This is a genomic window from Nocardia sp. NPDC005366, assembly GCF_040606855.1.
Taxonomy (GTDB): Bacteria; Actinomycetota; Actinomycetes; order Mycobacteriales; family Mycobacteriaceae; genus Nocardia.
Genome location: NZ_JBEXFQ010000002.1, coordinates 1 through 57671, shown reverse-complemented (window position 1 = coordinate 57671; position 57671 = coordinate 1). Strand labels below are relative to the sequence as shown.

Here is a 57671-nt window from a genome sequence, read left to right as displayed (position 1 = left end):
ACCGCCAGAGTCTGCGCAATATCGTTGCCGCCGAACTCGATTCGCTGCGCGCCGAATTCGACGTAGTGATCTGTGAGGGTGCGGGTTCGCCCGCCGAGATCAACTTGCGCGCGACCGATCTCGCGAATATGGGCCTGGCGCAGGAATCTCGACTACCCGTGCTCGTCGTCGGCGATATAGACAGGGGTGGCGTGCTCGCGCATCTGTTCGGCACCGTCGCCGTCCTCGACCCCGACGATCAAAAGCTGATCTCGGCCTTCATCATCAATAAATTCCGCGGCGACGTCGAGTTGCTGCGACCCGGCCTCGACCGGCTGACCGAGCTGACGGGTCGCCCGACGCTCGGGGTGATCCCGTTCGCGGAGGATCTGTGGATCGACGCAGAGGATTCTCTCGGCACCGTGGCCGACGCCGCGGTGGGCAGGCCGCGCTCGCCCGTCGGCGCGGAATGGCTGACCGTCGCCGCCGTTCGGCTGCCGCGCATCTCGAATTCCACCGATGTGGAGGCGCTGGCGTGCGAACCGGGTGTCTCGGTGCGCTGGGTCACCGAACCGTCGCGGCTGGCCGACGCCGATCTGGTGGTGCTGCCTGGCAGTAAGTCGACCGTGTCGGATCTGGAGTGGTTGCGGTGCAACGGAATAGCGAAGGCGTTGCGTGCGCGGGCGGCGATCGGCCGTCCGATCCTCGGCATCTGCGGCGGCTACCAGATGCTCGGCCATCGCATCAGCGACCATGTCGAATCCGGTGCTGGGGAGGTGAACGGGCTCGGCCTGCTCGATCTGGAGATCGAATTCGACCAGGACAAGGTGCTGCGCAGGGCCGAGGGGTATGGCGTCGGCAAAGCCGCGACCACCGGAATTCCGGTGGCGGGCTATGAAATCCACCACGGACGGGTGACCCACAGCGGCGATCCGGCCTGGCTCGAAGTGGACGGGCAATCCGAAGGCAGTGTGCGCGGCGCGGTATGGGGCACCCACCTGCACGGGCTGCTCGAATCCGACGAGTTCCGCCGCGCCTGGCTGCGTATCGTCGCCGATCGCGCCGGACGATTCGACTACGTCGTCGCCGAGGATATCTCGGTGGCGCGGGTGCGCTCGGCCCAGCTCGACCTGCTGGCCGATCTCATCGAGGAACACCTGGATATCGCCGGAATCGAGAAATTGATCTCCACGGGCGCGCCCGCGGACCTGCCGGTACTCGCTCCCGCGCTGCTCGCGCCGGCCTCGGGGTAGCCCCTGTCGTGTCTTGGCCCCGCCGGAACGAGCCGGGCACGCGGCCGAGTTCAGCCGGGCGGTGTACCGTACTCCGGCATGAAATCTCGGCGGATCACAGTCGGTGACCGAGCCTGGACCGTACGGGTCGACGGCCCGGAGACGCGGCACAGTGTGCTGCTGTTACCCGACGCCGGTGACCCGGTGGACGTCTTCGATCAGGTATGCGCCCGGCTGCACAATTCGGACCTGCGCACCATCGCGGTGGAATCCATCGAGGGGCTCGACGGTCCCGCGGTGCACGCCATCCTCGACGAACTCGGCGTGCCCTACGCCAATGTCGCCGCGCGCGGCGAGGGCGCGGCGCTGGCCTGGCAGGTCTGCTCGGGAACCTTCGGCCGGTTCATCAGCCTGGTCGTCGCCGACCGGGGCCATCCGGCCGTGCCGGGCGCCGACGGCGTCGTCGCCGACGCGAGCTGCCGCCCGATGGAACTTCCCGTGACGGTGCTGGTGACCAAGAACCTGCCGCGTGCGGTGGCCGACGCGTCGGGGCGATTCGTCTACGGCGAGTTCCGGGTCGTCGAGGTGGACGTGGACAACGTCGCGGGCGAGGCCGACCACGAATTCGCCACCGAGATCGTGCTACGCACCAGCCTCTGGTGAATCGGTGGCGCGGTGGTAGGCCGCGAGCCATTCCAGCCAGTTGTCGAGTTCGGTGAACGCCTTCGCGCGGGGTTCTGCCGAGGACAGGAAGACGTCGTGGCGGGCGCCGTCGATGGGCACGATATTGGTGCGATCGCCGATGCAGCCCGCCCAGCGCTGGATCTGCCGCACGTCGAGCACCACGTCGGCCACGTCGGCGGCCGGTCCGTACTCGCGCATGAATTTGGTCATCCGCGAACGCAGGATGAGCGAAGGCACACCCACGTCGAGTCCCCTTTGCAGTTGGGCGTGGCCGCGACGGATCGCGCGCAGCCACCCGAACCGGACCGGGAATCCCGACAGCGGCTTCCAGTCGAGGTTGTAATCCCATTCCCCGGACACCGTGCGGTGCAGGCTGTCGCCGTAGGTGCGGATTTCGGCCCCGGGCAGGGCGACCATCGATCGGACCCGGCCGAGGGCCTTGATAACGGGGGTGCCAACGGTGCGGTAGTACGCGGGGCCCTGCAGATCCAGCCACGGGCTGTTGAGAACCAGGCCGGTGATGCCCGCGGCGGCGCTACCGGATTTCCTGTTGAGCCGGTCCAGCCACAGCGAGGTGATCAGTCCGCCGGTGGAATGCGCGACGATCAGCAGGGGTGCGCCGGTCTCCTCCTCGATGATGCGCGTGGACTCGTCGAGTTCCGCGTCGTAGAGCGCGAGATCGGTGACATAGTGCGGGGTCTGCCCCTCGCGTAGCGAGCGTCCGCATTTGCGTAGGTCCAGGGCGTAGAAGCGGTGGCCGCGCGCGGCGAAATGTTCGGCCAGGTGCCGCTGGAAGAAGTAATCGGTGAAACCGTGCACGTAGAGCACCGCGGCCTCGGCGGCTTTCGCCCCGGTTTCGGGGGTGTGGCGCACCAGCGTCGCGACCGCGTCGCCCTCGCCGTCCGGGTCAGGGCCGAGGGGCAGGGTCCGCTGCTCGTAGCCAGTCCCGAGGACGTCGGGCTGCCACTGCGCCCGGCCCGTGATGTCTGACACCTTGAATGAGGTTTTTTCGGTCACGTGTCCCAATCTAGGCGACATTTGTGGCGCGAACATGTCGGATCACCCAACCCGGGGAGGAGGCATCTACGTCACATTCGCCCGATTTCCTGCAGGTTGCCGCAGTGGCGAGGTGCACAATTGGCAGTAGGTGAACGGCGGGTAACCTCTTCTCCGCCAGCATTTCGAGCCGAAGCGACACGCCAGGCTCGGCAACAACCGCATAGCGCCCGTGCCCAGGCAGGTCCACCCAGCCGGTGGGTCTGCGCAGAAGTGACAAGGAAGTCGATCTACCCGTGCCGAACGCTGCCGTCACAGAGAAGACCGATGTCGTCCTCATCGGTGCAGGAATCATGAGTGCCACCCTCGGCGCGCTGCTTCGCCAGCTGCAGCCGGAGTGGTCGATCTCGCTGTTCGAGCGACTCGACGCCGCCGCCGCCGAGAGCAGCGACCCGTGGAACAACGCAGGCACCGGTCACTCTGCCCTGTGCGAACTGAACTACAGCCCGCAGAACGCCGATGGTTCGGTCGAGGTGAGCAAGGCCATCGACATCAACGAACGCTTCCAGGTGTCGCGCCAGTTCTGGGCCTACGCCGTGGAGAACGGCGTGCTGAGCGACCCGTCCGCGTTCATCAACCCGATTCCGCATGTCAGCTTCGTGCACGGCGCCTCGGACGTGGAGTACCTGCGCAGACGCTACGAGGCGTTGTCGCGTCATCCCCTGTTCGAGGGGATGGAGTACATCGACAGCCCGGACGAGTTCAGCAGGCGGTTACCGCTGATGGCGCGCGGTCGTGATTTCTCCGATCCGGTCGCGCTGAACTGGACCGACGCGGGCACCGACATCGACTTCGGTTCGCTCACCAAGGAACTGCTGGCCTACCTCGGCGCTACCGGCGCGGATCTGGCCTTCGGTCACGAGGTGCGCAACCTCTCCAAGCAGGCCGACGGCAGTTGGCTGGTGAAGGTACGCAACTCCCGCACCCGCAAGGTCCGCACCATCGCGGCGAAATTCGTCTTCGTCGGCGCGGGCGGCGGCGCCCTGCCGCTGCTGCAGAAGTCGGGCATCAAGGAGATCAAGGGTTTCGCCGGCTTCCCGGTGAGCGGTCAGTTCCTGCGCTGCACCGATCCGGGACTGATCGGTCAGCACGAGGCGAAGGTGTACGGCAAGGCGGCCGTCGGCGCGCCGCCGATGTCGGTTCCGCATCTGGACACCAGGATCATCGACGGCAAGGCCGGTCTGCTGTTCGGCCCGTACGCGGGCTGGACGCCGAAATTCCTCAAGGACGGCAGCAACGGCGATCTGTTCAAGTCGATCAAGCCGGGTAACCTCGCCCCCATGCTCGGCGTCGGCCTGACCGAGTTGTCGCTGGTCAAGTACCTCGTCTCCGAGCTGCTGAAATCGGCCGCGGGCAAGGTCGACACGATGGAGGAGTTCATTCCGCGTGCCGACGGGCGCGACTGGGAACTCATCACCGCCGGACAACGCGTACAGATCATCCGGCGTAAGGGCGCTGGCGGCGTACTCGAACTCGGTACCGCGGTGATCGCGTCGGAGGACGGCAGCATCGCGGGTCTACTCGGCGCTTCGCCGGGCGCGTCGACGTGTGTGACCGCCATGCTCGACGTGCTGCAGCGCTGCTTCCCGCGCGAGTACGGCGAGTGGACGCCGAAACTCGAGACGATGATCCCGTCGCTGGGTGTGAAGCTCTCGGAGAACAAGGCGCTGTTCCAGGAAGTCTGGGATTGGACCTCCAAGTCGCTGAATCTCACGGATGTGGCGGTCGACACGCAGAGTCGCGTCGAGGTCGCGCCGACCGCCTTGGTGTGATAGCAAGACGCGATGATGTCAACGGTTGCTCTCAAACGGTCATGGTCTCTCGATCTCGATACCGCCACCCTGTATCAGCTGTTGAAACTTCGCGTCGAAGTCTTTGTCGTGGAGCAGAAGTGCGCGTACCCGGAGTTGGACGGCCTCGATCTGCTGCCGGAGACCCGGCACTTCTGGCTCGACGACGAGGGTGAAATCATCTCGACCCTCCGACTGCTCGAAGAGCACGAGAACGGGGTGAAGAGCTTCCGCATCGGCCGTCTATGCACCGCCGCCCCGGTACGGGGCCACGGTTACACCACCAGGCTGCTCAAGGCGGCGCTCGCGGAGGTCGGATCGGCCACCGTCCGCATCAACGCGCAGACCTACCTCGTGGATATGTACGCCAAATTCGGGTTCAAGCCCGACGGCGAGGAGTTCGACGACGACGGCGTCCCCCACCTGCCGATGCGCAAGGGATAGCCACCCGGTGTCGTCCGCGCCCGCTCCGCACTCGCGGGGCGGGCGCGGCTGTGTCGACTGCCGCGAATAGTGTGAGGGGTATGTCCGTGTCCCACGTCGAAACCGCACCGTCGTCCCAGTCTGCCGGGCCGCGCGGCGATCTCGAAGCCGGGTTCCCGTTCTCGGCGGTGGTCGGGCAGGAGCAGCTGCAATTGGCGTTGATCCTGTGCGCCGTGCACCCGGGAATCGGCGGTGTGCTGGTGCGCGGGGAGAAGGGCACCGCGAAATCGACCGTGGTCAGGGCGCTGGCGCAGCTGCTGCCCCCGGTGGTGGACGAGACCGGCGCGCGGCCGGCGCGGCTGGTGGAACTTCCGGTCGGCGCGACCGAGGATCGGGTAGTCGGATCCCTGGATCTGGAGCGGGTGCTGCGCGACGGGGAACACGCGTTCCGGCCCGGACTGCTGGCGGCGGCTCATCACGGCGTGCTGTACGTCGACGAGGTCAACCTGTTGCACGACCATCTTGTCGACGTGCTGCTCGACGCCGCGGCGATGGGTCGGGTGCATATCGAACGCGACGGTGTCTCGCATTCGCATCCGGCGCGGTTCGTGCTGGTCGGCACCATGAATCCCGAAGAGGGCGAACTGCGCCCGCAACTGCTCGATCGCTTCGGCCTGACCGTCGACGTGGTCGCCTCCCGCGACGTGGACGTGCGGATGGCCGTGGTGCGCCGCCGCCTCGACTACGAGGCCGACCCCGCCGGATTCGCGGCCAGCTACGCCGCCGCCGATCGCGCGGTGGCCGACGGCATCCTGACCGCCCGCGACCGGGTTGCGCGGATAGCGCTCGATGACGCCGAACTGCGCCGGATCGCCGCGCTGTGCGCGGCCTTCGACGTCGACGGCATGCGCGCCGACCTCGTGGTGGCGCGGACCGCGACGGCGTACGCCGCGTGGCGGGGCGGCGAGGCGGTGACCGAGGAGGATGTCAGGATCGCCGCGGAACTCGCGCTGCCGCACCGGCGGCGGCGCGACCCGTTCGACGAGCCCGGCATCAGCGATGAGCAATTGGACGACGCGATGCGTGACGCCGCCGCGGAGGTCGACCGGGCCGAAGCCGAGCGCGCCGACGATCCGGGGCGGCGCGACGGCTCGGACGATCGCGCGCGGACCGGCGCCGACGCCGCGACCGACGATGCGCCCGAACAGCATTCGGACGCGGGCGACCCCACGGGTTCCGATCCCGACGACGATCCCGATACACCGCCCGACGGTCCGCGCGGCGGGCAGTCCCGCGAGAACCGCACGGGGACTCCGGCATCAACGACCTCGGCGGCGCCCCGCTGGGAAGTGCCAGGCGTCGGCGATGGCGCGCCCGGCCGCCGCTCCCGCGCCGAGACACGGTACGGCAGGATGGTTCGCCCCAGCACCGAGACCTCTGCGGGACTGCATCTGCTCGGCACGATTTTCGCGGCGGCCCCGCATCAGCATCGCCGTGGCCGCGTCGAAGGCCCGCTCGAACTCGCGCCCGAGGATCTCCGCGGCGCCTATCGCGAAGGGCGCGAAGGCAATCTGATCGTCTTCGTCGTCGACGCCTCCGGGTCGATGGCGGCGCGAGACCGGCTTTCGGCGGTCACCGGCGCGATCGTCGCCCTGTTGCGCGATGCCTACCAGCGTCGCGACAAGGTCGCCGTCATCACCGTGCGCGGCGCGGAAGCCGAACTCGTCCTGCCGCCGACGTCGTCGGTGGATATCGCGGTCCGTCGTCTCGCCGGTCTGCGCACCGGGGGGAAGACGCCGCTGGCCGCCGGACTGCTGAAGGCCCGCGAGGTGGTGCGCCGTGAACGCGTGCGCGATCCGCGGCGGCGTCCGATGCTGGTGCTGCTCACCGACGGCCGCGCGACCGGCGGGATCGATCCGGTCCCGCGTGCCCGGGCCGCGGCGGCGTTGCTGGCAGGGGACGCGGTGACCGCGATGGTGGTCGACTGCGAGCGCGGCATGGTGCGCCTGGGGCTGGCCGCGGACCTGGCCCGCGACCTGCGCGGGGGCTATGTCCGGCTGGCCGAGTTGACCGGCGATTCGGTGGCTGGCATCGTCCGCGCTGGCCGTCCGGGCGGCAGTCCGACCGCACGCGCCGCCTGAACCGATGCCGCACCGGCTCGCGGAAAGCGCTGGCGGACCGACATTTCGGCTGCCGACGCCCGCGCCGGGTGAAGGACCGACGAATAAGGAGATTCGATGCCCAAGGGTGTTCCGGAAACCGTTCCGGAGGACGGGCTGACCACACGGCAGCGCCGCAACCAGCCGGTGCTCGCGGTGCATACCGGGCCGGGTAAGGGAAAGTCGACGGCGGCGTTCGGGATGGCGCTGCGCGCCTGGAACCAGGGCTTCGACGTCGCGGTCTTCCAATTCGTGAAAAGCGCGAAGTGGAAGGTGGGCGAAGAAGCCGCCTTCCGCACCCTGGGCCGACTGCACGAGGAAACCGGCGCAGGCGGGTCGGTGGAGTGGCACAAAATGGGTGAGGGCTGGTCGTGGACCCGCAAACAGGGCAGCGACGAAGACCATGCCGCCGCCGCGCTGGCGGGCTGGCAGGAGATCGCCCGGCGGCTTCGCGCCGAACAGCACCGGTTCTACGTCCTGGACGAATTCACCTACCCGCTCAAATGGGGCTGGGTCGATATCGATGAGGTCGTGCGCACGCTCGTCGAGCGACCGGGAAACCAGCACGTCGTCATCACCGGGCGTGACGCGCCCCCCGCGCTCGTGGAGGCCGCCGATCTCGTCACCGAGATGTCCAAGGTGAAGCACCCCATGGACGCGGGGCGCAAGGGTCAGCGCGGAATCGAATGGTGAGGCGCGCGCGGGTGGTCTCGGCTCGGGGTGTGCGGTGAACGTGCCTGCGGTGGTGATCGCCGCGCCCGCCTCCGGCAGCGGGAAGACCACGCTGGCAACGGGTTTGATCGGTGCGCTCGGGCGCGCCGGGCATCGGGTCGCGCCGTTCAAGGTGGGACCGGATTACATCGATCCGGGGTATCACGGGTTGGCTGCGGGTAGGCCGGGACGCAATCTGGATCCGGTACTCGTCGGCGCGCAACGCGTGGTTCCGCTGTATCGACACGGCGTGCGGGGCTGTGACCTGGCCGTCGTCGAAGGGGTCATGGGCCTGTTCGACGGTCGTATCGATGAGAACCATTCCGGCCCGGTCGCCGAGGGATCGACGGCGCAGGTCGCGAGTCTGCTCGGTGCGCCGGTGGTCCTCGTGGTCGACGCGCGCGGACACAGCCAGAGCCTCGCTGCCCTGCTGCACGGTTTCGCCACGTTCGACACCTCCGTCCGGCTGGGCGGTGTCATCCTCAACCGCGTCGGCAGCGAACGTCACGAACAGGTGCTGCGCGCGGCCTGTGCCCGAGTGGGCCTGCCCGTTCTCGGCGCGCTACCCCGGATGGCCGAATTGGAAGTGCCTTCGAGGCATCTCGGCCTCATCCCCGCCGTCGAACACGGCGCCGCCGCCACCACGGCGGTGGCGGCCATGACGGATCTGGTCGCCGCGCATGTCGATCTGTCCGCTATCGCGGAGTTGGCCCACAGCACGGTCACCGGTCCGGCTTGGGACCCGGCGTCGGAGGTCGAGGCCCTCGCGCGGGACCTGAGCGCTCCCACCGGAGTCGGCGGCGCGGGCGGACCGGTGATCGCCATGGCCGGTGGGCCCGCGTTCACCTTCGGCTACGCAGAGCATCGTGAATTGCTGGCGGCGGCCGGTGCGCGCGTCGTGGTCTTCGACCCGCTGCGCGACGAATTGCCGGACGGCACAGCGGGATTGGTACTGCCCGGCGGTTTTCCGGAGGAGCACGCTGCCGCCCTCGCCGCCAATGCCGCACTGCTGAGGGCGGTACGCGAGAGGGCCTCGAGCGGCCTTCCCGTGCACGCCGAATGCGCGGGTCTGCTCTATCTGACCCGCTCGCTGGACGGGCACGCGATGGCCGGAGTCGTCGACGCCGACGCGGAATTCGGTCCGCGACTGACCCTCGGTTACCGGGAGGCGGTAGCCCTCGTCGATTCGCCGCTGTGGCGCACCGGCGAACGAGTCCGCGGTCACGAATTCCACCGCACCCGGCTGATAGCGGCAGCCGCCGCCGATTCCGCGTGGGGCTGGCGCGGCGGCCTCGGCGAACGCGTCACCGAAGGGGCCGTGGTGCGGCATGTGCACGCCTCGTATCTGCACACCCATCCGGCCGGCAACCCGGCCGCGACGCTACGTTTCGTCGCCGCGGCGGCGGAGTACGCCCGCCGGTATGCCTTCCGCTGAGCACCCCGCGACGGCGGTGACCACGGTGGGGGATGACCGTGGGCTACCCCGCGTCGCGGTGGGACTCGGCCTTCGCCCCGCGACCCCGGCGGATCGTATCGTGGCGGCACTCGGCGACCTCGGGCGCGACTTCCGCATCCACTGCCTCGCCACCGTCGATCGCCGCGCCGCCGACAGCGGTGTCCGCGACGCCGCGCGAACACTGGCCGTACCGCTGCACGTGTTCACCGCCGCCGCGCTGTCGCGCGTCGAGGTTCCGCACCCGTCCGAGCGCACCTCGACCGCGATCGGCGCCCCGAGCGTCGCCGAGGCCGCCGCCCTGCTGTCCGGTGGTGGTCCGCTGATCGTCGCGAAGCGAGTCATCGACGGCGTGGTGATCGCCGCCGCCCTTGTCGTCGATGCGCCCCCGCCTCGGTAGACCCTGCCGCCTCGGTAGACCCCGCCGCCTCGGTAAACCCTGCCGCTTCGGTAGCCCCTGCGCCCTCGGTAGGCGCTGCTCGGTAGGCGCTGCGCCCTCCATGGACACAGCCCTCCGTGGACACAGCCTTCCGTGGACACAGCCTTCCGTGGACACAGCGCCGCGGTAGTTTCGACGCACGCGGGATAGGTCGCCGAAAGGTCAGGGCGCCACCGATGTCCAGTCGGCGAATCCGGTGGGATCGTGACGTCCGAGACTTCCGTGTTCGAAAAGCCCCCAGCCTTCGGCTTCCCCGCAACGGGCGTGCGCGACGTGGTCGGTCACGCCGTAGGGGATGCGGGCCGCGACGGCGGGATCGGTGAGGTCGTAGCGGCTGGTGCTGGTCCAGTCGCGGCCTTTCCACTGGCCGTGCTGCCAATCGGGGTCGCCGCTGTAGCCGCAGCCGACGTGCAGCGGGACACCGATCCCCGGGGTGATCTCGACCTCGAGCGGTTTGCCGTCGGGGGTGGTGAGGTCGAGTCGGGCGCTGATCGGGACGCGGGTGCCGGAACGGTAGCGCAGGGAGACGCGGGGCCAGCCGAGTTGCTCGGTACGGCCGTCGGGCCAGACGCGCACCGCGTCGTTGAGCGTCCTTGTCCCGTCCGGTTCCTCCTGCACGATGACGATGATGGCGAAATCGTCGAACCGCAGCGGTGCGTACATCCACCAGAAGCCGCCGGACGGCTCACTCGCCGCGCGGCCCGCCGGTTCGGCCTCGCCGACCGGGCGGATACCCCACGAGCGGTCTCGGCTGCCCGTCCACACCGCCGGATCGACGGTGACATCCTCACCCTCGACACTCAACGTCCCCGACCAGGAACCGACCTGGGCGAAGCGCGACGCTTCGATGATGGGGCGGTTGCCGTTGAGCACGAGGTGGGGTTGTTCCTGGACGACGGGGAAGGCCCCGGTCCAGGTGAGGTCGAAGGCGAGTTCGTCGTGTTCGCAGACCACCCTGATCCGGTGCAGCGCTTCGACGACTTCGACGCGGTACCCGCCGACCTTCATATCGAGGCCGCGCTCGCCCAGTGCGTCGGAGAAGCGCACCGTGCGATGGATATCGCCGCGGCGCACGCACGCGTAGGCGTCGGTCACCCCGAGGTTCGGGTAGACGCCGAATCCGGTGATCAGGAATAGACCCCCGTCGCGATTGTGGGCGTTGAAATAGCTGCGGTCGTAGAAATTCCTGTCGCTGGTCGCCACCCGGGCGAACGGCAGCGCGGTCTGGTGGATGGCGTATTCGTCCAGGGGTGAAGGCATGGTCAGTCCCATTCGTAGGTTCCGTCGAGCAGCGCGGCGAGGCTCGCCCGATGCATCACGTAGTCGTCGCGGTCCTCGGGTGCGGTGGCCTCGCCGAAATGGATCATGCGACGGGTGACCCTCGCCATCACGATGGCGTGCCGAAGGGCGGCATAGACCAGGTAGAAGTCGAGATCGCGCACGCGATGTCCGCTGAACTTCTCGTATTCGGCGGTCACGACGTCGCGGCGTAGGAAGTCCGGCAGCCCCGGCTGGCCGAATCGGACGGCGAGATCCTGGAAGAAGCGGTGGATGAAGATCACCCACGCCACATCGAGTTCGCGGGGTCCGATCGCGGCCATCTCCCAGTCGAGTACGGCGGCCGGTTCGAATTCCCGGTAGATGATATTGCCCGGTCGCGCGTCGCCCCAGCTCAGCACATCGGGGCCGGGGTCGGCGGGCCAATGGTCCTCCAGCCAGGCGAAGGCGCGTTCGATGATCGGAATCTCGTAGCCGTCGTCGGCCAGCGCCCAGCGGTACCAGGCTTTCTGGGCGTCCACATGCCTGCGCAGCGACTGCCCGGCACCGTCGAGCATCGGGAAACGCGTCGCGGGATCGGGGATGGCGTGGATCTTCGCGATCACCTCGATGGTGTCGCGGGTGAGTCGATCGCGCTGCGCGGCGTCGGCGTCGAAGAGCCAGCCGACGAAGACGTAGGGCGGATTGTCCGAAGGAACCCGCCCCGCCACCCGCTTCATCACGAAAAACGGTGATCCGAGCGCTGTGTCGTCGGTTTCGAGCCAGCACAGTCCCGGCACCGGCACATCCGTCGCGGCGGCGACACCCTCGATGACGTGGTACTGGGTGGCGAGATCGTAGGTTTGGAAAACCGGGAAGGAATCGTCCTCGGGCGCCATTCTGGCGACGAACGATCCGCCCTCCTCGCGCCCGTCGACGCTCCATTCGGCATCGAAGAGTATCGACGTGCTCGACATGCCGCCCGATTGCGGCCGAGTCAGCGCGGAGACCTTCGGCGGGTGATCCGCGCCGACCCTGGCGCCGAGCCACCGGGACAGATCATCGGCGAGATGGTCGAGATCGCGCTCGCTGATGGTCAGCTGACGCCGCTCGGTGGGATCTGGATCGTCGGCCATCGGTGTCCTCCTGCTGTCGCGCGACTCCGCGTCGAACCGCGAGCAGGGACCGCCGGCCGCGGAACTGCCCGGGATACGGACTGTAACGCGTTCTAGTTGCCCTCCAGGGCGGAAATCCGGAGAAATCCCGGCGGGATCTCGACACCGTCCGCCGCACGACGCACCGCCGCCGGGGTGCGCCGCCCGGACCCGATGCGGGGCGCGATCATTGGATGGTGATGGCGTCCAGGCGCGTGCGCAGGAAATCGGCGGAGATCACCGGCGGTTGCCCGGTGACCTGCCCGATCGGCGGTTCCAGCGGCGTCACCACCGCGTCGTGGTCGAGTTCGTAGAAGTAGATCAACGACACCAGATCCTCGTCGGGGGCCTGCGGTTGCGGCGGCAGCACCCGATGCCTGCCCGACGGCCACCGCTGCCCACTCCAGTAGGCGAGCAGGTCGCCGATATTCACGGTGAGCGCGGCGGGGTCGTACGGTGCGTCGGCCCAGCCCTTTCCCTCGGTATAGACCTGCAGGCCACCCGCGCCGGGTTCCCGGTCGAGCACGGTCACGGTGCCGAAATCGGTATGCGGACCGATGCGGAACTGTCCCGGTTCGGGTGTGCCGACCTTCGTCATGGGCGGGTAGTGGTTGATATTGCAGGTCCAGGTCGGGCGGGTGGTCATGGGGGCGAACGAATCGGCGGGCAGGTTCAGTGCGGCGGCGAAGAGCGAGAGCAGTTCATCCGACAGCGCGTGTACGGCGGTGGTGTACGCCTCCATCAGCTCGCGGAGTTCGCTGACCTCGGCGGGCCAGACATTCGGCAGGAACCACAGATCGTCGACCACGGGGTCGCCGGTCGCGGTGTCCGCGCCGACGGCGTAGGTCTCCTTCAGATCGGGGAGAGTCTCGGTGCCCTCGGCATAGCCGTTGGCCTCCTTACCCGGTCCGATCCAGCCGCGTCCGCCCACGGTGACGGCGTACCGCTCTTTCACCTCGTCGGGCAGCGCGAAGAACCGCCGTGCGGCCGATCGCGCCGCGGCGGGCAGGCCTTCGGGAATTCCGTGGCCGTACACGACGAGGAATCCGGCCCGACGCAAACCTGCGTCGACCTCGCGTTCGACGTCTGCCGCCGCCGTGCCGCCCGCCCGCCACCGGGCCAGGTCGATGGATGTGATGGCATTCATGCGATGTCGGCTCCGCTCGGGTCGGCCACGCCGATATCCTCGAACCACAGCGCGGGCTGGTCGGTGATGAAGGCGGTCATCAGGTCGACGCAGCGCTGATCCTCCAGCACGGTGACGGCGACGCCGTGCTCGATCAGCCAGTCGTGGCCGCCGTGGAAAGTGGTCGACTCGCCGACGATCACCGTCCCGATCCCGAATTGGCGCACGAGACCGCTGCAGTACCAGCACGGCGACAGCGTCGTCACCATGATGGTGCGGCGATAGTCGCGCCGTCGCCCGGCCGCCCGGAAGGCATCGGTTTCGGCATGGATGCTGGGATCCCCGGATTGCACGCGACGATTGTGCCCACTGCCGAGCAGGACACCGTCGGCGTCGAACAGCGCCGCGCCGATCGGGACGCCGCCTTCGGCGAGTCCGTTCAGCGCTTCCTGATAGGCCACGTCGAGCAGTCGATTCGGCATCACCTGGGTCATGGCTCAACCCTCCGGCCGGCCCAGGTCTCTGCGCAACGTACAGATCGTCAGGTTCGGCCGGGACAGGAGATGACAAGATGACCGCATGCTGCCTACCGTTCGCGAATTACTCGCCGACCAGTTCGTCCCGGCGGATCCGCGGGTCCTGGCCGGGCAGCGTGGACTCGACCGTGCCGTGCGCTGGGTGCATTCCAGTGAGATCTACGAGATCAGCCCGCTGCTGTCGGGCGGGGAACTGCTGCTGACGACCGGACTCGGCCTGGCGGGTGTCGACGCGGGAACCAGGCGGCACTACCTGCGCGAGATCGCGGCGCGGGAGGTGGCGGGGGTCGCCTTCGAACTCGGGCGCACTTTCGATGCCATCCCGCCCGACATGGTGGAGGAGGCCTCGCGCAACGGGTTACCGCTCATCGCGTTGCGGACCGTCGTGCCTTTCATCGACCTGTGCCGCGCCGCCAATACCGAAATCGTGTCCCGCGAGGTGCGGTCGCTGCGAATCCTCAACGAGCTGGCCAGGGACCTGACCGGTGAACTCGCCGCGGGCAACGGGGTGGCGCGACTGCTCGGGCGCATCGGCGCTGTCATCGGATGCGCGTTGATCGTGACCAGCGGCAGTGGCGCGCTGATCGCCGCGCACGGCGTCGATGACGACCGATCCGCCTGGGCCGCGGTCGAATCCGGTGCGGCGCGAGCGAGCATCCGCGCCAAGGACAGCACCTGGGGGACGCTGACGGCGGGACCGGGATCCGCCCTGGACGCCGCGACGCTGTCCGCCGCGCTCGACCAGTCCGCCCCCGCACTCGGTCTGGCCCTGGCGAATTCGGGAGCGCCGAGCGGCCGTCCGCAGGTGGCCGCCACCGCGTTGCTCGCGGATCTGGTGAACGGACTGCAGATGCGGCAGGCCGACCTCAGGGCGAGAGCGAGCGCCGCCGGTGCGCCCGGACTGTCCGGGCGCACGGTGGTTCCGGTCGCGGTCGAGGCCCCCGACAGCCGGATCGCGACCAGATTTCTCGATGTCGCCACCAAGGAACTGGGGCGGCCCGGCGTGATCGCGGAGGTCCACGCCACCACCTACGCACTGGTGGCGGTGGAGAATTCGGTCGCCGACGCGGTGGGCGAGGTCGCGCGGGCGCTGCGGAAATCCCTCGCCGCCAACAGCACCGAAGGTGTCACCCTGGTGGTGGGCGACGCCTGCGAATTCAGCTCCGCCGCTCTCACCGCCGGTCTGTCGGCCAGTCGGTCGGCGTTGCGTCTTGCCACCAGGCACCGTCGCGACTGGCTCGACGGCCCGCTCACCAGCTGCCGTGAACTCGCCACCGAACTGACCGTCGAAACCCTGCCCGCCTCCGAACGCGCGCGGCTGGCCGCCGTGCTCACCCCGCTGATCGACCGGGACGCCGCCCACCACAGCAGTTTGACCCGCACACTCGAGGTCTACCTTCGCCACGGTGCGAGCCCGACCCGCTGCGCCGCCGCCCTGCATATCGGCCGCCAATCGCTGTACCAGCGCCTGGAACGCATTCGCGAACTGCTCGGCTACGACCCCAACGACCCGGCCTTGGCCGCCACCCTGCTGCTGGCGTTGTGCGCCCACCGCCTCGGCACCGGCCGATAGCCCTTATTCGCGCGCGAGACGTCGCCGATTCAGCAGCAGGTAGGCCGCGCCGGACAGGAGGAAGCCGACGAAGAAGGTGATATCGCCGAGCTCGGGGACTTCCCGCACCGCGTAACCGGTGAATTTCGCCTGGTTGGAGCACAGCAGGACCGACACGACGAGGCCGATGAGGAACGCGGCGACACCGCCTCGATTCGCGTAGGCGCGGTTGTAGAGCAGACCCTCGATACGGCGACCGCGGCGCAGATACTGATCGGCGAACACCACACCGAGCCACGGGCCGATCCAGTACGCGACGATCAGCAGGAATGCCTCGTAGCTCTGGGCGGCGTCCGGTAACGCCCACAGGGCGACCAGGAACCCGATCGCGCCGAACGCGATCGACACCACCGCGCGCTGGGTGCGCACCGGCAGCCTCACGCCGATCGTCACGAAAGCCATAGCCCCCGAATACACATTGAGCGCATTGGCCGCCACCGCCCCGAGCGTGATCGCCAGCAGAGTCAGATTCGCCAGCGCGCCGGGCAGATGCGAGGTGAACAGATCGGTCGGGCTGCCCTGCGCCGAACTCACGATGGTCGCCGAGGCCGCGCCGAGAGCGGAGAGCCACAGGCACGAAACGAAGAGTCCGGCCGCGGCGAATCCGCCGGTCGCCACCTTGGACACACCGGCGGGCAAGTAGCGGGAGTAGTCCGCGGCGTAGGGGTTCCAGCCGCCGGCGTATCCGAACGCGGTGCCGACGGTGAGCAGGAAACCGCCCATGCCGCCCACCCCGCCGGACGGCGCGGCGGCCCCGAGATCGGCCTTGCCGAGAATCACCACGGTGACCACGAGGAACACCACCGCGAGAACGGGAAAGACGATCCGCTCGAACGCGTGCACCAGATTGTGCCCGAAGACCGCGAATCCGGTCTGCGCCACCACGATCAAGGCCAGCGCCGCCGGTTTCGGCATACCGGTCAGCGTATTGAGCGCGAACGCGCCGCTGACACTGTTGGTCGCGAACCAGCCGACCCCGCACATGATCGACATGAAGGCGGCGGGCAGCGCATTGCCGCGATAGCCGAATGCGGTGCGCCCCAGCACCATCTGCGGCACCCCGTGCTCCGGGCCGCGTGCCGACAATACGAAATGCGCGCCCGCGCCGAGTCCGGCGCCGAGTGCGAGTCCGAGAGCCGCCTGCCAGAAATTCAGGCCGAAGGCCGTCACCGACAGCACGCCGATGAATATGGTGGCGAATTCGAGATTCGGTGAGGTCCAGGTCCAGAAGAGTCGGCGCGGCGTACCGTGTCGCGCGTCCTCGGGAATGTATTCGTTGCCGCCCGGTTCCACCGCGACGACGCGATCGGCGTAGCCGGCCAGCGGCGTGTCCTCGGTCAATGCCATGCATGAACCCTGGTCGGTGCGGCCACGGTCGGCAACGGGCGAATCGTAAGCCAGTCTTCCAGCCGCACTGGACAGATCGTCGCGGAAACGGGCGATATCCCGAATCCGAAACGCGAAGGAAATGTGGTGGTCGAACCGGCCGCCGCGATCGGGCCTGTCGCCTACGCAGGTCTGTCTGCGGGAGTCGCGAACACAGCCCGTAGTCTCGACCACTGTGCCGAATACGTCAGAATCCACCGAAGAACAGCCGACCGGCGACTCGAACTACCTGGTAGGGCTCGATCTGAACGACCGTCGCGTCGTCGTGATCGGCGGTGGAACGGTGGCCCAACGCCGACTCGGGCTACTTCTCGCGTCCGGCGCGAACGTCCACGTCATCAGCCGTGAAGTCACCCCGGCCGTCGAGGCGATGGCGACCTCGGGTCAGCTCACCGTCACCCTGCGCCCCTACGCCGACGGAGATCTGGACGGCGCCTGGTACGCGATCGCCTGCACCGACGAGCCGCACACCAATGCCGCCGTCGTCGCGGAGGCCGAGCGCCGCCGCGTCTTCTGCGTGCGCGCCGATATCGCGCGGCTCGGTACCGCCGTCACCCCCGCCACCGCCAGGTACGAGGGGCTCAGCATCGGCGTGCTGGCGGGCGGTCAGCATCGTCGCTCGGCCGCGGTGCGTACCGCGCTGCTGGAAGCACTGCAATCCGGCGTCGTGACCGACGATTCGTCGCCGATCGTGCCCGGTGTCGCCCTGGTCGGCGGCGGACCGGGCGATCCCGACCTCATCACCGTGCGCGGCCGCAGGCTGTTGGCCCGGGCGAATCTGGTGGTCGCCGACCGGCTCGCGCCGCCGGAACTGCTGGCCGAACTCGGTCCCGACGTCGAGGTGATCGATGCCGCGAAGATTCCGTACGGACGCGCCATGGCACAGGAGGCCATCAACGCGGCCCTGATCGAGGGCGCCAAGGCGGGCAAATTCGTGGTGCGGCTCAAGGGCGGCGACCCGTATGTCTTCGGTCGCGGGTTCGAAGAGGTCGAGGCGTGCGTCGACGCCGGTATCCCGGTGACCGTCGTCCCCGGCATCACCAGTCCCATCTCGGTGCCCGCCGCCGCGGGGATTCCGGTGACCCACCGCGGGGTCACCCATGAATTCGTCGTGGTCAGCGGCCACGTCGCGCCGGATCATCCGGATTCGCTCGTCGATTGGCCCGCGCTGGCCCGGCTGCGCGGCACCCTCGTGCTCATGATGGCGGTCGAACGGATCGAACAGTTCGCCTCCGCGCTGATCGCGGGCGGCAGGCCCGCGCAGACCCCGGCCACCGTCATCCAGGAGGGCACCCTGCGCACCCAGCGGGTGCTGCGCGCAGATCTCGGCACCGTGGCCGAGCGGGTGCGTGCCGAGGGGATTCGTCCCCCCGCCATCGTGGTGATCGGCCCGACCGCCGGATTCTCCGCCGACACCGACCCGAATGGCTGAGCCGGGCACGGCCGGCACTGTCACAACGAAGCGGTCGGGTGGTTGTGGGTCGTTGGTCGACCCCGCCGCGGGGCCTGCGCTCGTCCCCTCATGAATTACAGTGGCTCACTGTGCTCCAGAACCCCGCTGCGCCGATGCAGTATCCCGTGACGCAGCGGGCCTTCGGGCTCGCCATCTTCGTTCTGAGCGGTCTTCAGCTCATGGTCGTACTCGACGGCAGCGTGGTGATCCTCGCGCTACCGCGACTCCAGCAGGAAATGGGTCTGTCCAGTTCGGGCAGTGCCTGGACGGTGACCTCCTACGGCCTCACCTTCGCGGGCCTGATGCTGCTCGGCGGTCGCATCGGCGACGCCTTCGGTCGTAAACGCATGCTCATGGTCGGCGTCGCGTTGTTCACCTTCGCCTCCCTGCTGTGCGGCCTCGCCAACGGCGAGGCGATGCTGATCGCGTCGAGAGCGCTGCAGGGCACCGGGGCCGCCCTCGCGGCGCCATCGGCGTTCGCCCTCGTCGCCACCACCTTCGCGCCGGGTAAGGCGCGCAACCAGGCCATCGCGATCGTCGGCTCCATGGTCGGCATCGGATCGGTCGGCGGCCTGGTGATCGGGGGTGCGCTGACCGAACTGTCCTGGCGCTGGATCTTCCTCATCAATGTGCCGATCGGCGTGCTCATCGTGTTCGGTGCGATCTACTGCCTGGCCGATACCGACCACCACCGTGTCGGACTCGATCTGCGCGGCGCGATCCTCGGCACGCTCGCCTGCACCGCCATCGTCTTCGGCGCCACCGAGGGTCCCGAACTCGGCTGGGGGCACTGGGCGATCATCGGATCGCTGGCCGGCGGCGCGATGCTGCTCGTCGCCTTCGTCTTCGCCGAACGCCGGGTCGACAATCCGCTGGTGCCGTGGTCGCTGTTCGACAGCAGGGACCGGGTCTCGACCTTCATGCTGATTCTGCTCGCGGGCGGCGTGCTCGGCGCGATGACGTATTTCGTCGCCCAATTCCTACAGAACGTCCTGAACTACAGCCCGCTGCACGCGGGTGTGGCCTGCATCCCGTTCACCGTCGGCATCGGCATCGGCGCGGCGGTCGCGTCGAAGGCGGCGCTGTATGTCGCGCCGCGCTGGTTGCTGGCCACGTCGGCCGCGGTACTCGCCGTCGGCCTGCTGTTCGGTTCGACGCTCGACCGCGACGTGCGGTACGTGCCGACGCTGCTGATCCTGCTCGTGGTGATCGGCGCGGGCGTCGGCGTGGCGATGGTGCTCGCACCGCTGTGTGTGCTCGTGGGTGTCCCGCCGTCCGATATCGGGCCGCTCGCCGCGGTGGGCCAGATGTTCATGAACCTGGGCACCCCGCTCGCCATCGGCATCCTGACCCCGGTCGCGGTCTCGCGCACCCTCTCGCTCGGTGGACGCACCGGCCACGCGTCCGGGATGACCCCGGCCCAGATCGATGCGCTGAGCAATGGCTACACGCTGGTGCTGGCGGTATGCGCGGGGGTCGCCGTGCTGATCGGGCTCGTCGCGTTGACCCTGCGGTTCACCCCGCAGCAGATCGCGCAGGCGCATCACGCGCAGGAAGAGGCACAGCGCAGTTAGCGCGCGACGTCCGCCGCTCGCGGGCAAGGAGATCGCTGGCAAGGAGATCGCTGGCAAGGAGATCACGGGCCATTCACATCGACCCCCGCAGCATCGATGGCTGCCTGTCGGGTACGGCGGCGCGGGCCCGGCGCCCCGCACCGCCGACGGATCACATTCGGCCGACGACCCGGTGCGGGGTGACCCGCACGATGATGCGGTCGGCGCTGTCGTCCGGGGCGGTCGGATTGAAGTCGGCGTAGTCCTGACCGGTGTACTTGCGCGACAAACGATTCGGCAGCACCCGCTGCGGATCGTCGGTCACCGTCGCCGTGCCGAGGATTTCCGCGTAGACGTAGGGGTTGTCCGGCGGACTGACCAGAATGGTGACCCTGGGATCCCGCGCGATATTCCTGCCCTGCGCGCGGAGCCGGGTCGTGGAGAACAACAGATCGTCGCCGTCGCGCTCGATCCACACAACCGTCAGATGCGGTTGTCCGGTGGGGCTGATGGTCGCGGCGGTCGCGAACACCTTGGACTCGTCGAGGTACTTCTTCAGCTCGTCGGAGAGCTCGGCTGCACTGGTCACATTCGGGCAAACGCGAGCGTGGGCGCGATCATTCCGCTGTCGGCGCGTGAGTTCGGCGCATCGACGGTGTACGCCAGGCGGACGTCGGACGAATTCGCGCCTGCGGCTTCCCGCCCTAGGTATTGCGGGGGAAACCCAGTTCGAGCCCGCCGTGGCTCGGGTCGAGCCACCGGGTGGTGACGGCCTTGCCCCTGGTGAAGAACGCCACCCCGTCGACGCCGTGCGCGTGCGCGTCGCCGAACAGGGAGTTCTTCCAGCCGCCGAAACTGTAGTAGGCCATCGGCACCGGGATCGGCACATTGATGCCGACCATGCCGACCTCGACCTCGTGGTGGAAGCGGCGGGCCGCGCCGCCGTCATTGGTGAAGATCGCGGTGCCGTTGCCGTACGGGTTGGCGTTGATCAGCGCCAACCCCTCGTCGTAACTGTCGACCCGCACCACCGAGAGCACCGGCCCGAAGATCTCGTCGGTGTAGACGCTCATCGCGGGGTCGACATGGTCGAGCACCGTCGGCCCGAGCCAGAATCCGTCCGCCGAGCCGTCGGCCCTGATACCGCGGCCGTCGAGAACGACCGTCGCCCCGTCTGATTCGCCCGCCTCGATATAGGCGGCGACGCGATCGCGATGGTCGAGGGTGATCAGCGGGCCCATCTCCGCGCCGCGAACGCTGTCACCGGTGGTGATGGTCGCGGCGCGCTCGGCGATCCTCGACACCAACTCGTCGCCGATCACGCCGACGGCGAGCACCACGCTGATCGCCATGCATCGCTCGCCCGCCGAACCGAATCCGGCGTTCACCGCGGCGTCCGCGGCCAGATCCAGATCGGCGTCGGGCAGGACGAGCATGTGATTCTTGGCGCCGCCGAGAGCCTGGACGCGTTTGCCGTTGGCGGTACCGCGTTCGTAGACATAGCGCGCGACAGGGGTGGAGCCGACGAAGGAGACGGCCTTGATCGAGGTGCTGTCGAGCAGCGCGTCGACGGCGACCTTGTCACCCTGCACCACATTGAAAACCCCAGCGGGCAAACCGGCTTCGTGCCACAGCTGCGCCAGCCACAGTGACGAGGACGGATCCTTCTCGCTCGGCTTCAGTACCACGGTATTGCCCGCCGCGATGGCGAGGGGGAAGAACCACATCGGCACCATGGCGGGGAAATTGAACGGCGAGATGATCGCGACCGGACCGAGCGGCTGGCGGACCGAGAAGATATCGACCTTGGTCGACGCGTTCTCGGTGTATCCGCCCTTGACCAGATGCGGTACACCGCAGGCGAATTCGACGACCTCGAGACCGCGGGTCACCTCGCCGAGCGCGTCGGAGGCGACCTTCCCGTGTTCGGCGGTGACGAGTTCGGCCAGATCCTCCTTGCGGTCGTTCAGCAATTCCCGGAAACGGAAGAGGATCTGCGTGCGCCTGGACAGTGAGGTGTCGCGCCACGCGGGGAACGCGGCGGCGGCGGAATCGATGACGGCCGTGACGTCGGCCGCGTCGGCCAGTGCGACGCGGCCGGTGACCACCCAGGTCGCCGGATTCGTCACCGGGGCCGAGGAATCACTCGTGCCCGCGAAGGGTTTGCCATCCAGCCAGTGCGCGATGGTGTGCATATCTCCTCGATTCGCTCGGTGCGCTGCCCGGGATCTCGGCGCGTGGAGGCAGGTCGTGGTGCTGCTGTCGCGCGTCCATCGTCGCCGAGCTGTCGGCGTTCTGTCCGCGATTCCGGGCTTTCCCGGCGCGTCGACTGCCACCGGGGCCGGGACACGGGAGAACCCGGGGGTCTAGCCTGCCCCCGGGTTCCGGTAATGCCACCCAATTCGCACACCGGGATCGGTGGGATCGGATCAAGATGATCGCGACGCGCCCTGCCTTTGGACTATCCCCCATCGTGGCTGAGGGAGCCGGAGTCGAACCGGCATCTCGGCGCTGCATGTCCTTTCCTCGTGATCCCGTGTTCGGCGGCGAATACTCGAAGCTGGAGCGAGAATCTGAGCGTCGTCACGGCTGCCTCTGCCGATTGGGCTACCCGGGCGCGTGCCCGGGGTGGGGTTCGAACCCACACTGACACCATGTGATTCAGATCTGAACTTCAGTTTGAGTGTGCGCTCCTCGCGCTGTCCCCGCACGCGGCGGGAACGTCTGTGGGAGCCGGGACGGATGATCCGTCCCGGCTCGATATCATCGGAACAGGTAACCGAAGATCGCCGCACCGGTCTTGCGATCGGTGATCTCGGCGCCGTTGGCCTCCTCGCGAGCGAATTTCACCGCCTGCTGCGCCTTCTCGATGCGCGCGGCGATCTCGTTGACGCGCCGCGCGGGCAGTGCGCCGGAGAACTTCACCGTGGATAAGTTCACTCAGGGGTAGCAACGGCGTATACTGGACTTATGCCGTTGAATCCCAATGATTTTCGCGATCAGCTCGTAGCTGTGATCTACGCGCGGGTCTCCCAGGACAAGAGCAAAGGCTTGTCGGTTCCCGCTCAGATCGAGTGGGCCAAGGAGTTGTGTGAGCGGTTCGGTTGGGCGGTGTTGGTAGTGATCACTGATACCGATATCGGTGCTACTCGACACAGCTTGAAGCAGCGTTCCGGGTATCTCCAGTTGCCTGCACACCTGGTGCCGAAGCCGGGGGAGCCGCGCCGGGTATTGATCACTCGGTCCAGTTCGCGAGCCAATCGCAAATTGGGTGAGCACGCGATGTTGCGGGACCTGTGCGCCGAACACGAGACGCTGTGGTTCAGCGGCGGGCAACTCTACGATTTGGACAACCCGCAGGACCGGCGCATTCTGGCGACCGAAGCAGTGGAAAACGAATTCGCACCGGAACAAAGTCGATTCGATTCCATGCAGCAGCTCGCCCGGAATTTCGCCGAGGGCAAGCCTCACGGACGGGAGGCGTACGGGTACACCATCATCTACCGGAGAGGTGCGGCGGTAGGTCGGGAAATCGACCCCGCCGAGGCTCCGATTGTGCGTGAAATGATCTCTCGTGCAATGGCTTTGGAATCGGTCCGAAGTATTGCCCGCTGGTTGAAGAACTCGGGGATTTCGGTGCCGACTGCCGATATGGCGATGCCGTGCCGCGCATGCTCGGTCACCGAGGGCCGCAAGGTGCTCCAAGCTGTAGACCGTCGCGAGTGCCCGTGCCCCAAAGATTGGTTGACCGACTGGACACCGACCACCGTGCGCAAGGTATTGACCTCTCCCACGATCGCGGGATTGCGTAGTCACAAGGACGCCAAGACCGGTGAAGTGTTCACTACCGCCGCGACCTGGGAGCCGATCATTTCCGTCGAGGAGCATCACCAGGTGCTCGGATTGATCAGTGCCCCGGGACGGAACCCGAACGCTCGAGGAACCGCGCCCCGGTGGTTGCTCTCGGGCATACCACTGTGCGGGAAATGCGAACGAGGACGCCTGTCGTCGCACTCCGGTGGGACCAGGCGAGACCGAACCTACTGCTGCGAAAATCACTGTGTTGCACGTGATGCCGAATTGGTCGATGACGTGGTCACAGAGACGGTATTGCGCAAGTTGGAAGATCCGCAGTTGCTCACGGCACTCAGCCGTAGCACCGAGCAGGCAAAGGCACTCACGGCCAAGGCCGAGCAGATGCGCAAGGCGTACGACAAGTGGATTGCCGAAGCGATAGATGCCGAGTTGTCGCCGCTGGAGATCAAGGCATACAAGGACGCCAAGAAGCCCGCCGTCGAGGAAGCCGAGGCCCAAGCCAAAGCAGCCTTGCCGATGCCGCACGTGATCGCAGCGGCAGGCCCGAACGCCCGGGAAATCTGGGCCGACGACGAGCGGACGCCGCTGGAAACCAGACGCGACATCATTCGATCGCTGCTGTCCATCACGATCCATCCGGCCGGGAAGAAGCGCGGTTTCGGTGGCCGTCCGGGCGTAGAAACGATCGACATTCAGCCGCTGGTCGCCTGACCAAGATTCGCGGCTCTCACGAATCGCGGTCGCTCTGGACTTGGGACGAGTGCGCATAGTCCCACCACCGCTGGAGAACCGCCATCTGATGAGGCGACAGCGGCCCTGATATCCGTTGCTGTACCTCATCGAGGTACGCGAGTTCTTCCGCGCTCCAATTCCGCTCACGAGGCCGTTGTCCCATCGCTGCCACCCCCGTCCCCGTCGAGCGCCGAGCCATCGGTTGCCGAACCCCCCGTTGCCGAACAGGCGTCTGCAATCGAACCGTCGTCTCCGTCCGGGTGTTGTGCCGCGTACAGCGCTCGGTCGTACTCCGCACGCCAGGCAACGCGTTGCCCGATTGCCGAAAGCAACAGCTTGGTTCGAGACGGCATCTTGGTTCCGGGCGCGACCGTCGCCCAGGTGTATTGCCGGGGATCGCGAGCGGGCTTTTCCAGGCCGACCGCCGCGAGGGTGCGTCGCACGAACTCCAGCCGATCCGCCTTGTGGTCGCCGAGGGTCTTGCCCGTCCACTCCTCCGAAGTCAAGACACGGTTACCGGGTAGTGCCAGGGTTTCGCGTCGGTGGGCGCGTCCCTTGCAGATGCCAGGCACCGTTTTGGCGTTCGCGCCCTTGGGGACGATGCCGTAGAGCAGCCAGATAGCGCACCGCGGACCACACGGTGTCCGGCACAGCGCGGCGTGTAGGTGGTCGTAGTGGTCGAGTTGGCGAGAGGTACGCGCCTCGAGGACTTCGGTCACGGACTTGGTGAGGTATTTGCACAGATACCCGATCGCCTCACCGGCTGCTTTGGTCCCTGCCGCGATCCCTTGCACGTCGATACGAGGCCCGAACGCTGCCTTGTGTGCCGGTTGGTCGGTGGGGCCGATCGCGTCGAGTGCGTCTTCCCATTCGGTCAGCGGGCGATGGGTGCGTGGGTCGGTGAAGGTCGCGGTGTGTTCGTCCCAGACCGGTACCGCCGCGCCGGGATAGACCATCTCACCGACTTGTGGCCACCAGACTTGGTGGTAGGTGGCTTCGTTGACCGCGATGAGTAGTGCGCGGGGGATCGCGCCGCGTAGGGCGATGTGTAGGTGGGGAGCGCCGCGTTTCTGTGGTTCGACCACGGCGAAGTATTGGACGTTCCAGCCGATCGCGCGGCGGAGGTTCTGTATCCAGCGGGAGAACAGCCGAGAGCAGGTGATCGCGTCCCACGCCGCGCGCTGGTAGTCGTAGGCGCCGGGGTTGCGTGCGGAGCCGTCGCCATAGACCTTGCCGTAACTGGGCATGGTCAGCGTGACGAACATCGACGAGTAATGCCCGCCCAGCTCACTGCCGACAGTCCGGTCAGCGATCGCGAGACGCGGCAGAGTCTTGGGAACGTCTTGGCGTCGCCGGGTGGACCGTTTACGCGGTGCCTTCGGTGTCGGACCTTGCGTGATCTCTTCGGCCGCGCAGTCTTTCGGAGCCTTGCCCCGCATCCCGAGGGCCGCTAGCTCGCTGTCGATCCACACGAACTCCGCTTCGATCTCAGCGATACCCGCCGCGTCGCCTGTCTCGCGGCATTCATCGAGCAGGACCGCCAGATCCGCGCGGTATCCGATCAACCCTTCCTGGTCGTAGGTCGGACGAGCCCGCGCCTTGACCGGTTCGGTGGTCGCGTGCCAACCTTCGCGGCACTGTGCCTTACGCAGCGCCCGAGCTTTGCGCGCGCACGGGCCGCACTTGGATTCCAGGGTGGCCCCACACGGCACCGGAACGAACGCGGTGCGCCCGGTCGCGGTGTCGGTCTGCTCGAGCACCACCGGCCGTACACACACCCCGTGCCGATCCGCCGCCGCTATCGCCACGTCCAGCATCGAGGGACCGTGGCCGGGGTTGATGATCTGTCCGTCTTCCCCGGTGACATCCACCGGATCATCCAACAAGCTCGCTTGCATCGGAAAACTCCTGTCCGACAGTCGAATACGCGGTACCGGACCGGCCGGACGAACGCAGGCCGATCCGGTACCGCAGGAACGAAATGTCATGTGCCGGAACAGGAGTCAGAGGTGATGTGCCGCCGCCGGTACGACGGACACGGGAGCGCCAACGCGCCGGGAGAAAGTCAGGAAATCGAGGGTGCGCAGTGGCGCAATCAACCATCGAAGAGGGGCGCTCAGTACGCGCCGGGAGAGAAGAGGTTCAGGGGACGCTCAGTCGCGTCGGGAGGGTTCTAGTGCTACAGATCAGGGTACAGAATCACTGCGAATGATCAGGCGATCAGAGGTTTGCCGGACCCGTCGAGACCATCCCCACGAGGGGCGGGAGGGTAGGTGTCCATGATCCATCCGATATCGTCATCGGTGACCCAGAAGGCCCGCACCCGCGTGATATCGGTGGACGCCTCATGCTCGACATATCCCAATCCCGGTGTGGTTTCAGGGATTTCGTCACACAGCGCGCCACGGTCGCGGCCCGTGGTCCCGAACACCATGTTCGGTTGCGTGGATTCGGCCATCCGCAAACCGATCCGATAGCTGAAAAGCTGCCTCTGTTCCAAGATGGCCTTGCTCGGGTCTTGGATGCATCCCGCCACCGGAACCGCCATCGCACGGGATTGGGTGAGCACGATCCCCAGATACCGCAGGATCTCGTCTTTGATCTTGCGATCGGAGTAGTAGGCAGTCAGGCTCGCCGCCTCGTCCACGATCACCAACACCAACGGTTCGGCCACGCTCGGAGTGATACTCCGTTCGGACCGATCCATATACGATTCGCCACGAGCCTGCACCATCTCGGCGGCATCCTTGAGGATGGCGAGGGCTTGGGTGCCGTTGTCGTAGGCGAAACGAGCGAACCACCGGCGAGCAGCACCGAATTCAGCACCGCCCTTGGGGTCGATCACCCACAGCACCACGCGGCCCTCACGGATCGCCGGACCCAACGCGGCGATCAGTGACCAGATCACCGACCCCTTCCCGGAGCCCATCATTCCCGCCACCAGGATCTGATTGCCGAGCAGACGGATACGCCACGGCTGTCCCATCTCCGTGACCCCGATCGTCAGTGCGGTCAGGTCGCAGGACTTCGCGTCCACCCGAGGCAGCGGCACCGGATCTTGCAGGATGTCCTTGTGGATCACCTGCAAGCGCACGAACCCGGATTCGGTATGACGCACCCGCACCCCGACCGCGCGGAAGGCATGGCGTAGCGCGTCGGTTTGCGCGGCCCAGTCCGCGACTTTCTGACCGGCCACCATCCGAATCAGCAGCTCATCGGCCACATCCCCGATGAAGACCTTGTACAGGTACGGAGTCAACACCCCGGTATCGAGGATCTTGGTCAGCCCGTGTGTCGCGGTGAGCTTGTTCCACCCGACCCTGTACCGAAACCACGACAACCAGCGTGACCGCATACGCCCCCAGACCCAGCGCCGCCAAGATCCCGGCGACCAGGCCCACCAGAACGCCCACCCGGCCAAGGTGAGCGACAGCATGAACACCCCCAACGGCCAGCCCTGCCACCACCATCCGGCACCGGAAGCGGCCAGCGGTAACGACAGCATCGGGAACAGCCCCGCCCACCACAACAGCAGACCAGCGCCCTGCACCACGGCCACCAGCAGCTTGACCAGCAACATCCCCATCGTGTCGAAGAAGTCCGGGCCGCGTGCACCCGGATTCTCGTAATCAGCCGAACGCGCCATCATCGGTTCCCTTCTCACCTACTCGGATACTGAAATGTGTTGTGCCGCAGCACATATGAATTCCTTTCTTGTGTTGGTTCGGATAGCCGCACAGGGGGCCGAGCCCCGGCAGAGCGATGACTCACTCACCGGAACCCGGCCCGTATCCAAAGACGACACCCACCGAATCAGGCGGGTGACTTTCCCGTCGCCGGTCCCGAACCCGTGGACTTGTTCCCCGGAGCGGGGGCGTAGCCCGAGGCCCGTATCTGGTAGCTCTGGAACTTGAACTCTGCGGACCCTTTCAGGCGCGGCTGCGCGGTCACATCCACCAGTTCGATCGGTCGAATGTGCGGACTGGTTTCTTGGGTTGTCGGCACCGGTTCCTCCTCCGACAGGATGTGAACCGCGTAGGCGGCCCGGTCGGCGTTCTCCACGGCCGGATCAGTGACCTTGATCTTCCAGACCAGCAGCCCGGTCACCTCGTCACGGACCTGACGCCCGGGACGATTGCGATCCTGGGAGTACTCCCGAAGCGGCTGGACCGGCCCCATCTGGTAGAGGCCCATATAGAAGAACTCGGCGAACTCGATCTTGAACCGTAGGTTCTTGCGACGGTCGGTCATGTTGTTGTCGTTTTCGGTAGCCATGATGGCTGTCACCTTTCATCGGTGGATTTTGCGTGATTTCTCGCTGTCAAGCGGCCCGCAAACATCGGGCATAGAGGGTGTAGCGCCACGCGCCGACACCGCAAAGAGGGTCTATCAGAGCTTTTCGGGCGGGTCACGCCCTCCGCACCACCGCGGCCGGCTGCGGAATCGCCGCCATCGGCTACCGAGCGGCCTTCTCACACAAGTTGGTGTGAGTCCGGGGCGAAAGTCCCCCAATTTGGGTGGATCGTCTACTCTGGACACAGCAGAACCTCGTTTCTGCTAGCGAGTGAAAACCCGGGGAAGGTGAGGCCGAGAGAACTTCTGCCTTCGTCTGGGTTGCTTCGTTTCAGGCTGGCCCCCTCGGGCATTACCAGTACCTGTAGGGGGTCGGCCGCGAACGATGTTGCGTTCGTCAGTGCTGTGCTGAGGTAATCAGGTGATGCGATCTCCTTCGGAAGAGGGGGAAGTGCTGTGACCGAGCGGCCTCAGCAAAAGAAGTTCGCTATCCATCATGCCGACTCGGCCCCTCCAGGTCGAGGCTGCTCACTATCTACATTTTCGTTAACGAAGTAGTGGGCGTCTAAACGTCAGGTGACGTTAACTGCGGTACCGCAGTTTGCATACATTTGCTTTACCGGAGCTGATCAGCGACGACACGCCTTAATGACCGCTACCAGCACCACCGCCCTCAGACGTCAGTGAAACCGGCCCGTTTTAGTTTGGCCTGCCGAAATAGTGATGATTCTCACAATTGAATGTTCAAGGTTGCAGACTTGCACATTCAGTGCGACCACAGGCCCGTGATGACCAGCATCGACAGTGTCAACCGTTAACACTTAGCTCCGTCCGAACACGCCTGAATATGTCTCAATACAATCGACTCACGGGCGTGTCGACTTGACAAGCAGAAGTCTGCATGCCTACGCCGCGTAAGCGGGTCATTCACATCGAAGCAGACAGGATGTCGCTTTCGCGGTCGACCGTAGGCACGCGTACTTTCCAGGGGTGCAATCTCAGCTACGTCGGCCCTGCTTTAGATGCTGGTCATCAATCGCTCAACCTCAGCAATGCGGCGGTTGAGCCTTTCAGATCCAGTATCCCGAGTGATTTGCGACAAAGTTTCCTGCGCTGCATCGAATTGCGCGCTGCGTAGAAATGCCTCAGCTAGCCATGTTTGATACAAACCGATCTCTCGGACATGATCAGGATCATATTTATCGATAGCGCGAGTGAGCAGTGGTTGCGCACTCGCGCCGTCGCCAAGTTCTACAAAACAACGACCGGCCATCACATTTATCTCGTCGCGATCGAGCCAGTACACGATATCGGGTTCCGGTATGTCGGGAGTTCGGGCGTCATAGGAGTCATCTACGGCGTCGAGTGCGCGCCGTGTTCCGTCTCGGTCCCGTGCTCTTGCACTCGCCCAGGCGACCCGTTCCAACAACAGGGCTCTTCCAGCAGGGGTGGCGTTACTGGCACCCTTGATCGCTGAACGCGCCAGCAACACCGCATCGGCGGCGTGTCCCACGCTTGCGATCTGGTATGAGAGCGTCGAAAGTAGTTGTGCGGCAAGGGTATTGTCACCCGCCGTAGTGGCTGCGTCGTGCCCATCGAGATAGATGCGTTGGGCCTCGCTGTAGCGTCCAGCATCCGACGCGACCCACCCCGCTAGTTGAGCGAGTTCAGCAACTACAACCAGCAGACGACGACCAATATCTTCCGAGTAACTACAGTCTCGAACGACGGCCTGAGCATCACCGAACTCTTTATTTACTACCGGGAAGAGATTTGTCCCGCTGATCGAATCATCGAGGCGACGTAGATCAATCACCCGCTGTTCCAACTCGACAGCCAGGCTTTGACCTACCCGACGCCCCGTCGCCGAGTGAACAACGCCAGGTGTATCAGTCACCAACCATTCATGCGCTACGCGCAGAGGATCGTCGGACGGGGCAGCCAAGGTCTCCACCGAGACATTAAGTGCCTTCGAATATGCGCTAACGTGATCCAGGCCGATTGCCCGTCGGCCAGTCTCCAGCAAGCCCAATAGCGCCTTGCTGTAATGAGTCCGTGCCGCCATAGCGGACAAGCTCAAACCCGCTTCCTCGCGCGCCTTCCGCAAGCGCTCCGGGGGTATAGGTTCCGCCTCCATCTCACCAGCGTAACCGGGTGTAGACGTTTGTAGACGCCGAACCTATATGCGCCACAACCCTTCCCGCCATAGCGTCGAAAACAGCCCCGCTGTCGGGCTGAGGTTCACTCCCCGGCGGTGGGTGCCTACCACGTGAATCGACAGGGAGGCGCTAGGGAATGGGATGGCCCAGCGATGACGACGAAGACCAGCGCAAGCCAACCGCGCAGGACCACTACTATTCGCACCTGGTGTACCGACGCAGTCACCGCGACGAGCGCAACGCGATCCGGTTGGTTCAGCTCGAGGACGAAGGCCCGCCACCACCCGAACCTGCCGATGGTGCGCGCGGGTGGCTCCGATGGCACACCCGCCACGTACCGAGCGTCGAAGAGTTCGCCCAGCTGCTGACCAAGCTGGAAACCGACGAACTGTTGACCAGCGATGACGTCGCCGCCTACAGGGGCAGGGCCACCGCGGATTCGGTTGCCGAACTCACCGCGCGTGTCAACGCTATCGACGACATCGCCCACGCCCGACGACAGTCGGACCCGTCATGACCGCCGACACGCCCCGCTCGCGCTGTGCGTACTACCGCCAGATGTGCCATCTCCCCGCGACGGTGGACCCGAACACCGGGCGGATCAGTGTGCGTGCGGGGTTGGTGTGGGCGATCCAATTGCCGTCCGAGCTGGCGCAGATGGTGAAGATGGATCTGGACCGCCGCCAGCATGGAGGCGGGCCGGTCATCTCCCACCCGCGCGAAGCGCAGTGGACGTTTCTCATCCGTTCCGACATCCCCGCGCAGGTCGCCGCCCGAGACACCACGTTGTGGCGTAGCAGGGTCAAGATCCTGCGAGACGGAGCAGACATCATGTTGCCCTCCCCCTCGGATCAAGGCCATTTCTACCGGGCGTGGATCACTCCCGCGCACAGTTCGTTCCGGCCCTCCGGTCTGGCCGTACTCGACTCGATACGGGTATGCCTGACCGCCTACGACCGCGCCGAGGTCGCCGCCCACCAGCACGCCTACGCCTAAAACCGCCCACCAGACCCGGTGGCCCGCTCGAGCAGCCACCACCGGAATCCCACCCCGAGGAACGCGACCCGATGCCATCGCCGACCCCGAGACGGTGTGGGCCAGGGGAACCCCTGCGGCAGGCAATCCCGCCCTACGGTGCCGCCGCAGTCACCACCGACATGCCCCAGGGGTTCCCGGATCCTCCACACCTACGAGGAGTGAATACCGTTGCCAGCCAACGCAATAGGGTTGATCAACCTAGAACACAGTCAATCCGCGCCTGTCGACCACCTACTCATCACGAGCTTGGCACGCCACCACGGATTCACCCTCGCACACACCCTCACCATCGACGGCGCTACCTACATGCCGACAGCGTTGATCGTGGGAACCGCCCGCAAGCACCACGCGAACGTCATTCTCGCGCCCACGCTCGGGCACTTCGGTGCCAACCCCAAAGCCGTGGCCCTGACCTGCACACTCATTATCCCTGACCTCACCATCCCCGCGTCCGGCAGCTGGAACCCCAACCACTGACGAACGACCCCGTACTTGCCCACAGCGCCCGGCACCGGCCTTGAGACCCCGGAAGCTGGCTTCCCCATCGGCTGCGGGCAGGGCGAGCCCCCCGACCGGACCCATCCCAGGTGTCTTCTGGTGCCCTGACGACACCCCGGTCCGGGGCGACTCCGCCCTCAGACTTCCCGCGCCGTGCCCGGCCACCGACGCCAGGTTTCGGGCACGCAGTGGGAACGGCAGCCTCCGGTGGCTCGAACTTGCTTGTGCGACCACCGGGGGACTCTGCCGTCAATTCTGTTCGACGCCAAAAGAAATCGCGAGTTCAGAAACTCGCCCCGAAGTTCCCTCGCGACATAGACGTTCGCGAGGGGAATCCAGAAGAAACAAGAAAGAAGAGGTTGCCATCATGAGCAATACCCTCCGCGAAGACGTCGCCGCCGCTGCGGTCGAGCGCGCCGGGAACGACACCGAATCCCGCAATCGGGAAATCCGGGGCCGGATCGACACGTTCCGGGGCGACGCCAACGCCTCCATGATGGGCGGCTGGACGTAACCAGCAGCTCGACCGAATAACACGAGACGGGCGGCGGACCAACGGTGCGCCGCCCGTTCCATCTCCCGCAACAGAAGCGAGTCGAAAAAAATGCACTTCATGAATGTCGGTCACGCGTACGAGAACGCCGCCAGATACGCACGAGCCATGACCGGACAGGAGCCGAACACCGATACCCTGCACACAGCATATCGCGAGGCGATCGGCCACCACCGCCCCTTCACCGCACCCGCGACCGGCATCACGATCGGGTACGAAGACGGAACGTGGGGCAACTGGCTCCGCGAGTCCGGCGTATTCGACGGAATCTTCAAGGGCGTACGAACCTCAAGCCATGACGAGCGGTCGACATGGCCCGACATGACTCGTCAGGCTGCACAGTCGGTCCGCGATCTGGACGCAGACCTGGGCCGCATTGTCGACCTACTCGTCACAGACATCGTGTTGCTGCCCTCCGACAGCACCGGAGGCGGCTCGGCATCACACCTGCCCGGACTCGTGTGCTTGAGCCCAGGCCCGGAATGGCAGATCAACGATTTCGCTGAATCACTCGTTCACGAGGCAACGCACCTCAATCTGTTCATCGCCGACATGGTTCACGGGATCTACACGCTTCCGGCGAGTGAACTGGTTGCCGACGAACACCGTGTTGTCTCCGCCGTGAAGTTCGGGCAGCGCCGCCCGCTCGACCGGGCCTTCCACTCCGCAGTAGTAGCCGTGCCGCTGATGTGGATGCAACACCGCCGAGGCAGTACAGCGCTGGTCGACCAGTTCACGACTTCTCTGCGGGAATGCTGCGAGGGTTTGAACACCAAGCGTGACCTGTTCACCCCCTACGGGCAACTGTTGGTCGACCAGCTCAGCGAGTTCGCGGACACGCTGGACTTCGACTCGGTGAAGGAGGCGATCTCGGGCACACGGTTCGCCTCCTACATCGCCGTGGCCTAGCTCACCAGTCGACGTCTATCCCGACCTCTCGGGCGAGGCTACCGGCCAGCCCGAGCAGGTCATCACCACGCACACGCGCACCCTTCAAGCCACGCACACCGTTGATGTCGATAAGGCGGCAATCCTCGAATGAAACATTGTGTTCCTGAATCGCGTTGCTGAACTGTGCGCCGGTCAGGTCACATTTCTCGAATCGAACATTGCGAAGGGTGGCACGCTGGAAATCGGAACCGGTAAGATTGCAGCCGGTGAACACGACATTCCGGAATTTCGTATTACGGAATACGGACAAGTCGGCGCGAGTCTCACTGAACTCGACATCGCGAACCACGCCATCGGTCAGCGATATACCCGTCAGTCTCGACAGCGCCAGGGTTGATTCCAGCAACGAGGATTCATCCGCGCGGACATTAGAAATATCGGCCGAGGTGAATTCGCAGTTGTCGACAGTGGTTCGATTGAGTTCGGCTACTAGACGGACACCACTGAAAACGCAACCGCTGATCTCCATCGCATACGCATTCTCGAATCCCACTTCATCGCCGGTATATCGAACACCGCGCACCGTGCGTTCATCAGCGAAAGTGTCCGTCGGTCCGGCGTCGCGTAGCGGACTGCCGACCTTTGGACGTGCTGGCGTTACTTGGATATAGCGAGTGCTGCGCATCGACTCCCCTGTTCGGTGAATACCGCAATGTAGAAGCCGAATTTAGCACAATCAGCACCTAGAAGGAGTGCGCCACAACAGAATTTCAGATACCAGCACTCGGCAGGCAGGATGGATGCCGAGGTCCTTGCCGTGCCGGATTCGGGAAACCTCACCACCTGCGGAACCCGCGCCAGGGTGCCTGCCAGCAGCTCAGCTTATGACTTGGCAATCTGATCATTCGCGAAAAGTTGGTAGGGCGCAGGCTTGAAAACATGTGGAGAAGAGAGTGAAGAATTAGGGAGCCCCCGGGAAAGGAAGAAAAAGGGAAAAAGAAGACCGGAAACCCAAAAAGAAGAACTTGCCGAATTTCTCTCTACAGGATCAAGAGCGCGGCAAAGCCGCGCCGCCCAGGTGCCCCGTCCTCGCTCCGCTGCGGGCGGGCACCCGGGCGCAGGACCACAGGGGGTGATGGACTCCGAACCACCACACCAACGCCTACAACATCCACCCAGTCACTCTGCGCGGACCAGCCATCAGGCTCAGCAGACATACGGGCTGCCGCACCCCTCCGGGGCTTGCCACTATCGAATACTCTCGTTTGAGCGTTGGCCTTTTGGTGGGCCGGTTTGTGCGGCAAAACAGTAACGTGCGTACTGCCGGTTACGGATATAGTCCGGATGTGTCAATGCCGATAATTGGAGCGGATTCATGGACGAAATCCTCGATATCAAACAGCAGCACACAATCTGCCATGTATTGATCCATAAGATCGTCATATGACGATACGCCTCGAGCAAGATGATGGACGGCATCGTTCCGAAGAGAATTGAAAGTTCTGAGGCGAGTGACTAGGTCTCCGGGAAATCCGTTACTTTCGGCTAGGGCTACAGTTTGTCCGAACGTGATTCTATCGGTTGGCTGAAACTCTCGGCTACGGTGAATGATCAGCCAGTTCCTTAGTTCAATTTCGATCAGCGTCGCATCGATCGAGACGACCTCAAGAAGGTGCTGCCCCTTGGCTGCTAACGTGCGAGTGAACTTAATTCGGCGAGCGTTCGCGTAGCCTACGTCCTGGTTCGCAAAGCCGAAAGAGTTCGCATTGCTAACGTTTCGAAGGCTGCCGGTAAGGTCGCCGAGCTCTGCTAACTCCGCGCTTGTCAATCTCTCCTTGCTGTGCAGTTCAAGGATGCGATCTCGTGCCGTCCTGGCCTTACTGAGTTTGGCTGACTCAGAATTCATAAGGTCGCATTGAATTGCGAGATCTACGATGTCAACACGTGGATCGCTGGCGTCGGCGCTTCCTTCTCTTGAACTAGATCCGACCTGAATCAAGTTACTAGTTATTGTATCGAGGCTGCCGTGTGTGGCTATCTTGCGGTGTGCAAGGACGATGCAGCGCGTGCCTGAAGGATAAGTTTCGATGGCACTCTTCAGGGCAGCTCTAAGTACATTAGGGGTGTCGAGATATTCTTGCCTTCCAACCACGGTGTATCCGGTTGTCAGTTTCAGTCCGATTTGAATTGCGCTGCGTGCTACAGCGACGCTCTTGGAGCTAACAAACGCGACCGATACCCCGGACGCTGAAAGGTGAAGCACAAGTTCACGTAGTCCGACTCGAGGCTGTGGTGGGTTTTCAACCAACCAAGTTTGCTCAAGCTCTCGGTATACTTCATCAACCTTAGAAAGGTACGTGGATGCTGATTCCGCGATTAGCGACATAAATGCCAGAGGATCGCGTGTTCCTAAAGTAAGTAGCGCGGAATGCATTCCGCGTTCTCTGAGCTTTCCGGTGATTCGTTCTGGAATTATCGGTCTAACGTCGCGAAACGCAATTTCTTCGGCGACAATGATCACAGCGTCAAAGTCGGCCGCGAATGCTGGAGGATTCTCGCGGTAGCCACTCATCTCAGGTTTGGTTGCCAATTTCTGTGTAGTTAAGCCGACGGAACCCCGATGCTACCTGTGACAGTCATGTAGCGAGGCAAGATTTTAGACGCGCCATTGTGCGCTGTCGACCGGCGAGCAAGAGGTAGTGGCACCCTTGTGTTGAACGTCACGATGCTTCGAAAATCGCGTGTTATGCCTGATAGGAGTGGGTTCTCTGGATGGGCTGTTGCTACCTGTAGGTCAACTAGACCGTCGTCCAGTAGCCGATGGCGATATCCTCGTAGTACACCTCGACTTGCGCGGGGTGCTTCTCGGTGGCCTCGGCCTTGACGTGGTTACGCGGCACCTTCTTGGTGCGCAGAGTACGCACCGCGTCGGTGCGCCAGGTGTCGGAGGAATCATCGAAGGACCAGGCCTCGGCGACGTCGAGCACGGGGAGCTTCTTCACGAAGGCGTGCAGTTCGGCCAGCTGCTTCTCCAGAAACAGCAGGTAGGAGACCGGGACGCCGGTCAGCAGCGTCGTACCGTCGACGGTGACGTCGCCCTTGGCCTCGGTATTGGCCCAGTCCTTGGTCGCCGTCACGTCGAACAGGCGCGTCAGGGTCGCGGCGGTCTGGCGCAGCACTTCCTCGGACTTCACCTGGACGCGCGTCGACTCCGGCGGAAGCTGCTCGCCCTCTTCGTCTTTCGGCTGATACGTGCGTGCGATACCGGCCAGCAACGCCGACTTCTGCAGCGCGCTCTGCGCCTCGGCGAGTTCGCGCAACGCGCCGCTCTTGACGCCCTTCTCGACCGCGATGATCTGATTGAGCTTGGTCATCGTCTGCCTCCCCTCGGCGCCGCTCGGTACGCGTACGCCGAATTCATTGCACCGCAGCATGGTTCGCTCTCGGTGACCTCGGGTGCGGCGCCAATTGTGCTACCCCCCGCCGCGATTGCCACGGTACTGATCGGGGGGTGGCCGCGCATCCGAATTAATGGAGATCCGCTCCAGCCCGAAGCAGGTGGATCTGTACCTGGATGTGCGAGAATCGGTGCCTTCGAGGGCAATCACACGTAATGATCGGAGCCTCGGCATGCGGAAGTACGTTCCATGGATCGGTACGACAATTCTGGCGTTGGTCGCGTTGACGTTCGGTGCGACTTCGGTCCTGTCGTCCTGGCCCCGATGGGTTCTGGTCTCGGTCGGTGTGCTGATCCTCGTCGGTGTCGTGCTGAGCTTTCCTTGGCCGACGGCATCCGGACCGCGCTCCTTGCTCGGTGGCGGCCCGCACATGACGCAGAAGGCCGGAGATAATTCACGGCAGATTCAAGGTGCCCGGGACGTGTATGTCGAGGGTGGTATGGGTGACGGGGGCAGAACGGCCGACCGTCGTGAAGGATAAGAGCCAGAGAGCCGGGAACCATTCGTTTCTGGTACAGGGCGAAACAGTCAATATCAACAGCTCTTCGAACGGCGCTCGTTCACGGTCGTTCTGGATACTTACTGTCAGTATCGTGGTTGTTGTCGTGCTCGGAGCCTTCATCGGAATTCAATTCTTGCGTAAGTCGGAAGTCCGTGCCGAGGTCTTTCTCGCCCCCAGCGACGCGGCGGGTGACCATCCCTTCATGCCGATCTCGCCACCCGCTGTCGGTCCCTTCTCGACAGGACCGCGGCCAACGTTCACCGCACCGACAGGCGACACTGCTGTCGGTGCCAAACAGGTAGTCGGAAGCGAGCCGGGGGTGTACGGGGGGCTGCGGAATCAAGCGACCGGCGGTCGCGACGAAATTGTCGCCTTCTACGAAACACATCCGGATCGAGCCCGCGCATTCGTCGACGCCCTGAGGGCTGATCCAGCATTCGACGAGACCGGGGGCAGCTCCCTGCAGGTCTCTGGTTTGGCTGACTATCTGCGAACGCTGACCCCCGTCATATCGCGTATCGACATCAGGGTGACCGATCACGAGTTCGCCGATGGCAAAGTCTCGGCGCGCGAATCGGTCCTGCAAGCAGGTACCGCAATACTCATCGACCTGTTCGGCGTACCACGCGTACGCAGTATCAGCGGGTCGCCGCTGACCGTCTCGACGCCGTCGAATCGAATCCCGGATTTCACCGGCAGCCGATGGCCGCAATTTCAGCCGGGATTCATTGCCGCAATGACGGCATCGTCCTCACCTCAATCCAAGTTCATCCTGGTCGATATCGTGGTCGTCGTGGCATTCGATCGCCGAGTGGGGACAGTCGGTGACGGGGATAGCGACACCACGGAACCGGTTGTGCCTGGTCCGGATTCGTCGTCGTCATCGGTGGAACCATCGACGCCGCGCAGTTCGTCCGCTGCGCAGACCCCGGAGTCGGTCGGGCTCGACCTGTCAGGGCCGTGGGTTCTGCAGTCGACGCCGGAGAATACGTCCACGGGAACGGTGACCGAGGCAGGTGACGGATTCCGGTTCAACTCCAACGATCCGAGAACAGCGGTGTGGGATTGCCTCCTCAACGGGCGCCCAGGGCAGTCCGCCACTCTGACATGTACTTCCGAGTACTCGACCTGGGTCGGCAGCGGTGAGATCGTCGCGATTCCTTGGGGCAGCCGGACTAAATTCAGGTTCGATGGCATATCTTCCGGCGTGGTAGCCGGAATGCCGATGATCCTGCGCCCCAGCTGATGACAGGGCTGACGGCATCCGCGAGTCGGGAGCCCACTGCGTGGCGCAGACAATGATCAGGGGTTTCACGTGCGAAATGTGTATGCGGAGATACAGCCGAGCCGAGATGACGGATCCTTGTGAAAGATAAGAACCAAGAAGCCGGAGACAACTCGACGCAGATTCAAGGCGAAAGCGTCACGATCAACAACTACCTCGGTGGCGCGGCTCAGCCCCGGCGCGACAACCCCACCGGTCGTTCACGATATATGTGGTTGCTCGTCGTGGCTCCCCTGGTGGTCGTGGTGATCGGTGTCGCCATTGGAATACCACTGCTCGGCCGGCGTGACGGTTCATCCGACCCGGCGGCGAACATCGCTTCGATCCAGCCGTCGGTGCCCTCGACGCCGCCGCCGACTGCTGGCGTTCGGCCGAAGCCGGTTACAGGCTGGTACGAGTTGGTCCAATATCGCGCAGTCGTGTGGAACAACGGATTCGACATCATCGACCCGGTCCGCATCGGCGCCCAATCGTTTCCTTCCAGCATTGTCGGGAACTATGCGTCGAGTGCCGGCGACCAGATGAACAAGGCGACGTGGGCGCTGGCGGGGGCGTGTACCACACTGTCGATGTGGATCGGCAAAGACGCCGATTCGTCGTACCAGGCGGGCGTGGGTCGATTCGTTATCTCAGTCGACGGACGCGAGATATTCTCTGCCGACAGGTCACTGCGGGACGCGGCGCAGGAAGTCACTCTCGATATCTCGGGGGCGGTGCAGGTTACGTTGTTCGACACCCGGCGCGGGCAAGAAGCGAGGAACGCGTGGGGGCGACCGCGTGTCGAATGTTCCTCCCCTCCCGGTCCCAAGCGCTGACGCCGCGCATCGGGCTGCCGACTCCCGAAATCGGCGGATATGCCGTAACCGCTGGGCCTGAGCGGATTCCAGACCTCGAGGGTGTCTTCGCTGCTCATGTCCGCGGTCAATTTCGTCCACGCCGGCGATGACGTGGCCGCCTGGCCGGGGTGGTGGTGTCGATGCCGCGTTCGAACGCGACCAGGTCGATGTCGCACTCATCGAGCACGGCGGCAAGTTCGGTGGTGTGCCGTACCGAACCAGACGACACGATAGGCGCACTCGTGAGAGACCGACCAGGATGTTAAAGAGGTTGTGCCGCTTGGATTCAGCAGTTGTTCCCGGCGGCGCGCCGTATATCATCTAAAGGCTGTCTCCGTTCCTCGTGTCATGCGTACGATCAACTCGACCGATGCTCCAGGTTCGAGTGGAGGTGCGCATGCCGAGGCTGTTACCCAGACGATTCTGGCTTGAACTGATCTTCGCTGCTATGGCTGGCATTCTTGCTGTGCTAACGCTGATCACGCGTGAGTGGATCGAAATTATCTTCGGCGTCGATCCGGACCACGGTGACGGCTCCCTCGAATGGTTTATCGTGCTCGGTTCAGCGTTGATCGCCGTGTCGTTGTCGGTCCGAGCTCGAATCGACTGGCGACGGGCACGAGTCGCCGAGGGGTGATTCATAAATGGCCGGCAAGCTCGCCGATTCGATTGCGCGTCTCCTTTCGGTCCTCGCCTATGGACTTGCGGTACTTCTACGCATCCTCGTCTATGAGTGGGTCCCCGCGTTAGCGGATCTGCTGCGGCAGATCCGCGTGCTGATGAGACGGTGGGCACTGCGGCGCAGGGTGCCTGAGCGTCATCGCAAGGTCAGCGAGGGCAGATGCGTGCCCATCGATGCTGCCCGCGTTTCCCATCCAGACCCGCTGATCTACTCCCAGGGCGAGCTGATGCGCCTCGGATTGGCGGTGACATGGGACAACCCCGATATCCAGATCTATCGAAATGGTGCGGCAGTGTCATCGTCGGATCTGGAACCGGCCACCACCTACGAGGTTGTGGCGCGTGTGTGGAACAAGTCGACCGATGCCCCGGTCATTGGTCTCCCGGTCTATTTTTCCCAACTGAGTTTCGGAATTGGTGGACATCAGGAACCTATTGCCGCCGCTTCGATCCCGCACGTTGGTGTGAAGGGAGGGCCCGACAATCCGGCATTTTGTTCGGTTCAGTGGACCACACCGCACACGCCCGGTCATTACTGCATCCAGGTGATGCTAGCCCCCGTGGATGACGCCGACTTCGGCAACAACCACGGTGCGGAGAATACGTTGGTCGGGGTGTCGCACTCACCAGCGAAGTTCGACTTCCAGCTTCGCAACGACACGCGACGGACCCAGGTGTATCGGTTTGAAGCCGACACCTACACCATCCCGGAACTGCCGGGTTGCAGCCAAGAATATCGACCCAGTCAGCCACTTCCTGTCCGGACAGTGGGGCCACTCATGCCAGAACACAGGAGATCCGCCGTGCCGGCCGAACATGACCGCGCGAGTTATCCCATCCCAGAGGGCTGGCGCGTCGACATCATTCCCGACCGCCCAGTCCTTCCTCCCGGAGAAGCCGCAGCGATTGAAGTGGTGATAACACCACCGGCCGGTTTTCACGGTCGACAGACATTCAACATCAACGGCTTTCACGAATTAGGCCTCGCGGGCGGTGTGACGTTGTTCGTAGTCACACCCTGATCAGGGGAGCATCGATGAGTTACGTTCAGTACACGAAGTGCGTGGCGAAGGACGACAAGACCTACCCGGCCTGGGCGCCTTCGCCGACGACGACGCTCATACTGCTTTCGATCCCGGTGCTCCTAGCGTCCTTGGCGCTGCCGTATCTGGCCGCGGTTGAAGTCCCACTTCTGATCGTCTATTGCCGATGGTGGCTGTACGACCGGCTGATCTGTCTCGGTGGTGACGCATGTGCGATCGGCCTGCTCGGTGTGGTCGAGCCGCCAACCGAAAAAAGCGGTTTCGACAGTTTCGACACCGACTACAGCATCAACCTGGTACTCGCACCGCACAACATTCAGGAACTTCCACCGGGCTATCCAGCCAGTGTGCCGCCTCCGGACTCTGCGGAGGACGCCACGGAATACTACGAGAAAGAATTCAAGAAGGCGCTGCACCGGCAGATCGCAGACGACGGCATTCAGGGACACCTGATCAAGGAGCAGTCCACCACCAAGGATGCTGGGTGGGACTTCCTGGGCAGCTTCAACAAAGTTGTCGGATCGACCGTGGTCTACCACCACCAGCCCTATCTGCACTGTGAATTCGAGGGCGGCGGCATGTACAAGCTGCTGCAGGCGTTGAAGGTACTACTACCGCTGGCGGTAGCCGCGGCGGTGATCTGCGCGATTCCGGTGATCGGCTGGGTTGCGTGTGCCGTGGCTGCCGCGATCATCGCCGTCATCTCTGTGGTGGGAATAGTGCTGGCACTCAACGACACTGGTTCCCCGAGCATCCTCGACCCCGAAACGGGAAAGACCACAGATGAGCTGCACCCCGGCAGCGATATCCTTTTCGTCGCCGGAACCTGGGTCTACGACAGCGCGCACGAAGGCTGGAACGAAATTCATCCGATCAAGAAGTGTCTGCGGATGGGGAAGGTGAGGTACGCCGCCGATGACGTGATCGACTGGGACGATGCCATCGCCGGATTCATGGTGGCTACCGGCCGCTGGCACTTCGACCCCACTGACAGCACCCATCAGCACGTCGTCAAGGACAGCGGACCTGCAACGGGCCAAGACTTTCGCGATTGGGTCGCATTCACCTGCGACAGAGTCAGCGCGGCAGCATCACCGCTAACCATTGATAATCAGACTCGTCCCGAACACGGCTGGCTTATTCATCCACAGATCGACGGCTGTCGGTCAGAGACGCACAGTCCGCCACCAATTGGGCCGCATTGAAGTCCTCCTGAAATTCAGGACGTCCATACCACTCGCGCGCTGGCGCTGAGACCGGTAACCCGATGCACGCCAACGACGTCGATCTGACTCTGTAGATCTGACACCCGATGTTCCCGGAAAATCGGTAACCATGTTACCGTCTGGCGGTCGCGGCTGTGGCAGGGGTCATTTCCGCTGTCTATCGCGACGCCGGACACTCCAGCGACGGCGCAGGGGTGGGGTCATACGGAGAGTGTCTATGCCTCAGCAGAATCGGTCACGCGCACTGCCGAGATCGCGACGGCGGTCGAGCCGACTGCCTGCGGCGATGGCTGTCGCCATCGCCGTCGTGCTGGCCGGGGCGGGATTCGATACGCAGCAGGCGGCAGCGGCGCCGCTCAGCGGTTTCTACACCCCGCCCGCGGAGATCCCCTCCGAGTCCGGCGCGATCATCAAGACCGCGCCGATGACGATTCTGGCGACTCTGCCCACCGAATCGGGCTGGCCGGTGCAGGCGCGACACGTCATGTACAGCACTCGGCTGCAGGATGGCTCGCCGGTAGCGGTGACCGGCACCTATATCGAACCGAACGGACCGTGGCAGGGGCGTGGCCCCCGCCCGACGGTGGTCATCGCCCCCGGCACCTCGGGCCAGGCCGACCGCTGCGCGATGTCGGTGGCGTTCTCGACCGGCCTCACGGTATCCGCCGATCCGTCGCCCTCGGTCTCGGCGAATCAGGAGCTGCCGTCTTCGGCGGTGTGGAGCGCGTTGGGCGCGCGGGTACTGGTGACCGACTACATCGGCCTCGGAACCCCTGGGATCCACACCTACGCCAACCGGATCGAAGGGGCGCACGCAGTACTCGACGGAGTCCGTGCGGCCAACAGCCTGGCCGGTGTCGGGCCCGAGACGCCGGTGGTTCTCTGGGGCTACTCCCAGGGCGGCGGTGCGACGGCCGCCGCGGCGGAGTTGCAGCCCGCCTACGCACCGGAACTGAATCTGAAAGGCGTATGGGCGGGTGGGCCTGTCGCCGATCTCGCAGTGATCCTGCAACGTATCGATGGCGCGTTGATCGGCGGGGCCATCGGATTCGCGATCAACGGCATGCTCGCGCGCTACCCGGAACTCCACAAGGCCGTAGACCGGGTGACCAGTCCCGCGGGACGGGCGATGCTGGACGAGTTGAGCGACGAGTGCATCGGTGACGTCATCATCGAACATCCCTTCCTGAAAACGAGTTCGATGACGATCGACGGGCGGTCGCTGAGCGAACATCTCGCCGGAATTCCCGAAGCCACACCGGCGCTGGCGGAACTGCGTGTCGGCAGCCTGACCCCGGCCGCGCCGGTTCTGATCACCAGTGGCCGCAACGACGACACGGTGCCCTACACGCAGGCCCGCCGCCTCGCCGAGGATTGGTGCGCCAAGGGGGCGACGGTCACCTTCCGCACCAACGAACTGCCGCCGATCCTGCCCGGCGCCACCATTCCCAATCACTACGGTCCCGAGATGATCGATGGCTTCGGTCCCGACAACGCCATCACCTATCTCCTCGACCGTCTCGCCGACCGACCCGTCAGCGGCTGCACTCTCGACTGAGTGACCTCGCGTCGCGACGTGCCGCAGGTGGTCGGGCGGCGCGGCCATCGCCCGACCAGGTGCGGCAGTTCGACGTGATGGCCGATGCCGCGGGCTAGGTCGTCCGCGCGGCCGGCATCGGCAGCGCAACCGGTTCGTACGGGAGTTCGGGCCGGTAGACACAGCGCGTGCGGGTGTAGATGGTCGGCATGCATTCGTTGCAGTGCACGCACGCCGACTGCGTCGACGCGTCGGATCGTATGCGGTGCAACAGATCCGGCTCCCGCAACAGCGCGCGGCCCATCGCGACGAAGTCGAACCCCTCGGCCATCGCCAATCGCATGGTGTCCATATTCGTGATGCCGCCCAACAGGATCAGCGGCATGGACAGTTCGCGGCGGAACTGACGCGCTCGCTCGAGCAGATACGCCTCGTGATAGGGGTATTCCTTCAAGAACGCGCGCCCGATCAGCCGGAAGCCCCACCGTGCCGGGCCGGGAAGGGTTTTCGCGAACGAGCGGCGCGGCGCGTCGCCGTGGAAGAGCAGCATCGGATTGAGCAGTGAACTGCCCGCGGTCAATTCGATCGCGTCGAGGGTGCCGTCGGCCTCCAGCCATGACGCCACCTGTAGCGCCTCGGGCACGGTGATACCGCCCCGCCTGCCGTCCTCCATATTGACTTTGGCGGTGACAGCCAGCCGCCCGCCCACGGCATCGTTGACAGCACGGGCGATTTCGCGAGCCAGCCGAGCCCGGTTCGCGAGCGAACCGCCGTAGCCGTCCTTGCGGCGGTTGAGCAGCGGGCTCAAGAAAGCGCTGGTCAGATAGTTGTGACCGAAATGGATTTCCACCGCGTCGAATCCGGACTGTTCGGCCAGCTTCGCGGCGTCGGCGTGCGCGGTGACCAATTCCCGGATCTCGGACTCGTCAGGAACTTTCATCGGACGCATGCCGAGCGGGCTGAACAGGGGGCTCGGCGCGAGCGCGGGCACGCGATTGGAAGCGGCATTGGCGACGGGCCCGGCGTGGCCGAGTTGCGCGCTCGCCGCCGCGCCCTCGGCATGGACGGCGTCGGTCAGCTTCCGCAGCCCCGCGACGGCTTCCGGACGCATCCAGATCTGATGCCGGTCGGTTCGCCCACCCGGCGCGACCGCGCAGTAGGCGACCGTCGTCATCCCCACGCCGCCCGCGGCCACTTCCCGGTGGAAGGCGATCAACTCGTCGGTCACCAGCGCGTCGGGGGTCCTGCCCTCGAACGTGGCCGCCTTGATCACCCTGTTGCGCAATGTGATCGGCCCCAGCTTCGCCGGTGCGAACACCTCGTTCATGGTCACTCCTGTGTCGGTGCGGTGAGGCCGGCTATGACGAAGTTCCGCAGCGTCGCCACCGCTCGCTCCGAGATGCCGTGTTCCTCGATTTCGGGGCTGCCGAAACGCATGATGATGAGGTCGAATGCGAGCATCCAGCGGCGTCGGCTCTCGCCGGTGCTCACTCGGGGCAGCAACGCGGCCCACGAGTCCATGCGGAACCATCGCCCCTGCCACGAGGTGAGGTGACGTCCCGCCACGAACCGGGCCAGCAGGCGCAGATGCAGCCTGCCCACCGGATCTGCGGCCAGATCCAGGAACGGAGCGAGGACGGCATCGACGAGGGCGGGCACCGAATCGGGTCTCGCGGCGGTGGCATCGGCCATTCCGCTCGCCCACAGCGGGCCGAGCTGATCCTCGATCAGTGCCCCGACCAGCGCTTCCTTCGAGCCGAAGTGGTAGTGCACCGCCGCCGGATTCACCCCGGCCTCGGCGCAGATCGACCGCACCGATACCTCGTCGTAGGGCTCGGTCAGCAGCAGGCGCTGGGCCGCCGCGAGCAGTCGCTCGCGAGTGCCGGTGGATACTCTGTCGACCATGCTCCAAGTAGAACACGTTTCAATCGTCAGTTCAATCAATGATTGAATCGGTGCCTGACGGGACGCTCGGCATCCCGTGCTCCCGTGACGATGTGGACACGACGGCATCGGAATCGGGCGGGGGGCCCGTAGCTGCGTCGGCAGGCGCTCGCGCGGTAGCGCGACGCGCCGTGGTGACCGCCGAGCAGACGAGGCGATCAATGAGACAGCGGCCCACCGCTATCGGATACCTGTGCCGCGATGTGTCCGGGGTGTCGCGGGAATGGCACGAGGTTCGGATTCGCGGTATGGCGCGGCGAATCGCCGACCACCGCCGATAAAGGGGATTCGCTATTCGAATGATGGTTCGCCGATACTCGGGCATCGATAGATAGAATTATCACGCGGAAGGGTGATGAATGGTGCGATATTCGGTTGTCGGTCGCCGGGGCCGAGTGGAGTGCGCGCATCGGGGCGGTGTCATCGACGTATCGACGACACCGCCCCGGTCATACGGAAATACTATGCGCAGTCCGAGCGCAGCTTACCCAGTGCATTGATGATCAAATACGCGTCGGCGGGCGTGGTGGCGGTCTGGAGGGCATTGATGAAATTCTGGACATCGGCGCGACCCCGATCGGTGGTCAGCTCGCCCAGTCGCCCCCGCAGTTGTCCGATGTAGTTCTCCTTGGCCGCCTGCGACTCTTCCAACGGGAGGCCCTGTAACGGCGTCAAGGTGCTGACGGCGTTGTCGGCGATCGACGCGAGAGTCCCGCAGTCCGCGGCGATATCGGGGCCGGGTTCGGCCACGGCGGTCGGGGACATGATGCCGGTCATCGCGGTAGCGGCGGCCAGTACGGCCAGGACCATTGCACTTCGTTTTCTCATGACAATCTCCACTGATTTACTGAATTATTCGCCGGGTAGTGCTGCCGACGTCGGTCCGGCAGAGCGGCGAATAAGGGGAGGGTCATTCATATGACCCATGAGAAGCCGGGCGAATGCGGTCGACGGATTCGTGTCGCCACAACCGTCGTACCGCCCCGACTTTCGACAGCTTCCGTAACTCGGCGAGCGGTATTGCTCGACTGGTTTCGAAACCTGTCATGAATCGAAACATTACAGCAGTTGTTATGGGTTCCCAGGGGCCGCCGCGAAATTCTTGCATCCGCCCAATCCTTCGGATCGTCGTCCGACATCGGCGATTCGACCGACTGTCTCAGTCTGTCCGGCGCATCCAGAGGTAATGCCGACGAAGGTGCGATACGGTCCGACGAGTCGACCGTGCGCGCATATCGTGAGGATTGTGACGCATCACGAGCGCTGTATCCGCTCGGTCACGCGGTACGAGTAGTCGCACGCTCGGGACCCGGGGTGCCGAATCACACACCCGCACACCCATTGTCGGAGCGGGCGTCGGTGATGAGACTTGTCGGATGCGGACGGATGTGGAACCGGATCTGATGCGGCGATGGGTGGCGCTCGCCGACGCGCGGGCGGAGTCCGTCGGTGCGGAACTGGTGGCCCGATACGCGCAATCGCATCGTCGGTATCACAACGTGGACCATCTCGCGGCGATGTTGACGGTCATCGATGACCTCGCCGAGGAGACCTCGCCGAGGAGACCTCGCCGAGGACGCCGACGATATCGACGCGGTCCGCTACGCCGCCTTCTTCCACGACGCCGTCTACGCCGTCGACCGTGCCGATAACGAGGAGCGCAGCGCCGAACTGTCCGAGTCGGCACTCGCGGCACTCGGCGGATCGGCGGAACTGATCGCCGAGGTGGGTCGATTGGTGCGGCTCACCGCCCGACACGCTCCCGAACCCGACGACCGCAACGGCGGCGTGCTCTGCGATGCTGATCTGGCCGTACTGGTGGTCGCCGCCTGTGACGAGGCGTATGTCCCGCTCGTCTCAGGGACAGCCGAGCGGCACGCACGCCACGGGAGCCGACAGTCGGAGGCCGCAGCGCCCCGTCCGTCAGGTGAGGACGAGCAATTCGGTGGGGGAGGCGATTTCGATCCGAAGCCCCGCCTTGGTCGCGACCCGGGCGACGGCGCGGATATCGGTCGGGTCGGCGCGGGTGACGACGAGGGCGCGGGCCAACAGACCTTTGTGGTGCTTGTTGAAATGACTGACCACGGTGCGGCTGCCGTCGGGATGTTCGGTGAGCACATTGGCGGTGATCGCGCCGGGGACGCGGCCGAGTTGCTGGTAGGTGCCGGAGCGGAGATCGATGACGAGTTCGCCCGCCGCCTCGGCTGCCAGTGCCGGGCCGAGTTGATCGCGCCACATCGCCGAAAGGGTGGGCAGGCCGGGGAGTTTGGAGCCGCCGGAGAGCCGGTAGGCGGGGATGGGGTCACCCGCGCGGACCGCGCCGAACAGCGCCGAGCCGATGCCGAGCCGGGCGTAGGCCTTCTCGCGCTGCACCTTGGTGAAACTCTTCGCGTCGAGCGCGTCGTAGAGCACACCGGTGTAGCGCTGCAGCGCGGGACGGGTGGCGGAGGTGCGCAGTGCGGCATTGCGGGCGATCTCGTCCTCGGCCCCCTTGCCGAGACCGAGGACGTCACGGGAGCCCCGCGGGTCGGCGGCCAGCCGGATCAGTTCGGTGACGAGCGTGTCGCGCACGGCGGTGAGCTGCGGCATCGCGAGCTCCGACAGTTCGAGCGGCGCGCCGGCGCCGCCGTCGGATTTGGTTTCGGAGGGAGGCAGCAACACCAGCACGAGCCGATACGGTACCGCCGCGCGCGTCCGGGGCGAGGAGGTGGTGGGCTCGCGCGATCGCGGCGCGCGGCGAAACGGGTATTGCGTTGCGAGGTCCACGTGACCGGCGACTACGCTTTGCACCCGTGATCACCCGCCTCTCGAGACTGTTCCTGAAGACCCTGCGCGACGATCCCGCCGACGCAGAGGTGCCGAGCCACAAACTGCTCGTCCGCGCCGGTTACGTGCGCCGCGTCGCCCCGGGTGTGTACTCGTGGCTGCCGCTGGGTCTGCGGGTGCTCCGGCAGGTGGAGAATGTCGTCAGGGAAGAAATGGACGCCATCGGCGCCCAGGAGATCTCGCTACCGACGCTGCTTCCCCGCGAGCCGTACGAGACCACCAACCGCTGGACCGAATACGGCGACGGGCTGTTCCGATTGCAGGATCGCAAGAAGGCCGACTACCTGCTCGGACCCACGCACGAGGAAATGTTCGCGCTCACGGTGAAGGGCGAATACAACTCTTACAAGGATCTGCCGGTCGTGCTCTATCAGATCCAGACCAAGTACCGGGACGAGGAACGTCCCCGCGCGGGCATTCTGCGCGGTCGCGAATTCATCATGAAGGATTCGTACTCCTTCGACTTGAACGAAGAGGGCCTGAAGAACAGCTATCAGGCGCACCGCGATGCCTACCAGCGCATCTTCGAACGACTCGGCGTGAAGTATGTGATCGTCGCCGCGACCTCCGGCGCTATGGGCGGCAGCGCGTCCGAGGAGTTCCTGGCCGAGAGTCCGGTCGGCGAGGACACCTACGTGCGTTCCGAGGAGTCCGGATACGCGGCGAACGTGGAGGCCGTGGTCACCCCCGCGCCCGCGTCGCTGCCGGTCGACGGCCTGCCCGCCCCGGTTGTCCACGACACCCCGGACACCCCGACCATCGCGGCCCTGGTGGACTGGGCCGATGCCGCGGGCGTGCTCGATCGCCCGGTGACCGCGGCCGACACCTTGAAGAACGTCATGGTGAAATTGCGTCACCCGGACGGCAAATCCGAAATCCTCGGCATCGGCATACCCGGCGATCGCGAGATCGATGACAAACGTCTCGGCGCTTCCGTCGAACCGGCCGAGGTGGAAATGCTCACCGACGCCGATTTCGCGGCGAACCCGTTCCTCATCAAGGGTTATATCGGCCCTAAAGCATTGCAGGACAACGGGGTTCGCTATCTTGTCGATCCCCGCGTCGTGACGGGAACGAGCTGGATCACCGGTGCGGACGTCGCGGGCAAACATATCGTCGGCTTGGTCGCCGGACGTGATTTCACGCCCGACGGCACCATCGAGGCCGCCGAAGTGCGTGACGGCGACCCCTCGCCGGACGGGCGCGGCACCCTGGTGTCGGCCCGCGGTATCGAGATCGCGCATATCTTCCAGCTCGGCAACAAATACACCGATGCCTTCGAGGTCGACGTGCTCGGCGAGAACGGCAAGCCGGTCCGGCTGACCATGGGTTCCTACGGTGTCGGCGTTTCCCGCATGGTCGCGGTCATCGCCGAACAGCAGCACGACGAGAAGGGGCTGCGCTGGCCCTCCGAGGTCGCCCCGTACGACGTGCACGTCGTCATCGCCAATAAGGACGACGCGGCGCGCGCGGGCGCGGAGCAGGTCGTCGCCGGCCTCGACGCCCGTGGGCTGGACGTGCTCTTCGACGACCGCACTGCCTCGCCCGGCGTGAAGTTCAAGGATGCCGAACTCCTCGGTATGCCATGGGTTCTCGTCATCGGTCGGGGGTGGGCCGAGGGCAAGGTCGAATTGCGCGACCGTTTCACCGGCGAGGCCGAGGAGATTCCGGTCGAATCCGCCGTCGACGCGGTGGTCGCGAGAATTCGCGCCTGACCTCGGCACTGCTGATCGTCGCGGCCCCCGGTTCACCGAACCGGGGGCCGCGTTCGTCCATCGGCCGCGTCCCCGGAGTGTGGAGACGCGGGGCCGCTCGATGCCGATGAGAGCATGGGGGAATTGGCCTCTACCTACCGTTCCATAAGCTGAAATCGCTGGTCGCGCATTCGATGGACCTCGGGTGACGCCCTATTACTCGCTGGTAAGTTGACCGGCATGACGAGCACCGACACCCTGCTGTTCAACCCGTCCACCTACGACCCGCAGCAGTTCGACGTCGAGACCCGGCGGCTGCTGAAGGCCACCATCGAATGGTTCGAGTCGAAGGGCAAGGCGAGGTTGCTGGCCGATGACCAGGATGCGCTGTGGGTGTCGGACTTCTTGGATTTCGTCAAGAAGGAGAAGTTGTTCGCGACCTTCCTGACACCCGCGGCCTACGGCGACGGCGACCCGAACCGGCGCTGGGACGCCGCGCGCAACGCGGCGCTGTCGGAGATCTTCGGGTTCTACGGATTGGCCTACTGGTACGCCGAGCAGGTCACCATCCTCGGTCTCGGTCCGATCTGGCAGAGCGACAACGAAACGGCCAAGAAGCGGGCCGCGGCGGATCTGCTCGACGGACAGGTGATGGCATTCGGCCTGTCGGAACAATCGCACGGGGCCGATATCTACAACACCGACATGGTGCTGACCCCGACCGAACCGGGGAGTTCGGATGCCGAAGCGGGAATCCTGTTCCGCGCCAGCGGGGAGAAGTACTACATCGGCAACGGCAATGTGGCGAGCATGGTTTCGGTGTTCTCGCGCCGCGCCGATATCGACGGCGCCGATGGTTACATCTGGTTCGCCGCCGACAGTAGGCACGAGGATTACGAACTCATCGGTAATGTCGTCCACGGCCAGATGTTCGTCAGCAATTTCCGGCTCAGCGGCTACCCGGTGCGCGCCGAGGACATCCTGCACACCGGTCCCGAAGCCTTCTCCGCAGCACTGAACACGGTCAACGTCGGCAAGTTCAACCTGTGCCACGGCGGTATCGGCATGGTCGAGCATTCGTTCTACGAGGCCGTCACCCATGCCAACAACCGCATCCTGTACGGCAATCCGGTCACCGAATTCCCGCATGTGCGCGGTAATTTCGTCGACGCCTACAGTCGCATCGTCGCGATGAAACTGTTCAGCGACCGGGCCGTGGACTACTTCCGCAGCGCGAGCCTCGAGGATCGCCGCTACCTGCTGTTCAACCCGATGACCAAATCGAAGGTGACCTCCGAGGGCGAGATCGTGATGACCCTGCTGCTGGATGTGCTCGCCGCCAAGGGTTTCGAGAAGAACACCTATTTCGCCGAGGCCGCCCGGCTGATCAATACGCTGCCCAGGCTGGAGGGCACCGTGCACGTGAACGTCGGCCAGATCCTGAAGTTCATGCCGAACTACCTGTTCAACCCGAGGGACTACCGGGAGATCGGGACCAGGCAGGACGCGGGTGACGAGGAATTCTTCTGGCGCCAGGGTCCGGCACGCGGCGCGGGCAAAGTCCAGTTCGCCGACTGGAGTCCGGTGTACGAGAAGCACGCCGACGTGCCGAATGTGGCCAGGTTCTACGAGCAGGCGCAGGCGCTGTGCACCCTGCTGCGCACGGCGGCGCCCGGCGAGAGTCAGCGCGAGGATCTCGACTTCATGCTGACCATCGGCCACCTGTTCTCCCTGGTGGTCTACGGTCAGCTGATCCTGGAGCAGGCCGCGATCACCGGTCTGGACCGTGATGTGCTCGACCAGATCTTCGATTTCCAGGTCCGCGACTTCAACGGCTACGCCACCACGCTGTATGGGAAGCCGTCGGCCGTCGCGGCACAGCACGAGTGGGCCATCGGGGCCCTGCGTACTCCCGTGGCGGACCAGGGGCGTTTCGACCGGGTCTGGGAGCGGGTCGTCGCCAACGACGGCGCCTACGAGATGCGTCCCTAGTCTTGTCGCCCGTGAACGGCAGGTCGAGAACCAGCCGTTCACGCACGACCGGGCCGTCCCCGAGCCGCGCGGGTCGCACGCACGCGTCAGACCAGGTACAGGTCGACCACCAGATCGGCGCAATCAGGCTCGGCGCGGGGTGATCCGTTCGGATTCGCCTCGGCGTCGCTGGTATCCCGCTCGACCTCACCTCCCCTGGCCGGGCTCGGCCCTGCCGTCAGAAACGCGGTGACAGCGGCCACGGTGACGACGAGGAATATGCAGAAGCGGCGTGCGGAACGGCTCATGAATCCTGTCCTCCGGCAATCCCTTTGGGCGGCAGCACGATGACGAAGAACTATTCGGTGCGGCGGTCGCGGGGGATGGGCGCCGGTTCCGGAGCGCCGGATTTCCGCACCCGGGGGCGTCCGAGGCCTGGCGTGGCGAAGAGTAGTCCCGGGGGGCGAACGGGCGGGATGGGCCGCCCGCGCTGCCCCGTGGGTGCGGACCGGCGCTGTCCGGGCGAATCAGGCGCGACCGGGGAAAGCGATCGTCGGGGGATTCGCGCCGAGGATCGCCTGCCAGGTCGCCAACCGCAGCGCGCACTCGGTGAGTGCGTCGACGCCGATACCGCGGGCGGATTCGCTGTCGGCGTGTTCGACGACCGCGCGCCAGGCGACGGCGGCATCGTTTTCCACGGTGACCGCGAGTCGTGCGGCGGGTATCGGGTCGTCCACCGGGAACGGGGTGGTGTACGCGGCCTCCGGTGCGGGGGCGGTGACTCCCGCGGCTTTCAGCGCTTCCACCGTGGCGTCGCGGCGGGCGCGATGGGCGGCGGTGTCCTCGGCGACGAGGCGGGTGCGTTCGGGGGAGGCGTATGCCGCGATCACCCCGTAGGCGTACACCGCCGCGTGCTCGGCCGCGAGCGCGTCGAGCATGGCGCGGCGTTCGGCATCGGTCATGCGAGCAAGACTCCCGTCTGGGCCGCGCAGGCCGCGCTGATGGAGGCCAGTAGACCCGCGCGGTAACCGGACTGGGTCCGAGCCAGTTCGGCGCTGGATTGCCGCGACCGCGTCAGTTGGTCGCGTAACTGCGCGACGGTGGGTGGAGCGATGGGCGGCGCGGCAGTGCCGGGCGCGGCGGGCGAGGGACCCGGACCGGTGGAAGCCGGATACGGCTCGGCGGTGCGATGCACGGGGGTGGTTCCGTCGCCGTAGACCCCGATCACCCGGTTGATCTCGGCGCGCAGCGCCTCCGCGTGTTCGGTGCGCTGCGCGGCGACGGCGTTCAGCGCGGCCTGTCGTTCGGGGGCGAGCGCGATCGCCGCGCTCGCTGCGGCGGCGTCGGCCCGTGCCAGAACCTCCTGCGCGGCAAGCGGATCGGGAAGATAGATCGGTTCATCGGAACACGCGGTCACCGCCACGAGGGCCAAGGCTCCCACCGTCGCGCCACCGGCCAGCCGCAATGCCGCGCGCCGATCGAATACCGGGCCACGGCCCATCGTCGCACCAGTGGATTCGTAATCCACCGCGGCGGTGCGCATCTCCCACGCGCCCTCCGGGCGACCCCGGCCTTCTCCGGTCCGGGACAGCGCGCGCCGAAGGTCGTCCGCGCGGGCGTCGTCCGCGACCGCGCGTGGCGCGAACGCTCGTTGGGTCGCCCGGTATTCGTGCGCCGGGCGGGTGTCCGCGCCGAGCCGATCGGCGGGGTGGCCGGAGGCGCGCTCGGTGCGCGTCGTGACGGGGTGGCGGATGGGCACGGCACCATCGTGCCAGATTCGCGATGCCGCTCCGACCGGGGCGCGAGGGCGGAGTTTCGTGGTCACGTCCGAGGGAGCGTACCCGGCAAACTTGCCACAGGCCGTTGGTCCTTTACACTCTCGTGGCGCGTTACGCTAGACCTTCGGTACAGGAAATTTGCCGTCGGCGTCCGCTTGCACGCCGTTGGAAGAACAGCGTTCGAAGAAACCAGCTCGCGTCACAACTGAACCAGGAGCCGCCCCACATGCCGATGCCGACCGAGGAAAGGGTGAGCCAGCTAGTAGCTGGTCTCGTCGAGCGCCGAGGATTCGACCTCGAGGGCGTCGATATCTCGACGGCCGGTAAGCATGCGGATGCGCAGACTCGGGTGAAGGTGATCGTCGACAGCGACGCGGCCTCCGATCTGGACGCCATCGCCACCCTCAGCCGCGAGCTGTCGGAGGTGCTGGACGCGGCGGGCGATTTCGGCGATACGCCCTATCTGCTCGAGGTCACCTCGCCGGGGATCGATCGTCCGCTGACGGCCGAACGGCATTGGCGGCGCGCACGCGGCCGCAAAGTACGGATAACCTTGCGCCCCGGTGCGGAACCTCCGGATCCCGGAGGACACGCCCGATTCGAGGCAAGAGTCGGCGCGCTGGACGGCGATTCGGTGGCACTGGTGCTTGGCGGTAGACATAAACCGCACCGGGTCCCGGTTCCACTGGCCGATATCGCGGAGGCGGTCGTCCAGGTCGAGTTCAACCCGCCGGGTGTGCGGGAGCTCGAACTCGCGGGCGGCGTAGCGCCCGGCAGACCGACGCCGGGACAGGATGTCGAGGACATCCGAGGAATTACCGATGCAGTACCTGCAACAGCGTCCGATTCGCCGACCGAAGGGATCGTGGAATGAACATCGAAATCGAAGCCCTGCGCGCGATTGTCGCCGACAAGGGGATCTCGATCGAGACTGTGATCTCCGCGATCGAGTCGGCATTGCTCACCGCGTACCGCCACACCGAGGGCCACCAGCCCAACGCCTACATCGATATCAACCAGAAGACCGGCGTGGTCAGGGTGATGGCGCGCGAGCTGGATGCCGACGGCAATGTCGTCTCCGAATGGGACGACACCCCCGAGGGATTCGGCCGCATCGCGGCGACCACCGCGCGCCAGGTCGTGCTGCAGCGGCTGCGCGACGCGGAGAACGAGAAATCCTTCGGCGAGTTCTCGACCCACGAGGGCGATATCGTCGGCGGTGTCGTCCAGCGCGACGCTCGCGCCAACGCGCGCGGCACCGTGGTGGTGCGCATCGGCAGCGAGTTGCACGGCACGGAGGGGCTGATCCCGCCCGCCGAGCAGGTGCCGGGGGAGACCTACGAGCACGGCGACCGGATCAAGTGCTACGTGGTCGGCGTCACGCGCGGCCAGCGCGGCCCGCAGATCACGCTGTCGCGGACGCACCCGAATCTGGTTCGCCGGTTGTTCGCCCTGGAAGTGCCGGAGATCGCGGACGGTTCGGTGGAGATCGTCGCGGTGGCGCGCGAAGCAGGCCATCGCTCCAAGATCGCGGTCCGCTCCACGGTGTCGGGCGTCAACGCCAAGGGCGCGTGCATCGGACCCATGGGCCAGCGTGTGCGCAACGTGATGAGCGAACTCGCGGGCGAGAAGATCGACATCATCGATTTCGCCGAGGATCCGGCCACCTTCGTCGGTAACGCGCTGTCCCCGTCGAAGGTGGTGTCCGTCACCATCGTGGACCCGGAAGCCCGTGCGGCGCGGGTGGTCGTCCCTGACTTCCAGCTGTCGCTGGCGATCGGCAAGGAAGGCCAGAACGCCCGTTTGGCGGCCAGGCTGACCGGCTGGCGGATCGACATCCGCAGCGATGCCGCCCCTGACATGGGCGGCAACGTGCGCACGGAGGCGCACCGAAGTTGACCGAGGGGGGCGCGCCACGGCGCGCGACGGTCGGTCCGGCGAGTCCCGAGCCGGACCGGGCGAGTCTGCGATCGAACGACCGGAATGACATGTCGGTGACTTCCGCGGGGGCGGAGTTCGGTGTTCCGAGCGGTACAGCGGTACAGTGGTCTCAGGTTCAGCGCGAGCCTTCGGTATCCCTACCGGAACGCACCACCGAGATCGACCCGGCGCGCCAGCGTCGATCGGCTCCGGTGCGCACATGTATCGGATGCCGGAAGCGCGAGTTGGCCGTCGATCTGTTGCGGATCGTGGCACAGGATCGGAATTCCGGTGACGGGTTCCGCATCGTCGCGATCGTTCCCGATCCGCGGCGCAGACTTCCCGGAAGGGGTGCCTGGTTGCACCCCCTTTCGTCTTGTCTGAGCGCGGCAGAGCGACGCCGAGCATTCGGCAGAGCACTACGAGTGTCCGGACATCTGGATATCTCAGCCCTGGAGCATTACCTCGAGAACAGGCACGAGCACTCATGAGCACACCGTGAAGTACCAACGATGAACGTCCGTCGGAGATAACCCGAGGTCGTGCGGGCCGCCGTCCCCTGAAACGGCGGAGCTGCTCGACCTCTCAGTGAGGAGAGCAGTGGCAGGCAAGGCCCGCGTGCACGAGTTGGCAAAAGAACTCGGTGTCACAAGTAAGGAACTACTCGCGAAGCTCAAGGAGCAGGGCGAGTTCGTGAAGTCGGCGTCTTCGACAGTGGAAGCGCCCGTCGCCCGTCGGCTCCGCGAGTCGCTGTCGGCGAAATCCGCCGCGGCGTCGGAATCCAAGTCCGGGGCACGCCCCGGACCCGCTTCGTCGGCCCGTCCGGGCGCGAAGCCCGCCGGTGGCGGCCCCCGCCCCGGCCCACGTACCCCGGCTCCGTCGCAGCCCGCCGCTCCGGCGGCAGCCGCCTCGGTAGCTCCCCCGGCCCCCCCCGGGGGGGCCCCCCCCCCCCCCCCCGGGGGAGGGGGCACCCGGGCAGGGCCCGGC

The 57671-nt window shown here is 65.5% G+C and carries 52 protein-coding genes (1 of these 52 running past the window's edge); 29 read left to right on the top strand and 23 right to left on the bottom strand.

The features are described from left to right. Positions 1 to 1232: the 3' portion of a cobyric acid synthase gene (locus tag ABZS43_RS02505; protein WP_355034036.1), read on the top strand. The gene continues 319 nt to the left of window position 1, outside the view; 1232 of the gene's 1551 nt are visible here — the last part of the coding sequence; its start codon lies off the left edge, out of view; the stop codon is at positions 1230 to 1232. A gap of 78 nt (positions 1233 to 1310) precedes the next feature. Then, complete coding sequence (locus tag ABZS43_RS02500; RefSeq protein ID WP_355034035.1) at positions 1311 to 1874, top strand: alpha/beta hydrolase; 564 nt, start codon at positions 1311 to 1313, stop codon at positions 1872 to 1874. Here the strand turns inward: ABZS43_RS02500 and ABZS43_RS02495 are convergent. Beyond that, positions 1854 to 2912, bottom strand: a complete 1059-nt coding sequence (locus tag ABZS43_RS02495) for an alpha/beta hydrolase (protein ID WP_355034034.1) — start codon at positions 2910 to 2912, stop codon at positions 1854 to 1856. The two genes, ABZS43_RS02500 and ABZS43_RS02495, sit on opposite strands and share 21 nt — an antisense overlap. Before the next feature lie 275 nt (positions 2913 to 3187). Here ABZS43_RS02495 and mqo point away from each other — a divergent pair, with 275 nt between their 5' ends. The 6 genes from mqo to ABZS43_RS02465 all read left to right on the top strand — a co-directional run bounded on the left by mqo (position 3188) and on the right by ABZS43_RS02465 (position 9887). Then, complete coding sequence (gene mqo / locus ABZS43_RS02490; RefSeq protein WP_355034033.1) at positions 3188 to 4723, top strand: malate dehydrogenase (quinone); 1536 nt, start codon at positions 3188 to 3190, stop codon at positions 4721 to 4723. A 12-nt stretch (positions 4724 to 4735) separates the two neighbouring features. After that, entirely contained in the window at positions 4736 to 5185 is a 450-nt protein-coding gene (locus ABZS43_RS02485) for a GNAT family N-acetyltransferase (protein ID WP_355034032.1), read from the top strand. Positions 5186 to 5271: 86 nt separating this feature from the next. Continuing rightward, entirely contained in the window at positions 5272 to 7305 is a 2034-nt protein-coding gene (locus ABZS43_RS02480) for a VWA domain-containing protein (RefSeq protein WP_355034031.1), read from the top strand. A gap of 96 nt (positions 7306 to 7401) precedes the next feature. Beyond that, complete coding sequence (gene cobO, locus ABZS43_RS02475; protein ID WP_355034030.1) at positions 7402 to 8016, top strand: cob(I)yrinic acid a,c-diamide adenosyltransferase; 615 nt, start codon at positions 7402 to 7404, stop codon at positions 8014 to 8016. Positions 8017 to 8050: 34 nt separating this feature from the next. Beyond that, the gene (locus ABZS43_RS02470; RefSeq protein WP_355034029.1) at positions 8051 to 9469 is read left to right on the top strand and encodes a cobyrinate a,c-diamide synthase; all 1419 of its coding nucleotides are present in this window, start codon (positions 8051 to 8053) and stop codon (positions 9467 to 9469) included. Then, complete coding sequence (locus tag ABZS43_RS02465; protein WP_355034028.1) at positions 9456 to 9887, top strand: cobalamin biosynthesis protein; 432 nt, start codon at positions 9456 to 9458, stop codon at positions 9885 to 9887. Before ABZS43_RS02470 ends, ABZS43_RS02465 begins: the two co-directional genes overlap by 14 nt. A 201-nt stretch (positions 9888 to 10088) precedes the next feature. Here the strand turns inward: ABZS43_RS02465 and ABZS43_RS02460 are convergent, their stop codons facing one another. From ABZS43_RS02460 to ABZS43_RS02445, 4 genes are all read right to left on the bottom strand, one after another. Next, the gene (locus ABZS43_RS02460) at positions 10089 to 11186 is read right to left on the bottom strand and encodes a hypothetical protein (protein ID WP_355034027.1); all 1098 of its coding nucleotides are present in this window, start codon (positions 11184 to 11186) and stop codon (positions 10089 to 10091) included. A gap of 2 nt (positions 11187 to 11188) precedes the next feature. Next, a complete protein-coding gene (locus ABZS43_RS02455) occupies positions 11189 to 12319 on the bottom strand; it encodes a phosphotransferase family protein (RefSeq protein WP_355034026.1) in 1131 nt (376 codons plus the stop codon). Between the two features lie 205 nt (positions 12320 to 12524). Further along, positions 12525 to 13484: a 2-oxoglutarate and iron-dependent oxygenase domain-containing protein gene (locus ABZS43_RS02450; RefSeq protein ID WP_355034025.1), complete on the bottom strand. Its 960-nt coding sequence runs from the start codon at positions 13482 to 13484 to the stop codon at positions 12525 to 12527. Continuing rightward, positions 13481 to 13957, bottom strand: coding sequence for a nucleoside deaminase (locus ABZS43_RS02445; RefSeq protein WP_355034024.1), 477 nt, complete (start codon positions 13955 to 13957; stop codon positions 13481 to 13483). The genes ABZS43_RS02450 and ABZS43_RS02445 overlap by 4 nt, the downstream gene beginning before the upstream one ends. A gap of 85 nt (positions 13958 to 14042) precedes the next feature. Between ABZS43_RS02445 and ABZS43_RS02440 the strand changes: the two genes are divergently transcribed. Beyond that, positions 14043 to 15572: a PucR family transcriptional regulator gene (locus tag ABZS43_RS02440; protein ID WP_355034023.1), complete on the top strand. Its 1530-nt coding sequence runs from the start codon at positions 14043 to 14045 to the stop codon at positions 15570 to 15572. Positions 15573 to 15575: 3 nt separating this feature from the next. Here the strand turns inward: ABZS43_RS02440 and ABZS43_RS02435 are convergent, their stop codons facing one another. Beyond that, positions 15576 to 16958 (bottom strand): cytosine permease, encoded by a 1383-nt coding sequence (locus ABZS43_RS02435; protein WP_355034022.1) that lies wholly within the window; start codon positions 16956 to 16958, stop codon positions 15576 to 15578. Between the two features lie 214 nt (positions 16959 to 17172). Between ABZS43_RS02435 and cobA the strand changes: the two genes are divergently transcribed. Together cobA and ABZS43_RS02425 are read left to right on the top strand one after the other, a co-directional pair. Further along, positions 17173 to 18429, top strand: coding sequence for a uroporphyrinogen-III C-methyltransferase (gene cobA / locus ABZS43_RS02430; RefSeq protein WP_355034021.1), 1257 nt, complete (start codon positions 17173 to 17175; stop codon positions 18427 to 18429). 134 nt (positions 18430 to 18563) lie between these two features. Then, positions 18564 to 20024: an MFS transporter gene (locus ABZS43_RS02425; RefSeq protein ID WP_355034020.1), complete on the top strand. Its 1461-nt coding sequence runs from the start codon at positions 18564 to 18566 to the stop codon at positions 20022 to 20024. Between the two features lie 151 nt (positions 20025 to 20175). Here ABZS43_RS02425 and ABZS43_RS02420 read toward each other — a convergent pair whose 3' ends face one another. The 3 genes from ABZS43_RS02420 to ABZS43_RS02410 all read right to left on the bottom strand — a co-directional run bounded on the left by ABZS43_RS02420 (position 20176) and on the right by ABZS43_RS02410 (position 22943). Beyond that, positions 20176 to 20592 (bottom strand): PPOX class F420-dependent oxidoreductase, encoded by a 417-nt coding sequence (locus tag ABZS43_RS02420; RefSeq protein ID WP_355034019.1) that lies wholly within the window; start codon positions 20590 to 20592, stop codon positions 20176 to 20178. 115 nt (positions 20593 to 20707) lie between these two features. Continuing rightward, positions 20708 to 22198 (bottom strand): CoA-acylating methylmalonate-semialdehyde dehydrogenase, encoded by a 1491-nt coding sequence (locus ABZS43_RS02415; RefSeq protein WP_355034018.1) that lies wholly within the window; start codon positions 22196 to 22198, stop codon positions 20708 to 20710. A gap of 568 nt (positions 22199 to 22766) precedes the next feature. Further along, positions 22767 to 22943, bottom strand: coding sequence for a hypothetical protein (locus ABZS43_RS02410; protein ID WP_355034017.1), 177 nt, complete (start codon positions 22941 to 22943; stop codon positions 22767 to 22769). A 30-nt stretch (positions 22944 to 22973) separates the two neighbouring features. Here ABZS43_RS02410 and ABZS43_RS02405 point away from each other — a divergent pair, with 30 nt between their 5' ends. Further along, positions 22974 to 24530, top strand: coding sequence for a recombinase family protein (locus tag ABZS43_RS02405; protein ID WP_355034016.1), 1557 nt, complete (start codon positions 22974 to 22976; stop codon positions 24528 to 24530). Between the two features lie 164 nt (positions 24531 to 24694). Here the strand turns inward: ABZS43_RS02405 and ABZS43_RS02400 are convergent, their stop codons facing one another. The 4 genes from ABZS43_RS02400 to ABZS43_RS02385 all read right to left on the bottom strand — a co-directional run bounded on the left by ABZS43_RS02400 (position 24695) and on the right by ABZS43_RS02385 (position 30981). Continuing rightward, positions 24695 to 26449 carry a replication initiator gene (locus ABZS43_RS02400; protein WP_355034015.1) on the bottom strand — a complete coding sequence of 585 codons (1755 nt, stop codon included), beginning with the start codon at positions 26447 to 26449 and terminating at the stop codon, positions 24695 to 24697. A 314-nt stretch (positions 26450 to 26763) separates the two neighbouring features. Continuing rightward, entirely contained in the window at positions 26764 to 28200 is a 1437-nt protein-coding gene (locus ABZS43_RS02395) for a cell division protein FtsK (RefSeq protein WP_355034014.1), read from the bottom strand. Between the two features lie 164 nt (positions 28201 to 28364). Next, positions 28365 to 28826 (bottom strand): hypothetical protein, encoded by a 462-nt coding sequence (locus ABZS43_RS02390; RefSeq protein ID WP_355034013.1) that lies wholly within the window; start codon positions 28824 to 28826, stop codon positions 28365 to 28367. Positions 28827 to 29862: 1036 nt separating this feature from the next. Continuing rightward, entirely contained in the window at positions 29863 to 30981 is a 1119-nt protein-coding gene (locus ABZS43_RS02385) for a helix-turn-helix transcriptional regulator (protein WP_355034012.1), read from the bottom strand. 158 nt (positions 30982 to 31139) lie between these two features. Between ABZS43_RS02385 and ABZS43_RS02380 the strand changes: the two genes are divergently transcribed. From ABZS43_RS02380 to ABZS43_RS02360, 5 genes are all read left to right on the top strand, one after another. Then, entirely contained in the window at positions 31140 to 31520 is a 381-nt protein-coding gene (locus ABZS43_RS02380) for a hypothetical protein (RefSeq protein ID WP_355034011.1), read from the top strand. Beyond that, positions 31517 to 31999, top strand: a complete 483-nt coding sequence (locus ABZS43_RS02375) for a DNA-directed RNA polymerase subunit beta (RefSeq protein ID WP_355034010.1) — start codon at positions 31517 to 31519, stop codon at positions 31997 to 31999. Before ABZS43_RS02380 ends, ABZS43_RS02375 begins: the two co-directional genes overlap by 4 nt. A gap of 231 nt (positions 32000 to 32230) precedes the next feature. Beyond that, the gene (locus tag ABZS43_RS02370) at positions 32231 to 32518 is read left to right on the top strand and encodes a hypothetical protein (protein ID WP_355034009.1); all 288 of its coding nucleotides are present in this window, start codon (positions 32231 to 32233) and stop codon (positions 32516 to 32518) included. Positions 32519 to 32906: 388 nt separating this feature from the next. Continuing rightward, positions 32907 to 33053, top strand: coding sequence for a hypothetical protein (locus tag ABZS43_RS02365; RefSeq protein WP_355034008.1), 147 nt, complete (start codon positions 32907 to 32909; stop codon positions 33051 to 33053). Positions 33054 to 33152: 99 nt separating this feature from the next. Further along, the gene (locus ABZS43_RS02360; protein WP_355034007.1) at positions 33153 to 34001 is read left to right on the top strand and encodes an HEXXH motif-containing putative peptide modification protein; all 849 of its coding nucleotides are present in this window, start codon (positions 33153 to 33155) and stop codon (positions 33999 to 34001) included. 1 nt (position 34002) lies between these two features. Here the strand turns inward: ABZS43_RS02360 and ABZS43_RS02355 are convergent, their stop codons facing one another. From ABZS43_RS02355 to ABZS43_RS02345, 3 genes are all read right to left on the bottom strand, one after another. Then, positions 34003 to 34668, bottom strand: coding sequence for a pentapeptide repeat-containing protein (locus ABZS43_RS02355; RefSeq protein WP_355034006.1), 666 nt, complete (start codon positions 34666 to 34668; stop codon positions 34003 to 34005). A 642-nt stretch (positions 34669 to 35310) separates the two neighbouring features. Continuing rightward, entirely contained in the window at positions 35311 to 36555 is a 1245-nt protein-coding gene (locus ABZS43_RS02350; RefSeq protein WP_355034005.1) for a hypothetical protein, read from the bottom strand. Positions 36556 to 36781: 226 nt separating this feature from the next. After that, a complete protein-coding gene (locus tag ABZS43_RS02345) occupies positions 36782 to 37357 on the bottom strand; it encodes a hypothetical protein (protein ID WP_355034004.1) in 576 nt (191 codons plus the stop codon). Between the two features lie 509 nt (positions 37358 to 37866). On the opposite strand from ABZS43_RS02345, the gene ABZS43_RS02340 reads away from it, so the two are divergent. The 6 genes from ABZS43_RS02340 to ABZS43_RS02315 all read left to right on the top strand — a co-directional run bounded on the left by ABZS43_RS02340 (position 37867) and on the right by ABZS43_RS02315 (position 44572). Further along, positions 37867 to 39189 carry a DUF6777 domain-containing protein gene (locus ABZS43_RS02340; RefSeq protein WP_355034003.1) on the top strand — a complete coding sequence of 441 codons (1323 nt, stop codon included), beginning with the start codon at positions 37867 to 37869 and terminating at the stop codon, positions 39187 to 39189. 119 nt (positions 39190 to 39308) lie between these two features. Continuing rightward, the gene (locus ABZS43_RS02335; protein WP_355034002.1) at positions 39309 to 40043 is read left to right on the top strand and encodes an NPCBM/NEW2 domain-containing protein; all 735 of its coding nucleotides are present in this window, start codon (positions 39309 to 39311) and stop codon (positions 40041 to 40043) included. Positions 40044 to 40434: 391 nt separating this feature from the next. After that, positions 40435 to 40701, top strand: a complete 267-nt coding sequence (locus tag ABZS43_RS02330) for a hypothetical protein (RefSeq protein WP_355034001.1) — start codon at positions 40435 to 40437, stop codon at positions 40699 to 40701. Positions 40702 to 40708: 7 nt separating this feature from the next. Beyond that, positions 40709 to 41767: a hypothetical protein gene (locus ABZS43_RS02325; protein WP_355034000.1), complete on the top strand. Its 1059-nt coding sequence runs from the start codon at positions 40709 to 40711 to the stop codon at positions 41765 to 41767. Positions 41768 to 41781: 14 nt separating this feature from the next. Beyond that, positions 41782 to 42993, top strand: a complete 1212-nt coding sequence (locus ABZS43_RS02320; protein ID WP_355033999.1) for a hypothetical protein — start codon at positions 41782 to 41784, stop codon at positions 42991 to 42993. Positions 42994 to 43300: 307 nt separating this feature from the next. Beyond that, positions 43301 to 44572, top strand: a complete 1272-nt coding sequence (locus ABZS43_RS02315) for a lipase family protein (RefSeq protein ID WP_355033998.1) — start codon at positions 43301 to 43303, stop codon at positions 44570 to 44572. 94 nt (positions 44573 to 44666) lie between these two features. Here the strand turns inward: ABZS43_RS02315 and ABZS43_RS02310 are convergent, their stop codons facing one another. The 4 genes from ABZS43_RS02310 to yaaA all read right to left on the bottom strand — a co-directional run bounded on the left by ABZS43_RS02310 (position 44667) and on the right by yaaA (position 49162). Continuing rightward, positions 44667 to 45878 carry an NADH:flavin oxidoreductase gene (locus ABZS43_RS02310; protein WP_355033997.1) on the bottom strand — a complete coding sequence of 404 codons (1212 nt, stop codon included), beginning with the start codon at positions 45876 to 45878 and terminating at the stop codon, positions 44667 to 44669. Positions 45879 to 45880: 2 nt separating this feature from the next. Continuing rightward, positions 45881 to 46456 carry a TetR/AcrR family transcriptional regulator gene (locus ABZS43_RS02305; protein WP_355033996.1) on the bottom strand — a complete coding sequence of 192 codons (576 nt, stop codon included), beginning with the start codon at positions 46454 to 46456 and terminating at the stop codon, positions 45881 to 45883. A gap of 501 nt (positions 46457 to 46957) precedes the next feature. Beyond that, positions 46958 to 47323, bottom strand: a complete 366-nt coding sequence (locus ABZS43_RS02300; RefSeq protein WP_355033995.1) for a hypothetical protein — start codon at positions 47321 to 47323, stop codon at positions 46958 to 46960. Positions 47324 to 48418: 1095 nt separating this feature from the next. Then, a complete protein-coding gene (gene yaaA, locus ABZS43_RS02295) occupies positions 48419 to 49162 on the bottom strand; it encodes a peroxide stress protein YaaA (RefSeq protein ID WP_355034357.1) in 744 nt (247 codons plus the stop codon). Between the two features lie 125 nt (positions 49163 to 49287). Here yaaA and ABZS43_RS02290 point away from each other — a divergent pair, with 125 nt between their 5' ends. Next, positions 49288 to 51036 carry a proline--tRNA ligase gene (locus tag ABZS43_RS02290; protein WP_355033994.1) on the top strand — a complete coding sequence of 583 codons (1749 nt, stop codon included), beginning with the start codon at positions 49288 to 49290 and terminating at the stop codon, positions 51034 to 51036. A 219-nt stretch (positions 51037 to 51255) separates the two neighbouring features. Then, positions 51256 to 53007 (top strand): acyl-CoA dehydrogenase family protein, encoded by a 1752-nt coding sequence (locus tag ABZS43_RS02285; protein ID WP_355033993.1) that lies wholly within the window; start codon positions 51256 to 51258, stop codon positions 53005 to 53007. 86 nt (positions 53008 to 53093) lie between these two features. On the opposite strand, the gene ABZS43_RS02280 is transcribed toward ABZS43_RS02285, so the two are convergent. From ABZS43_RS02280 to ABZS43_RS02270, 3 genes are all read right to left on the bottom strand, one after another. Continuing rightward, positions 53094 to 53294 carry a hypothetical protein gene (locus tag ABZS43_RS02280; protein WP_355033992.1) on the bottom strand — a complete coding sequence of 67 codons (201 nt, stop codon included), beginning with the start codon at positions 53292 to 53294 and terminating at the stop codon, positions 53094 to 53096. 219 nt (positions 53295 to 53513) lie between these two features. Further along, complete coding sequence (locus ABZS43_RS02275) at positions 53514 to 53948, bottom strand: ferritin-like domain-containing protein (RefSeq protein ID WP_355033991.1); 435 nt, start codon at positions 53946 to 53948, stop codon at positions 53514 to 53516. After that, a complete protein-coding gene (locus ABZS43_RS02270; RefSeq protein WP_355033990.1) occupies positions 53945 to 54745 on the bottom strand; it encodes a hypothetical protein in 801 nt (266 codons plus the stop codon). Before ABZS43_RS02270 ends, ABZS43_RS02275 begins: the two co-directional genes overlap by 4 nt. 245 nt (positions 54746 to 54990) lie before the next feature. On the opposite strand from ABZS43_RS02270, the gene rimP reads away from it, so the two are divergent. The 4 genes from rimP to ABZS43_RS02250 form a co-directional block, all read left to right on the top strand. Continuing rightward, complete coding sequence (gene rimP, locus ABZS43_RS02265; RefSeq protein ID WP_355033989.1) at positions 54991 to 55638, top strand: ribosome maturation factor RimP; 648 nt, start codon at positions 54991 to 54993, stop codon at positions 55636 to 55638. Continuing rightward, positions 55635 to 56663, top strand: coding sequence for a transcription termination factor NusA (nusA, locus tag ABZS43_RS02260; protein ID WP_355033988.1), 1029 nt, complete (start codon positions 55635 to 55637; stop codon positions 56661 to 56663). The genes rimP and nusA overlap by 4 nt, the downstream gene beginning before the upstream one ends. Positions 56664 to 56863: 200 nt before the next feature. Beyond that, positions 56864 to 57175, top strand: a complete 312-nt coding sequence (locus ABZS43_RS02255) for a YlxR family protein (protein WP_355034356.1) — start codon at positions 56864 to 56866, stop codon at positions 57173 to 57175. Positions 57176 to 57284: 109 nt separating this feature from the next. Continuing rightward, positions 57285 to 57671: translation initiation factor IF-2 N-terminal domain-containing protein (locus tag ABZS43_RS02250; RefSeq protein WP_355034355.1), on the top strand; the 387-nt coding region annotated here is incomplete at its 3' end.

Coding starts and splice junctions, on each gene's coding strand:
- ABZS43_RS02500 (WP_355034035.1), top strand. CDS start 1,311: ATGAAATCTCGGCGGATCACAGTCGGTGACCGAGCCTGGACCGTACGG.
- ABZS43_RS02485 (WP_355034032.1), top strand. CDS start 4,736: ATGATGTCAACGGTTGCTCTCAAACGGTCATGGTCTCTCGATCTCGAT.
- cobO (WP_355034030.1), top strand. CDS start 7,402: ATGCCCAAGGGTGTTCCGGAAACCGTTCCGGAGGACGGGCTGACCACA.
- ABZS43_RS02465 (WP_355034028.1), top strand. CDS start 9,456: ATGCCTTCCGCTGAGCACCCCGCGACGGCGGTGACCACGGTGGGGGAT.
- ABZS43_RS02460 (WP_355034027.1), bottom strand. CDS start 11,186: ATGCCTTCACCCCTGGACGAATACGCCATCCACCAGACCGCGCTGCCG.
- ABZS43_RS02455 (WP_355034026.1), bottom strand. CDS start 12,319: ATGGCCGACGATCCAGATCCCACCGAGCGGCGTCAGCTGACCATCAGC.
- ABZS43_RS02450 (WP_355034025.1), bottom strand. CDS start 13,484: ATGAATGCCATCACATCCATCGACCTGGCCCGGTGGCGGGCGGGCGGC.
- ABZS43_RS02445 (WP_355034024.1), bottom strand. CDS start 13,957: ATGACCCAGGTGATGCCGAATCGACTGCTCGACGTGGCCTATCAGGAA.
- ABZS43_RS02440 (WP_355034023.1), top strand. CDS start 14,043: ATGCTGCCTACCGTTCGCGAATTACTCGCCGACCAGTTCGTCCCGGCG.
- ABZS43_RS02435 (WP_355034022.1), bottom strand. CDS start 16,958: ATGGCATTGACCGAGGACACGCCGCTGGCCGGCTACGCCGATCGCGTC.
- ABZS43_RS02425 (WP_355034020.1), top strand. CDS start 18,564: ATGCAGTATCCCGTGACGCAGCGGGCCTTCGGGCTCGCCATCTTCGTT.
- ABZS43_RS02415 (WP_355034018.1), bottom strand. CDS start 22,198: ATGCACACCATCGCGCACTGGCTGGATGGCAAACCCTTCGCGGGCACG.
- ABZS43_RS02405 (WP_355034016.1), top strand. CDS start 22,974: ATGCCGTTGAATCCCAATGATTTTCGCGATCAGCTCGTAGCTGTGATC.
- ABZS43_RS02400 (WP_355034015.1), bottom strand. CDS start 26,449: ATGCAAGCGAGCTTGTTGGATGATCCGGTGGATGTCACCGGGGAAGAC.
- ABZS43_RS02395 (WP_355034014.1), bottom strand. CDS start 28,200: ATGATGGCGCGTTCGGCTGATTACGAGAATCCGGGTGCACGCGGCCCG.
- ABZS43_RS02390 (WP_355034013.1), bottom strand. CDS start 28,826: ATGGCTACCGAAAACGACAACAACATGACCGACCGTCGCAAGAACCTA.
- ABZS43_RS02385 (WP_355034012.1), bottom strand. CDS start 30,981: ATGGAGGCGGAACCTATACCCCCGGAGCGCTTGCGGAAGGCGCGCGAG.
- ABZS43_RS02380 (WP_355034011.1), top strand. CDS start 31,140: ATGGGATGGCCCAGCGATGACGACGAAGACCAGCGCAAGCCAACCGCG.
- ABZS43_RS02375 (WP_355034010.1), top strand. CDS start 31,517: ATGACCGCCGACACGCCCCGCTCGCGCTGTGCGTACTACCGCCAGATG.
- ABZS43_RS02365 (WP_355034008.1), top strand. CDS start 32,907: ATGAGCAATACCCTCCGCGAAGACGTCGCCGCCGCTGCGGTCGAGCGC.
- ABZS43_RS02360 (WP_355034007.1), top strand. CDS start 33,153: ATGAATGTCGGTCACGCGTACGAGAACGCCGCCAGATACGCACGAGCC.
- ABZS43_RS02355 (WP_355034006.1), bottom strand. CDS start 34,668: ATGCGCAGCACTCGCTATATCCAAGTAACGCCAGCACGTCCAAAGGTC.
- ABZS43_RS02350 (WP_355034005.1), bottom strand. CDS start 36,555: ATGAGTGGCTACCGCGAGAATCCTCCAGCATTCGCGGCCGACTTTGAC.
- ABZS43_RS02345 (WP_355034004.1), bottom strand. CDS start 37,357: ATGACCAAGCTCAATCAGATCATCGCGGTCGAGAAGGGCGTCAAGAGC.
- ABZS43_RS02340 (WP_355034003.1), top strand. CDS start 37,867: ATGTCGAGGGTGGTATGGGTGACGGGGGCAGAACGGCCGACCGTCGTG.
- ABZS43_RS02330 (WP_355034001.1), top strand. CDS start 40,435: ATGCTCCAGGTTCGAGTGGAGGTGCGCATGCCGAGGCTGTTACCCAGA.
- ABZS43_RS02325 (WP_355034000.1), top strand. CDS start 40,709: ATGGCCGGCAAGCTCGCCGATTCGATTGCGCGTCTCCTTTCGGTCCTC.
- ABZS43_RS02320 (WP_355033999.1), top strand. CDS start 41,782: ATGAGTTACGTTCAGTACACGAAGTGCGTGGCGAAGGACGACAAGACC.
- ABZS43_RS02315 (WP_355033998.1), top strand. CDS start 43,301: ATGGCTGTCGCCATCGCCGTCGTGCTGGCCGGGGCGGGATTCGATACG.
- ABZS43_RS02310 (WP_355033997.1), bottom strand. CDS start 45,878: ATGAACGAGGTGTTCGCACCGGCGAAGCTGGGGCCGATCACATTGCGC.
- ABZS43_RS02305 (WP_355033996.1), bottom strand. CDS start 46,456: ATGGTCGACAGAGTATCCACCGGCACTCGCGAGCGACTGCTCGCGGCG.
- ABZS43_RS02300 (WP_355033995.1), bottom strand. CDS start 47,323: ATGAGAAAACGAAGTGCAATGGTCCTGGCCGTACTGGCCGCCGCTACC.
- ABZS43_RS02285 (WP_355033993.1), top strand. CDS start 51,256: ATGACGAGCACCGACACCCTGCTGTTCAACCCGTCCACCTACGACCCG.
- ABZS43_RS02280 (WP_355033992.1), bottom strand. CDS start 53,294: ATGAGCCGTTCCGCACGCCGCTTCTGCATATTCCTCGTCGTCACCGTG.
- ABZS43_RS02275 (WP_355033991.1), bottom strand. CDS start 53,948: ATGACCGATGCCGAACGCCGCGCCATGCTCGACGCGCTCGCGGCCGAG.
- rimP (WP_355033989.1), top strand. CDS start 54,991: ATGCCGATGCCGACCGAGGAAAGGGTGAGCCAGCTAGTAGCTGGTCTC.
- nusA (WP_355033988.1), top strand. CDS start 55,635: ATGAACATCGAAATCGAAGCCCTGCGCGCGATTGTCGCCGACAAGGGG.